The following is a 57671-nucleotide window of genomic DNA, read 5'->3' as shown; positions in this document are numbered from 1 at the left end:
ATCGGCGTGCAAATCGATGGGCATTATCCTTATAAGGAAGCGAAAAGCATCGGCTTGAACCGCACGTGGAAAGATGGAAGCTTTCCTCTCGCCAAGGACGAGAACGGCAACGACATTCGGTCGGTGCAAGAGGAAGTCGAAGGCTGGCAATCGGTTGTCGTCGCCGATTCAGGCGCAGCCTATGCCGAGCCCTTGCTATGGCTGCTGCAGGAAGGCACGCATCGGCTGCGCATTCAGACGATCTACGATCCCGTGCTCATCTCTCGGTTGGCCTTCTCGGCGCCGACGGAGACGCTCTCCTATGCGGAGCAGGCGGGCACTCCTGTCGGCGATAAGGCGACGAAAGGCGATTGGTATACTCTAATTGAGGCGGAACGAATGTGGCGAAAGTCAGACTCCTCGCTTCAGATGTCTGCTTCGATGGATGAACTGGCTTCTCCGAAGTCGAAAGGCAAAATCGTGTTTAACACGATCGGGGGCGACCGCTGGAAAAGGGGCGGGCAATGGGCCGAGTGGCAGTTCGAGGTGCCGGAAGACGGATATTATCAGATTCATCTCAAATATTCGCAAGGCTACCGGACGGATGCCGCCGTATTCCGAAACATAATGTTGAACGGTCAATATCCATTCCGCGAGATGCAGACCTACCCTTTTGATTATACTCACAATTGGAAGCTGGAGACGCTTGGAAGCGGTTCCGGAGAAGATTATCTCTTTTATATGAAGGCGGGTCTCAATACCTTGCGGATGGAGGCGACCTACGCTCCTTTGCAGGGCATCCTCGAGTCGATGCAGGCCGCCGTTTCGCAAATCCAGACCTTAAACCGCGAGGTACGGCTCGTTACGGGCGTTCGCGATCCGTTGCTCGGAGACGCGAACCGAGATTGGAACTTGCTCCTGTATCTTCCAGATATCGTGGAGCGGTACGAGGGCTTGATCCGACAATTGGAGATGCAGCTGGAAGGGCTGGAAAGCTTGTACGGGAGGAAAATCTCCAGTTCGGACGGCATTCGTTCAGGCATTACCGATTTGAAGAAGCTGAAGGCGAATCCGAATCTCCTTCCGAAAAGGCCGGAGATGCTGGCGTCCATACAAGAAACGCTGTCCGGTTTCATGACGGAGCTGCGGGAGCAGCCGCTCGATCTGGACCTTATCCTGATCGCGCAACCGGAAGCGAAGCTGCCCGACGTAATCCCGAACTGGAGTGAGCGGCTGGGCAATACGATCAAAGGCTTTTTCCATACGTTCTCGAGCGAGTATAGCTACTACGGCCGCGAGGACGAGGAGGCCATTACGGTTTGGGTAAATCGGGGAAGAGACTACGTGAATCTGCTGCAGCAGATGGTCGATGAACAGTTCACGCCCGAGACAGGCATCAAGGTCAATATCAATCTGATGCCGAATTCGCAGCAGCTCATTCTAAGCCATGCCGCGGGAAGAGAGCCTGACGGCGCGCTCGGAATCGACCCGGGCACAATTGTGGATTTCGCCATGCGGAACGCAGCCGTCGATCTGGGCAGATTTCCGGATTATGAGGAGGCGGCTGGAGACTATAGCCCGGGAATGCGGGTTCAGCTGTATTATAACGGCGGAAATTACGGCCTGCCGGAGACGGTTTCGCCCAATATGATGTTTGTTCGCGACGATCTGTTCCAGGCGCTCGGCATCGAGCCGCCGCAAACCTGGTCGGACGTGTATGCCATTCTCCCGGACCTTCAGCAGAGAGGCTACGACTTCTTTTACAGTCATACCAATTATTTGCCGTTCGTCTTCCAGAACGGGGCCGAGTTTTTTACCGCGGACGGCATGAGATCCGGGCTGGATACGCCGGAAGGCTTCGCCGCCTTCAAGCAATGGACCGATTTGTTCAAGGTGTTCGGCTTTCCTCGCGAGGTGCCGAATTTCTATATGCATTTTCGCAACGGCGACATGCCGATCGGCATCTCCGACTTCAACACTTATCTACAGCTGCTCGTCGCCGCGCCGGAAATTGCCGGTCTGTGGTCCGTATATCCGATTCCCGGAATGGAGAAAGAAGGAACGGTCGCTAGATGGGCGGGCGGCGCGATACAGGGGGGCATGATCTTCAAGACCTCCGAACGTCAGGAAGAGACATGGCAGTTTATGAAATGGTGGGCATCCGAGGAAGTGCAATCCCGATACGGCAACGAAATCGAGCTGCTGAACGGGACGGAGTTCCGCTGGAACACCGCCAACGTGCAAGCCCTTAAGCGGCTGCCATGGCCGAAAGAGGACGCGGTTGCCATCTTTGAGCAGATGAGCTGGTTTAAGGAAATGCCGATTGTGCCCGGTTTCTATTTCACGCCGAGGGAGCTGAATTTCGCTTGGAACCGCAGCGTCCTGAGCGACGAGAATTACCGCGAATCGTTGGAAGCTTCCATTCTGGAGATCAACCGGGAGATGCGGCGCAAATTGCATGAATTCGGGCTCGTGGACGAGCAGGGCAATCGGCTTCGTTCTTTGGAGATTCCTCAAGTCAACGAGAAATGGGAAGGAAGGGATGAACCATGAACGCGACGAGCCTTCGCCATCTGCTTCGGGAGATGAGGGCCAATTGGCTATCGTATGTATTCGTGGCCCCGTTTACGATCGTGTTTCTTCTATTTATATTCGTGCCGACCGTAGCCGCCATCGTGCTCTCCTTTACGTCCTTCAACGCAATCGAGCCGCCGAAGTTTGTCGGCTTGCGAAACTATATTAATTTGCTTACCCAGGACACGACGTTCTGGATGCACGCCATACCGAACACCTTTAAGTTCGCGATTATCGTCGGTCCGATCGGCTATATCTGTTCCTTTGCGCTGGCCTGGCTCATCACGCAGCTGCCATCCAAATCGCGCGTATGGTATACGCTGGCGATGTACGCGCCGTCGTTGACGGCCGGCGTCGCGATGGCCGTCGTATGGATCGTCATTTTCAGCGGCGATCGTCTCGGTTACATGAACAGCATTCTGCTGGAGCTCGGCATCATTCAGCAGCCGCAGCTATGGGTTCAAGATCCGAAATATTTGATGAATATTATGATCATCGTCAGCCTGTGGGCCAGCATGGGGGTCGGATTCCTCGCGATGCTGGCCGGTATTCAGAGCGTCGACAAGACGCTGTACGAGGCAGGGAAGATCGACGGGATCAAGTCTCGCTTTCAAGAGATCTGGTACATTACAATTCCGTCGATGAAGCCGCAAATGCTGTTCGGCGCGGTCATGGCCATCGTCGGAACGCTGCGGGCGGGTTCCATCAGCGTGGAACTAACGGGCTCGAATCCGACGCCGCAATACGCCGGACACTTGCTGATCAACCATGTCGACGATTACGGATTTATCCGTTATGAAATGGGCTATGCCTCTTCGATCTCCGTCGTCTTGCTGATCCTCATCTACGCGACGAGCCGATTATGCTGGAGGTTGTTCGGGACCGAAGGAGAGACGAAATCATGAGGAGAGTCATGCGATGGATCGCGCCGGCGCGACGGGTCGTGAAGAAGTTGACGTGGTTTCAATGTTTTCTGGTTCTGTTCCTGACCGGGCTGTCGATGTTCATGCTTCTGCCGATCATTTACTTGTTCAACCACGCGTTCAAGCCGGCAAGCGAGCTTTTCAAATATCCGCCGACGTTTATCGTCGAGCATCCTACGCTCAAAAATTTCAGTGATCTGCTATTGGCTTCGAAAAATTCCATCGTGCCGGTTACGAGATACTTGTTCAATAACTTGATTAGCACGAGCTTGACGATCGGGTTGTCCACGTTTTTCAGCCTTCTGTGCGCGTTCGCCTTGTCCAAGGGTAGATTTCCCGGCAAGGAGCTGCTGTTCTCGACTATCGTCATCTCGCTGATGTTCGCGCCGGAGACCGTGCAAATCCCCCGGTATTTCGTCATCAGCCAGTTGGGATTGATCAACACCTACTGGGCGCACGTGCTACCTCTGGTAGCGATGCCGGTCAGCGTATTTCTCATGAAGCAATTCATCGACCAAGTTCCGAACGAAATGCTGGAGGCGGCCCGAATAGAGGGGGCGAACGAGCTTCGGGTATTGAGCTCGGTTATCGTGCCGCTCAGCCTTCCGGCCGTGGCGACCGTAGCCATCCTTTCATTCCAGGGCTCCTGGTCCAATATCGAAACGTCGACGTTTTTCATTGAAGACGAAACGATGAAGACTTTGCCATTCTACGTACTGACGCTGACGAGCGGGCTGAGCAATTCGGTTGCAAGGCAGGGCGTCGCGGCGGCCGCGACATTAATGATGTTCATCCCGAATTTGATCTTTTTCCTTCTGCTGCAGCGGAAGATGATCGATACGATGATGCATTCCGGCATTAAATAATTCGTGGCGAGAAGGGAGGGGAGACGGCATTGTCTCGATGGATCAGATGGGTATGCGCGCTCTTGTTTTGTGGAGGTGTCGCTGCTCCCGGGCAGGCTCAGGCTGCCTTGCCTTATGAAACGTATTCGTTCGACTCGAACGGCTCGCGTTTCCCCGTGCAGGCGGCCTATATTCCCGAACGAATGATTGGCCTGGAATCCGGGGAGCTCAGGTTCGACAGTCCGGAAGACATCATGATTGACGACCGGAACCAATTGTATGTGGTCGATAGCCGAAATAATCGGGTCGTGCGATTGAACGAAAATTACGAGCAAACGATCGTTTACGGCGACGAGGAAGGGGACGGCGAACTGAAAAGGCCCGAGGGCGTATTCGTGACAAAAGAAGGCTTCGTCTATGTCGCGGATACCGGCAACAGAAGGGTTGCTTTGTTCCAGGCCGACGGGACCTACATTCGCGAATATCGAAAGCCGGACAGCGAATACCTTCCCGACAATTTCCGTTTCGAACCGATGAAGCTGGTGGTCGACCAGCGCGGGGTCATGTATCTCGTGCTCAAAAGCGGTTATCAGGGACTGATGCTCATAGATACGAAAGATGGGCAATTTCGCGGGTTTTTCGGCATGAACCAGGCCTCCTATCATTTCATCGACGCTTTGAAGCGCCTCTTTTTCACGGAAGCTCAGATGTCCATGGAGGGCGACAAGCTGCCGGGAACGATCAGCAACGTTACGATCGACGACCAAGGCTTGATTTATACGTCCAGCGTGCGGGTGCCGACTAGGCAATTGAAGAAGCTGAATTATGCCGGGGCCGACTTGCTGGGCGATCGGGTCTACGGGGAGAAGCGGCTAAAAGCCGGTCAGGAGCGGATGTTTACCGATCTGACGGTCGATCGGAGCGGGATGATCGCCGCCGTGGACAATCAAACCGGGATCATCTACCAGTACGATTCGGACGGAGAAATTCTGTTTGCCTTCGCAGGCAAGGACGAGGGCTTTCGCAAGCTGGGCTTGCTGGAGCAGCCGAAAGCGATCGAAGTCGATGCGAACGGAAAACTGTACGTCGTCGACAGCGGCGCCAACGCCGTGTATGTGTTCAGACCGTCCGATTTCGCGCTGAAGGTGATGGAAGCGAAGCGATTAACATTGGACGGGAAGTATCGTGAGAGCGAAGAGCTGTGGAACGAAGTGCTGCATCTGAACAGCAAGTATTACTTGGCTCACCTTGGGATCGGCAAGTCCTATTACAGTCAAGGCATGTGGGAACAAGCGATGGACCATTTCAAAGCCGCGAATGCAGTGACGGAGTATTCCAAAGCGTTCTGGCAAGTCCGGCTGAACTTTATGCAAAGCCACTTCACGCTTATCGTTACCGTGCTGCTGGCATCGGCGATCGCGATTTATGCGATCCGACGTCTGCTTGACCGAAGAGTGGCGGACCTCCTCAGTCGGTATGGGAATTCGCTTGCGATGGTTCAACTCAAGGGGCTGTTCCGCCTGTTGAAGCATCCGTTCGATGGCTTCGCCGAGCTTCGCTATCATCGCAAGTCCGGCTTGCTCGCGTCCGTCGTACTGCTGGCACTGCTGTATGTCATGCTTATCGCCTCGGAGCTGGCAAGCAGCTTCATTTTCAATCCGAGGGAAACGAATGACGTGGACCCGCTGGTCGTCTTAGCGGTGCTTCTGGTGCTGTTCGCCACATGGGTCGTCTGCAATTACTTGATCAGTTCGATCTTCCGGGGACAAGGCCGATTCGTGGATGTCGTGATCGGAAGCAGCTACGCGCTTACGCCGTACGCCTTGCTCATCTTTCCGATTACGCTCGTATCGAACGCGCTTACGTTGGGCGAATCGGCGATCTACAGCTTCTTAACCGTCGGCGCCCTATGCTGGACGGGCTTCCTGTTCGTCGTATGCGTCAAGGAGATTCATAACTTCGATCTAGGAGAAGCGATACGGATCATCGTCCTGACGATCCTGTTCGCGTTGGCGGTATGGATCCTCCTCTTCATTTTCTTCGGCATGAACGTCCAACTGTTCGACTTTATCACACAGGTTAGGGAGGAGTTGAAATTCCGTGCGTAGATGGAACAGAAGTTGGCTGGCAGCAGGAATCCTTCTCTTGGTTATTCTCATTATCGCGGCGATCGGATTGTTGCGGCAGGAAGTCCGGGCTCGAGATATGCCTTCCTTGTCGGAACAGACGGCGTTGCGGAATACCGGTCCGGCGGGAGCTTCGCTGACCGTAGGGAAAACCTTCACCCCAATCGGGGAGAATGACCGAATAGCGCTTGCAGTGAACGCCGCGGGTCAGATACGGATTACGGATCGCGGGGGACGGCACGAGTGGTTCAGCAATCCTCAGGCGGATGCGCTGGCGCTCGAGGAAGTTAAGGGATATTGGCGCAATATGTTGGAATCGCCGTTCGTCATCGAATACCTTGACCTGAAGGGCATCAGCACGGAAGTGATTACGGCGAGTTCGGCGGATCTGGATGCCGCGATTTCTTTCCATGAGCTGAAGGGCGGAGTCGAGATCGTATTCGATCTGCGGAAAATCAACATTCGATTTTCTTATCTCGTCCGACTGGACGACGATCATCTGGAGGTCTCGATTCCTTACGACCGGATCGTCGAATCGGGGGATACAAGACTGGTCAGTCTTTGGGTCATGCCGATGTTCGGCGCGATGCAAGGCGCGACCCATACCGGTTATATGTTCGTGCCGGACGGAATCGGCGCGCTGATTCCGTTCGATCCGACGACCCATTATTCCTACTCCTATTCCTCTCGTTCGATCTATGGGGACGACGTTCTATATCCCGTATTCGGCATGGCCAGCGGGGAGAAAGCGTTCGTCGGAATCATTGACGAGGGAGAGTTCACCGCGGAGATTGCGGCGACTCCGGGCGGCATGTATACCACGTTCAATTGGGTGACCCCGCAATTCGTCTACCGCGAAAACTACTTTAAGCTAACGAGTCTGTTCGGAAACGGATTTCAGGTGTTCCAGGAGGAGAAGGCCAAGGAGGATCGCCGAATCCGCTATTATTTCCTGTCCGGCGACGACTCGAACTATGCCGGGATGGCGCGAGCATACAGGAGCTACTTGATGGAGGTCAAAGGACTCGAACGCAGGGCAGAGGCTTCTTATCCGTTGGATCTCTATGTGATGGGCGGAGACCGGGAGAAGGCGCTGATCGGCAAGAAGCTGGTTCCGGTCACGACCTTCGATCAGGCCGGGCAGATGGTTCGGTCTTTGGCGGAAGCTGGAGTCGGGCCGATCGACGTCACGTATAGAGGTTGGGAGAACAACGGCTATCTTCAGGATACGCCGGGACGCTTCCCGCCAAGCAAAGCGTTAGGCGGAGCGGAAGGGCTTGCGGAGCTGGCCCGGCAAGTCCATTCGTTGGACGGCAAGCTCTATTTGGCGGATAACTTCGCGGTCGCTTACTCCTCCAGTAATGGCTTTAATCCGAAAAACGACGCCATTCGGGACTACAACGGCAAGGTCATCTCCGACGGTCTGGGTCTAGGCATTGCGGAATATTTCGTTCAGCCCTATCTGTCTTGGCATTATCTGCAGGATAGCTTCATCAAGTTCCGCGACTTGAACGTTGACGGACTCTACCATGAAGGGATCGGCAAGGTTGTCCTTTCCGACGAATCCCCGTCCCGGCCGATTCCGCGAAAGGAAACGGCTGCGGTATTCAAGGCGATGCTGGCGGACACAAGCCATCGTCTGGGCGAGGCTCGAGCGGATCACGGCAATGCCTATGCGCTGCCCTATGTGAGCCATATCGGCAGACTCCCGTTCGATACGAGCTACGATATGCTCGCTAACTTTAAAGTCCCTTTCTATCCGATCGCGCTGCACGGGCTCGTATCTTACTCCGGGATTCCGCTCAATCTACAGGACGAGGCGCGGACGGGCTTCCTGAACACGTTGGAATACGGAGCATGGCCTGCGTATCTGCTGACCCACGACGATCCAGCCGCGCTGAAGCATACGCTCAGCGATTCGATCTACAGCAGCCGGTTCGAGGAATGGCGGGAGCAGGCGATCACCCAATATTCGGAACTGAAATCGGCGATCGGAACGCTCGGCAATCAGTTTATTGAAGACCACCGCGAGTTGGGTCAAGGCGTGTATGAAACCGTATACGAAGACGGCACGAGCGTGATCGTCAATTATACGCGGCAATCGTATCATGCGGGGGATCGCGAAATATTACCCGAAAACTACAGCATCGTGAGAGGAGAGGGTCGGGGGTGAAAGGGGTAAAGCGAAGCAAACTGTCTATGAATGGCCGCGAGGCGCTGACTGGCTATATCTTTCTTGCGCCCTGGCTGATCGGCCTCGGTCTCTTCGTTGCCTATCCGCTGTTGTTCACGATCTATATGAGCTTTAACGATGTCCGAATTACGAATTTAGGCTTGCAGATGGATTGGATCGGATTGCAGAACATAACGAATGCGTTCCTGAAGGACAATCAATTTCCGGTTATTCTGTTCGAGGAGTTGCTTCGGACGCTGATTGCGATTCCGTTGATCATCTTATTCTCGCTGTTCGTCTCGGTCATGCTGAATATCAAGTTTCCGGGCAGGACGGTGTTCCGGGCCTTCTTCTTCCTGCCGGTCATCTTCTCGACGGGCAGTGTGCTCAACCAACTATTTTTTCAGGGTGCTGGCGGACTGCAAATCTTGGAGCAATACGATATATCGGCATTTATTTTGTCTAATTTCCCGAAGGTGCTGGCGGAGCCGTTAATCAGCGTACTGGATATGTTGGTTATCATCCTGTGGTATTCCGGGGTTCAGGTTCTGCTGTTTCTGGTCGGGTTCCAAACGATCGGGCAGCAGGTCTACGAAGCTGCCCGCATCGACGGCTCTACGATGTGGATGACGCTATGGAGAATTACGCTGCCGGGTCTGACGCCTTTCATTCTGCTGAATACGATCTTCACGATCGTCGACATGTCGACGTTCCCTTTCAGCGGAGTCATGTCCTATATTACCGGCAATATGAATACTGCCGGTTATGGCTACATTAGCGCAATCGCCTTTATTTATTCTTTGATCATTTTCGTCATGATTATGGTCGTGCTTGCCGTCTTTAGCAAAATCAGCGGCAGAAGCAGGAGGGGATGAGATGCCAAAGTGGGTAAGGCTGGCAAGAAACGCCATGCTGGGCAACACCGAGAAACTGGGAATCTTTAAGGTTCTGTTGATCTACTTCGTGCTGGTGAATATCGTCTTTCTCTATTTGAATCCGCTTCTGCACATGTTTTCCACGATGGTGAAGAGCACGGCGGATTTATTGGATCCGACCGTCAGATGGATTCCCCGCGCGATCGATCTGACGTTCCTTAAGCAGGCCTGGTTCGGCATTCGGTTCCCCGAGACGTTCAAGAACAGCCTGATCATTGCCGTCTTCGGCGCCGTCTTCCATGTCCTCTCCTGCTCCATCACCGGCTACGGCTTCGCGAGATTCCGGTTTCCGGGCAGGAACGTGCTGTTCGGCGTGCTGATCGTCTGCTTTCTGGTGCCGCCGGCAACGCTGACGTTGCCCATGTACATCTTGTTCAGCAAGCTTGGCTTGCTCGGCTCGCCGCTTGCGATTATCCTGCCTGCGCTGTTTGCGCACGGCATCCGGGGCACGCTATTCGTCATTATTTTCCGCCAGTTTTTCCAGACGGTGCCGAAGGCTTATGAAGAGGCTGCTTACTTGGACGGAGCGGGATCGTTTCGGATCTTTTACAAGCTCATGCTTCCGCTCGCAAAGCCCGCAATTATCGTCGTCTTTATTTTCTCCTTCGTTTGGCACTGGAACGAAACCTTTTTAACCGGATTGTTCTTAAGGGGGGAGCATATGCCGCTGTCCTTCGCGCTGGACAGCCTATGGCAAGAACTGGAGCGGATGTACGGAGCCGGGGGATATACGGACAATGAATCGATGAAGATGGCTGGCAGTTTCTATGTGATTTTGCCGCCGATGGTTCTCTATCTGCTCGTTCAAAAATGGTTTATGAGAGGTGTCGAGAAATCGGGAATTGTGGAATGAAAGAGAACAAAAATATTTAAATGTATACAAATTATAAAAATTGTTGACAGTAAAGAAATTAGGGAGATATAATGGCATCGAGACTAGCGCAAGGGACTGTTGAAGAAGGTCTGGATGGAAGCGTTCCCAAGACTTTTGGTTTCGAAAACCATCAAATGAGCAAAGGGGATTGTAACATGAACAGAAAAGCAAGCAGAGTCATTCCGATGCTGGTATTGTGCTTCTTGGTCTTTCTCATAGGCTGTTCCTCGAATGGCGACGAGAATACGGCTCAGCCGTCGCAAAGCGTTGCGACTGCCGACGGAACCTCGACTCCTGAGCCGAGCGCCAGCGGCAAGGCGTCCGTTGACACCAGTCAATATTCCGGCACTGTCAAAGTATTGCGCGAGTGGGCCGATATCCAGCCGAACAAAGCGATGTTCGACGCGCTTGCGATCGCCTTCATGGAAGAATATCCGAATGTGAAGATCGAATACGTGACGGATGGCTGGGCGGCTTCCTTGCCCACGTATGTCGCGGCCAACGACAGTCCGGACCTGGTTATGACCAGCAGCCCGAATCCCCGCTTCCTGAAAGACAATCTGCTGGAGGATTTGACGCCGTACATCGAGAAGGACGGAACGATCGGCAAAGACAACTACGTGGATGCGGCCTACAGCAAGTATATCGTGGGCGACAAGCTGTACGGCTTGCCTTGGAACGTCGATCCGAATTTTCCGCTCTTCCATAACAAAAAAATATTAGAGCAATACGGCATCACCGAGGTGCCCGCGATTCAGACGCTTGAGGATCTCGGCGACTACCTGGAGCAATTCTGGATCGTGAATAACGGGAAGCAGGAGATGACGACGTTCGACCCTTCGAGCATTTGGGGAACATCCACCGCATTCATGACCTGGTCTTTCCTGAACGGAGCAACGCCTGAGGACATCTATGATCCCGTATCGAGGAAGATCGGCTATAACCATCCGAAAATCGTGGAAACGATGGAATGGATGGCCGACTTCTATCAGGAAAATATCCATGCGACCCGAATGGAGGAGCTGAAGAAAACATTGCCCGCGGATACCGATTTATTCGATGCCAACAAGATGGCCGTCTCTTACGTCTATACGCAAAAAATGAGAGACGAGATGGAGCTGCACCTAACGGCATTGCCGGATGAGTCTCTGTGGGTAGGCGGCTACGGCTTCTCGATGGTATCGACGGGCAAAAACAAGGAAGCGGCGTTTCAGTTCCTGAAATGGCTAACGACCTCCGATGCCGCGGCAAGAATTTCGTATGACATTCTGGGCGTGATCCCGGCCAAGAAAACGGTGCCGTACCTTGAAGAGTTGGCGCAATCCGACGAGCTGCTGAAATTGCGCCTGGACATTTTGAGCAAGGTCAAGAAGTATCCGCCGCTGACGCCCGTAAACCTTCCGGAAACGTTCGAAGCCGACTTTATGGCGGTGCTGAACGGAACGTCCAGTGAGGATCCGCAAGCCTATCTGGATAATCTGAACAAAATCATGCAGCAGCAGATTGACGATTACTATCGCCAATAGTCCGTCAAGGAGGCTAGTCGCGTTGAACAGACGCGGATTAGCCTTCATGTCTTTTTGAGGGGCTGTTTGTATGATTTTCGAGCAGGAGTTATTCCGAAAGGGGGAATTGTTGACAGGTTGCGAAGGCTCTTGCTATTCTGGAGTTACAGAAAGGCACGATGTTGCCAATAATAATTCAAGCTAAAGGAAAGCAAATGACATGAGTCAATTTCATGATGCTTTAACCCGGTCGCACCATACGAAAGAAGTCGTTGCGCAGCTTCGCAAAGATATTATTCTCGGCAAGTACAAGCCCGGAACGAGGCTGATCGAAGCCAAGCTGGCCGAGCAGATGGGCATCAGCCGGGCTCCGATCCGGACTTCGTTGCAGCTATTGGCCCAGGAAGGGCTCGTCATGAATTTGACGAATGGCGGGACAGAGGTTATTGGCTGCTCCGCGAAGGATATCCAGGATATCTTCGAGCTGCGGCTGCTGCTCGAGAAGACGGCTCTGCGGAGCGCCTTGAGAAGCCCCGTATTCCGGTATCGGCCGCTGTTCGATGCGATGGACTTGTTGGAATCCTACAAGGGCAAGGGCAGCGAGGTCACGAGCGAGGTGACTTCGAACCTGGACATCGCGTTCCATCAGAGCCTGATTCTGATGGCCGACAACAATGCGATGACGGTTGCCTGGAATACGATGGCCAAAACGATTCAAGCGATTCTGGAAATTACGAATATGACGACCCCGACCTTCGATGAGTTTTGCGATGCCCATCGCAAGCTGGCGGATATGATCGTGCAGAAGAATGAAGCGTGTATCGAGGAATTGGAGCTTCATATTAAGAACGCGATGAATATTATCATCGAGCGAATCGAGAAAAATACCCATTGATCGTCCGAACGGAAAAGAACGCAACGCCTGCGGGAAGCAGGCGTTGCGTTCTTTTTTGCGGTGCGCCCGGACTGGCTATCGTTTATTTCCATTCGAAATAGTCGTCATTGAAGTAAAATGATTTTGTATACATTTTTCAATTAATGTTGACGATAACTCGAGTTGGTGTATAATTAAGCTAATCTTATCAGATAGGAGATCCGCAATGAAGCTGGAGGACTTGATTACTTGCTTGAAGGAGCTCGGCCTCAAGTACGAAGCGCGGATGAATGCAGCAGGAGGCACGGTAATCGCGCTGGAACGGGGCGGCAGAATCATCGGGCTGTTTCCGTCTTCCGACGAGCCGAACATGCTCTGGACGAATCCCTTGCTGGAGGACCGAGCGGCTTCGAGGGAGCTGTTCGGCAGGGCGAACCATTGGAATATCGGCGGCGAGCGGGTATGGCTAAGCCCGGAGCGCGAATATCATGTGATGGCTCTGGAGCCGTCCGTCCGCTATACCGTTCAGCAGTCGATCGATCCGGGTGCCTATCGGTTCGAGAAGAGCGAGCAAGGCGAACGTTCGGGCTCGATCGCCTGGCGGCAAGAAGGCTCAGCAAGGCAGTTTCGGTCGGGCAAGGACGTGCGCTTCGAGCTGGCGAAGTCGGTTCGACTGGCGGATGATCCCTTGCGCTGCGCGTCCGACGAGCGCAGCGACGATTACAGCTTTATCGGATATGAAGCTTCCATTGCGCTAACGGTCGAAGAAGAACGGGACATTCCTCCGCTATCCAGTTGGTCCGTTATTCAGGTGCCCGCAGGCGGTTATGCCTACGCTCCTACTTATGGCGAGTGCCGGCCGACGGATTTGTTCGCTCCGACGAGTTCCTCCCGCTTAGCCGTAAGCAAAGGGATGGTGCGGTTCAAGATGGACGCGAAAGCCTCGCACAAGCTGTCGTTGAAAAGTTGGCAGACGACGGGCCGGTTCGGTTACTTCCGGCAGGACGACAGAGGTCTGTGCAGTTTGGTCTTACGAGCAATCGCCCCCGATCCCTCGTCCGACTATTTGGATACGCCGTGGGGCGATCCCGAGGATCGCGGCCATTGCGTGCAATTATACAATGACGACGGGAAGATCGGATTGTTCGGAGAGTTGGAGCATCACGCCCCGGCAGTAACGCGGAATCAAGATCAAGGGAAGCTTGTCGGCTGGGATCGTTCGCAATTGTGGTGCTACAGCGGTTCTTTCCGGGCGATTGCCCGGATCGCAGATAAGCTGCTGGGAGTCGATATTTCAAGATCTACATGAAGGCAATCAGGGGGCGAAGACAATGAAGGCCGTAGACCAATCATTCGTAAACGCGGTGATCGAGCCGACCGGAGAAGGATACGATATTTGCTATCGTACTGGCCTAACTGTGTATAATGAGATTTTTTCCGGAGGACAGCTGATGAGCACCGGCTGGAACGGAGCGGGGTATATGAGCAAGGTGATTACGTTTGCCCGCATTCCGCGTCTGGAGCCCGACAGCTTCGTCGAACCGCAAGCTTTCCGGCTGGAGGTTGGAGGCATGGCGCTCGATTCGCATTGGAGCTGGGCGGACTGCCAGCAGGTCGTGGAGGAGAGAGGTCTTCATGTCATCCTCTCCCTGAAGCACGAGCTGCGTCCGATTGCCGTCAAGGTGCATACGTTGCTAGACGGCACGCCGATCCTGACGCGCTGGCTGGAAATCTCCAACACGGGCGAGCAGCCAGCCCCACTCGGCTCCGTCTCTACTTGGAGCGGCGGCCTGCAGACAACGAAGCATTGGGAGACATACTTGAAGGACGGAGACCCGCTCTATTCCATCGGCTACATGACGGATTCGCGCTGGGGCGGGGAAGGACAATTTCAATGGAAGCCGCTGCCCCGTGACGTGTTCGGATTCAACAGGGGCCAGCGTCACCGCCATCCGATGTTCCTGCTGCGCAACGAAGCGACCGGGGAACATTTCATCGGGCAGCTGGCGTGGTCCGGCGACTACAGCTTCGTTTTCGAGCTCGACGCCGATCCCGGCGGCGCCGTTATGGGCCATGACGGGCATGCGCACCTCTCCTTCAAGATCGGGCCCAAAGCGCCCGCACCGCTGCGTGTCATCGCGGCGGGAGAGTCGGTAACGAGTCCCGAGGTGCATATGGGCATGCTGCTCGGCGGCTTTAACGATTGCATACATGCCATGCATGATCATATGCGAAAATCGGTCTTCACCGTTCCCGAGGCGCTGGGCAGAGGCAACTGGATCGAGATGGGCCTGGGCGCGGAAGTCGAAATGTCGGAGGCGATGACTTACCGGCAGATCGATGTCGCCGCCGAACTGGGGGTCGAGGTGTTCTTCATCGACGCGGGCTGGTATGTGCCGCCCGGGGACGAGCATCAGATGGGAGAGCATTTGGGAGACTGGAAGGTCGATCTGCAGCGGTATCCAGACGGCATGAAGCCGATCAGAGACAAAGTACGGGAGAAGGGCATGCTGTTCGGCTTATGGGTGGAGATCGAACGGCTGGGCAAGCTGACCGAACTCTATCAGGCGCATCCGGATTGGTACTCCGTCGCTTATAACGGCGTGAACAGCACAGGCCGGATGGGCGGCATGATCGACTTCGCCCGAGACGAGGTTGCGGCGTGGGCGGAAGAAACGATGGCCCGCATTATTGAAGAGAACGAACTGGACATGTTCAGGCTGGACTACAACGCAGGCCATATTAAAGCGGGCGGCTACACGGTTCGCGACGGTTACGCGGAGAATAGCTACTGGAGATATTACGAGCATTTCGACGCGATTTTCGATCGGTTAAGAAGACGCTTCCCGAATGTCATCTTCGAACATTGCGCAAGCGGCGGAGCGAGAACGGATATCGGAACGGTCAGAAGGTTCTCGCATACCTGGGTGACGGATTGGCAGGTCGCGCCGAGATCGTTCAGCATAACGAACGGAATGTCGATGGCGCTTCCGCCGGAATACGTGGATCGGCTGGTGGCGGGACAAAGCGGCCACGTTGCGGCGGACATTTCGTTCCAGATGCGCCAGCTGCTCTTCGTCAGGCCGACCGTCAGCGTCTTCCATCCGCTCGGAAGCGAAGGGAACCCGGTCCAATTGGCGATCGTTCGCCGTCATCTCGATCTGTACAAGCGGTTTGTTCGCCCCTTTATGAAGACCGGCCGTATTTACCATCATACTCCGCATTTGGACGGCTTCGAACCGAGAGGATGGGGCGTGCTGGAACTGGCCTCGAGAGAGAGGGACCGAGGCATCGCCGGCCTATTCCTGCTGTCGAATCCAAAGGAAAGAGAGTATGTGCTTCGGCTGCGGGGGCTGGATCGTTCCAAAACGTACAAGGTCACTTGGGACAACTGCTCCCAGAGCGCCGAGGTCAGCGGATTTATCCTGATGGATCAAGGGCTGACGGTTCGGCTCGAAGGCGCATTAACTTCGGAGCTGATCCTGTTCGAGGCGATTTGACGATGAGAGGTGCAGCCGCATGAATCGTACTTTACGTACCATGGTAGATAAATATCCCGAGCTGCAAGCGTGCTCGAAGGATACGGAGGCCGCTTATCGCAAGCTCAGATCCGCCTTCGAGGCGGGGGGGAAGCTGCTCATCTGCGGCAATGGGGGAAGCGCATCGGACTGCGAGCATATCGTTGGCGAGATGATGAAGGGCTTTATGCGCAAAAGACCGGTCCCGGCAGAATTCAGGGGAAAGCTGAGCGAGCTGTACGGCCCGGAGGGAGAGACGCTTACGGAGGGTCTGCAGGGGGCGCTTCCGACCCTGTCGCTCGCCAGCCAAACCTCCTTTCTGACCGCATACGCCAATGACGTCGCTGCGGATATGGCGTTCGCTCAGCAGGTATACGGCTATGGCAAGCGGGAGGATGTCTTGTTGGGTCTTAGCACTTCCGGAAACTCCGCGAATGTGCTGAAAGCTGTTCAGGTCGCCAAAGCAATCGGCATGACGACGATCGGGCTGACGGGAGGTGACGGCGGCAAGCTGCGGGAGCTGTGCGATGTCGCCGTCTGCGTTCCCTGCGAGTCGACTCCCGATATTCAGGAGCGCCATTTACCGATTTATCACGCCCTGTGCGTGATGCTGGAGGAGGCGTTTTTCGACTCATGAGCTTGCTTGCAGGCATTGATATCGGCGGGACGAAATGCGCGGCAAGCCTGGGCGCGCTGGCGGGCAACGGTGAAATTCGCATCCTCGACAAGGTGAAATTTCCGACGCCCGCTTCGCCGGAGGAGGCGATCGGGCACCTGCTGGACGGGTTGGCCATCCTTCTAGATCGTCAGAGGGGAGGTCGGCTGCAAGCGATCGGCATCAGCTGCGGAGGACCGCTGGATAGCGCACAGGGCCTAATTCTGTCGCCGCCCAATTTGCCCGGTTGGGATCGCATCGACATCGTCTCGCCCTTTCGCGAAAGGTTCGGAACGGACGTCTATTTGCAGAACGACGCGAATGCCTGCGCGTTGGCGGAATGGAAGTGGGGCGCGGGACAGGGCTGCCGCAATATGGTTTTCCTCACTTTCGGAACGGGAATGGGGGCCGGACTCATCCTGAACGGCATGTTATACAGCGGAACCAACGACCAGGCTGGCGAGGTGGGCCATCTTCGTATGGCGCGGAACGGTCCCGTCGGATACGGCAAAGCGGGGTCCCTTGAAGGCTTCTGCAGCGGAGGAGGCATCGTCGAACTGGCGAAGAGCATGGCCTATCGGCATATGGATCAGGGAAAGCTGTCGGAATTATATGCGAGCGCCGACGATGTGCCGTCGATTACGGCGGAGAAGGTCGGTCTGGCGGCAAGGCGAGGCGACAAGCTGGCGCTCCGAATCTATCGGCACTCCGCCCAGAAGCTGGGCATGGCGCTGGCGATGCTGATCGACATTCTGAATCCGGAAAAAATTGTGATCGGGAGCATCTTCGCCAGGCAGCGAGAACTGATGGAATCCGACGTATGGGAAAGGATCGAGCGGGAGGCGCTTCCGTTGTCGCGTTCCGTATGCCAGATCGTCCCCGCCGCTCTAGGCGAGCGAGTCGGCGATTACGCCAGCCTGTCGGTGGCGATGCTTCACGAGGAACGGGCTTAACGACCGGATCTGCCCAACAGAGAGGGTCATCATCATACGAAGGAGCTGACCTATGCGGCACAAACGACGGATCGTACTGGGAGGCGTGGCAGCATTGCTCATCATAGCGGCTGCGCTTGCAGGAATCCTGTGGAACGGAGAAGACAAGCGACCTATGAAAACGTTAAGAGAAACGTCAACGGAAACGTCAAGCGCCACGTCGACGGAAACGCGAAGTCAAGCACCGGAGAACTCGGTATCCGTACAGGTGAATTTAGCCGAGTTGGATCAGACGATCGAAAATAAATTTTCGGACCTGAGCCAATGGGAGCTCGGCATGGACTGGTTATCCAGCGCTTTCGCGCAGTCCGAGGACTATATGCGGACAAAGTATCCCTTTGTCAAAAGGGTGCAGCTCATGAGCGCGACAGGCGGCTCGGAAGTGCGCGATCTGTTCCTCAGTCCGCTTGACCGCGAGCAATTAACCGACTATAACTTTTCCCGCCTGGGTACTGCAGTCAAGCACATTTTGCGGCAAGGGTTGAAGCCGTCCATCGTGACGGGCAACGTCCCGCTGAAATACAGCTCGGATCCGCACATTGGCGGGTTCGGAGTCAACGTTCGACCGCCCGACGATTACGAGGTTTATTACGACTATATTAAAGCGCTTGCGCAGTATTTGGCTGATCGATTCGGCTTGGACGAGGTCCGAAGCTGGACCTGGCGGGCGCTGGTCGAATACGAGAACGTCGATTGGTTCAACGCCGGAGATCCGGAGTCGACGAAGGAAGCGTACTTCAAGTTGTACGATTATACGGTGGCCGCTTTGGAGGAAGTGATCGGAGCGGAGCATCTCTATATCGGCGCGCATAGCATGACGAACGCGGAAGGCTATTGGGACGAACGGGATTTTATCGATCACATTGCCTTCGGAACGAACTATTATACCGGTCAGACGGGCACGCAGCTCGATTTCCTGACGTATTCATATTACGATATGAAGCCGGGTCTCCGCTCTCCGTCGCCGTTCACGCTGGAATCCAATCTGAATTTGCTGCGCGAGCGGGCGCTCAAGAACGGTTTGACCGATCTGGAATACGGCGTGGATGAAGGGCGGATCGCGTCCGGTCCCGATAACAAAGAGCTGTTCCCGCGTTCTGTCGCTTCAAGCTACCAATCCGCTTACGACGCGAAGCTGTTCAAGCAAATGCACGATATCGATCTCGATTATTTCGCCAACTGGTACTTAAACACGGAACGCCTATGGGAAGGCATTACGGGCGTAGATCCGGTCGGCACCCATCTGGCTAATCTGGCCTATCGAATGGAGGGAGGACGCAGAGCAAAGGTTCACGCTTCGGCACCTGTGTCGCTCGCATCCAACGAGGTGGACGGTATCGGCGCCTATCATGACAATTCCGGCACCGCACAGCTTCTGTTGTACAATTTCAATGAAGATCCGGAAGCCGGAATCGGCGAGCCCGTCACCGTGACGTTCGATCGCGTCGAAGCGGTGCAAGGAAACGCCGTGACGATCAAACAGTGGATGATCGATGACGGGCATGCCAACTATTGGCCGACGTGGCGGATTCATTTGGAAGAACATGGAATTTCTGAAGGCGATTTCGGCAGCTGGTCCAACCATTCCTGGACGATCGGAAGCGTCGCCAATGAGAGGATTCGAAAACTGTGGTACGACAATGTGAATGAATATCGCAAGCTGGCCAAGCTGGAGCCAACGGAGACAACGGCGGAGATTAAGGACAACAAGTTGGTTCTGACGCAGGCTCTGGCTCCCCAAGGCGTCGTATTTTACGAGATTTCAGGGATTCGGCCCTCTTAACCGCAACAACCCGACAACCATTGCCGACTGTCCAAGTCGCCGATGGTTATTTTTTTATCCGCTTGGATGGCTGTTGAAAAGATTGCAATAACCGCATAGCATGCGCATAATTTGGTAAGGTAGATTAATAGACAAAGCCGATTACGAATTGGGAGACTTGACATGCTGGACTTTTATTTGTTTCCGATTTCCTATGCTTTCTACACGTTTCCGATCGCGGCGGCGATTTTCACGCTGCCGTTTCTGGTCGTGCAGTACCGTCGCCATGGCTACATTCATAAGTACAGGGCCTTGATCTTGTATTTGTTTTTGCTGTACCTGATGAACGCCTTCTACCTGATTATTCTTCCGTTTCCGGATTCGGTTCATAACTCGCCGCCGAAGGCGGAGTCGTACGCGCAGTGGATTCCGTTCCATTTTATTTCCGATATCGTCAAGGAAACCGGTGCGAGACTGGACAGTCCGGCGACCTACGTTCGCCTTCTGACGGAGAGGGCTTTCCTGCAGGTCGTGTTTAACGTGCTGCTGACCGTCCCGTTCGGCATGTTCATGAGGCATTATCTTCGCACCAGATGGCCGGCATGCCTGCTATGCACGCTGGGGCTGTCGCTGTTTTTCGAGATTACGCAAGTGACTGCTATTTTTGGAATTTTCGATTACCCGTACAGATTGTTCGACGTGGACGATCTGATGATGAATACGGCGGGCGGGATGATCGGCTTCCTGTTTGCCGACTGGCTCGGCAGGTGGCTGCCCCGCATCGACAAGCTGGACGAACGCACGGACCTGTCCCGGAGACGAGTCGCCTATACGCAAAGAGCCATCGCCTTCCTGTTCGATTGGGCGATTCTGCTTCCGCCATTCGTCTTGCTGTCCGTCGCGCGGGTGCCGTATTCCTACGTTCTGATTGTCGTCGCTTACTTCATCGTGCTTCCGTACTTGACCAACGGATTAACGCCGGGCAAATGGCTGGTGAGGATTCGTTTGAAGGGCCGGGGGGAGCGGATTACCCTGGGCGAACTGACCGCCAGATACGGTCTTCTCTATTTATTGGCAGGCGGGGCTAACGTCGCGTTCGTTCGGGCGGGCTTGCATTCGATTTCTCCGATGGTCATGCTGCTGTTCGCGTTCGTACTGTTCGTGTTCGACATGGCGGTTGCCGTTCATTTTTTACGCTGTCTGTTCAATCGGAATCGCCGGTTGATCCATGAGGAGAAAAGCGGTACGGCCCATGTCATTACGGCCAAGAGCAGCACGGTTAAGGAGACCCGGAGGAAGAAGCACGGCTGATCTGTCCGGCGCGCTGACGCTTAGTGGGACTGTCTCATAAGTAGGGGTCGTACAAGATTATCGATGAAAAAAGAAGGGCATCTATCTCCTGGAGACTGCCTCATACGGTCCTGAATGACCCTGTTGCGGGTCTATCCATTCAAAATTTCAGGATCGTATAGCATCGGAAGGAGATAGATGCACCTGACACCCATTCATCGATAATCGTTCGGTACGACTCTTTTTTAGCTATGAGACAGCCCCGGTTCATCGAGAGCGAGATCGCTCACAGGTTCGCAGCTTTCTTCGGTTGACTCGGAGTATACTCAACTGCCTCGCTTTTCCGCACGGGAGATATTCTCCAATACGCCAATCCTACGAATAGAATACCGCCGACCATATTGCCCAGCGTTACGGGGACCATGTTATGCAGCCAGCCAACCGCAGTAACCGCTTCGGGATGCTGCGGCAAGATCAGCGCTACGCTAAGAAGGGTCATATTCGCTATGCTGTGCTCGTAGCCGCTGGCAATAAAGGCGAATAGGCACCACCAGATGGCGAACATTTTAGCTCCTTCGCTTTTCAGCTTGATGCTCATCCAGACGGCGAGACAGACGAGCCAGTTACAAAGAATGCCGCGATAAAACAATTCCATAAACGGCGCGGTCATCTTTTTCGCTGCGGCCGTAAACACCAAATGCTCCGCCGGCACGGCATTGAATAGGCCCGAGCCTTTCACCAGCAAAGCGAATAGAACAGCCCCCGCCAGGTTTCCGATAAATACGATCAGCCAGTTGTTCAGCGTATCACGGACAGAGGTTCTGCCAGCCAGCGTACTGATTGTGAAAACCATGTTGTTGCCCGTAAACAATTCCGCTCCGGCAATGATGACCAAGGTCAAGGCAATGCCGAAGCTTGCCCCCATGACTAACGGCTGAAAGGGCGAGCCGGATTGGGCGAGGGGGGCTCCTAACGTAAAGATGAGAATAATACCGAAGCCGACGTAAGCCCCTGCCAGCATCGTCGCAATGAAATAGCCGAGCTTCTCTCGCTTCATATAATTCGCTTTGGCGACGCCGGCTTCCACAATCGCTTCCACATTTTGCTTAAACATCTCTATCTCCCTCCCAAGGGAAGACGCATCTCTTATTTTGGCTTATACCAGCACGTAAACTTTGTTTTCTTCAACAAGGGTGTCGTACGTGGGCACGCAGCCATCGTCCGGTTCTTGAACCTTGCCGTCGATCAAAGACACTTTGTACTCGTGCAGCGGGCAGAAGACGTATTCGCCGGCTACGATTCCTTCGGCAAGCGGCCCTTGCTTGTGCGGGCAAACTCCGCCGATTGCTTTAACTCGATCGTCAGATAAGCGGAACACGGCGATTTTACGGCCTTCGACGACCACCTCGCGTCCGATGCGAGGAGGCAACTGGTCGAAGTTAGCGACAAATACCTTTTGTTTGATTTGAGTCGTTCCCATCCTTATCCTCTCCCTACGGTATAAAGCTCTTTTTCTTTATGCTCATTGTTGCGAACCTCGGTCCACGGGTCTTTGCGTTTGCCGGCTACCGCTGCATCGAGCTCCGCCAGCAAAGCTCTGCTCTGCTCCGGATCGAGCAGCACCGATTTGACATGCTCGAAGCCAAGGCGCTCAAGCCAAGGGGCCGTGCGTTCGGCATAGTTGCCTGTCTTGCGGTAGTATTGCAGCATGGCGCCGCACAGGTCGATGACCTCCTGCTCCGTTTCGACCGTCGTCAGCAATTGCGATTCCTTCACTTCCGTTCCGCCGTTGCCGCCGATGTAAATCTGGAAGCCGTTTTCCACGCCGATGACTCCGAAGTCTTTCACGCCGCTTTCCACGCAGCTGCGGGGACAAGCCGATACGCCCATTTTGAATTTGTGCGGGGTATCGATATATTCGTAGCGCTCCTCCAGCTTAATGCCGAGCCCCATCGAATCCTGCGTGCCGAAGCGGCAGAAGTTGGCGCCCACGCAGGTTTTAACGGAGCGAACGGCTTTGGCATAGGCCGAAGCGGAAGTCATATCCAGCTCTTCCCAAATGTGCGGAAGATCCTCTTTGTTCACGCCGTACAAGCCGATGCGCTGACTTCCCGTGACTTTGACAAGCGGCACCTTGTACTTTTCCGCGACTTGGGCGATTTTCAGCAGCTGCTGCGGCGTCGTTTGGCCTCCCCTCATGCGAGGAATGACCGAGAAGCTGCCGTTCTTCTGAATGTTGCCGTGCATGCGTTCGTTGACGAAGCGCGACTCTTTCTCATCCTGATGCTCGTTCGGGAAGGTCACATTCAGGTAGAAATTGATCGCAGGGCGGCATTTCGAACAGCCCTCGGCATTGCGGAAGCCAAGTTCGCGGAATACGTCCTTCGATGTGGTCAGACCCTTCTCGTGAATTTGCAGCACGATGTCGTCCCGGGTCAGATCGGTACAGCCGCAGATGCCCGTCGGCGCAAGCGTAACTTTGTCGCCCAAGACGTGCGTGAGCAGCTCGCCGATCATTGGCTTGCATTTGCCGCAGGAGTTGCCGGCTTTGGTGCAGCGGACAACATCGGCGACGGAGGTCAATTGCTGCGTATGGATCGCATTAACGATCGTCCCCTTCGTGACGCCGTTGCAGCCGCATACCGTATCGGCATCGTCCCACTGTGCTACGCTTTCGCTTGCCTCATCGTCGGCGGACGCCAGCAGCGTGACCGGATTCAAAGCGCTAATATCGGTCTCGTTTCGCAGCATTTTGTAATAGCGGTTTTCTTCGGACGTATCGCCGTATAGCACGATGCCGACAATATGACGATCTCGGATAAACAGCTTCTTGTAGCTGTTGTTCAAGCCGTTATATGCTTCAATGCCTTTCACGTCGTCGCTCTCGCGGATGATGCCCGCCGAGAACAGGTCGCAGCCGGACACTTTCAGCGAGGTGGACACCGTGCTGCCTTTATAGCCGTCTGTCGGGCGACCGGTCAGCCGATCGGCCAGCGCTTTCCCTTGTTCGTACAGCGGGGCAACCAGACCGTAAACCATCTTGTTATGCTGGGCGCATTCCCCTACTGCATACACGTCCGCCGCGCTTGTCGCCATGAAATCGTCAACGACGATTCCCCGCTCGACACACAGCCCCGCGTCCTTGGCCAGCCCGGTTACCGGCCGGATGCCGACGGCCATAATGACCAGATCCGCCTCCAAAGTGCTGCCGTCGCTGAATTCGAGGCCTTCCGCTCTGTCCGTCCCAAGAATCCGCGTCGTTTTTTTCTCCATTAGAAATCGAATGCCTTGCTTTTCCAAATCCTTCTTGAGCAAATTTCCGGCAGGCTCGTTCAACTGCGTCTCCATCAGCCATTTCTCCAGATGGACGACCGTGACGTCCATGCCCTGATCGACCAAGCCTTTGGCAGCTTCAAGTCCCAGCAGGCCGCCGCCGATGACCGCCGCCCGCTTATACCGCTTGGCCTGCTCGATCATTTGCAGCGTGTCGTCGATGGTGCGGAAGCCCAGCACGCCTGCCAGCTCCGCGCCCTCTACGGGCAGGATAAAGGATCTTGACCCTGTCGCTATGATGCATTTGTCATAACGGATGCATTGACCGCCGGCCGTCAAGACTTGCTTGGCTTGCGGGTCCAATTGGACCGCCGGATCGTGATGAATGAGCGTAATGCCGTTATCCTCGTACCATTGCAGGGGATTCGTAATGATCTCATCCACCGTCATCTTCTTTTGCAAGACATTCGAGAGCATGATGCGATTGTAATTCGTATAGGGCTCTTCGCCGATAATCGTAATCTCGTATTGACGGGGGGACCGCTCCATCATTTCTTCGATGGTTCTCACGCCGGCCATGCCGTTGCCGATCAGCAGCAGTTTCTCTTTAGTCATAGCGCTCCTCCTGTTGTGAAAACTTTCACTTGTAAGTTGTGAATGTTTTCACTTTCTGTGCAAACATCGTATCATGGAATAGGGATTTCGAGTATCAGGGAATTCCCTGATCATTTTGTCGATAAATCCCGTAAAAATTGGAGCGCTAAACGCGAAGTGCTTGCGAGCCCTCATGACAGTCGGCCTGACGGAAATATCGCTTTGGATGGGCTGATTTTCTGTTGGATTACGCCTCGTTTCCTTGCTATTCTCGTACGGAGCGCGCATTCACGTGTAAAGCGATTGTACCGATTTCAGTTTAGCGCGGAACAACTCGATCGCTTCCTCCGGTTCGACGATGGTTGCATGTGCTCCCAGCCTCCAGGCCAGATCGACGTAGAAGCCAATATGGTTCGGAGAGATCGGAATGGTCGCGAATCCGCCGTCACTCCCGTCCGTCTTAGGTACGATGGCCGATCCGAACCAGCGGTCGGAGCGGAGTTCATGCACGCCCTGTCGCGTCAGTTCGAGCGTGAAGAAGATCGGCTCGGACCCTCCTCCGTCGGGAGGATCCTGCAAGGTGCGAAGAGCGACATCGTCTCTGATCGCAAGCGAAGGATTCAAGACGGCGGATCGGATTCTGTCGGCGCGGAACAGGCGGTAGTCCTCCTCGCGGAAGCAGTAGGCCGGGCAGTACCAGTAGCCGTCACTCTCGTAAAGCCCGATCGGCTGAATGTCCCGGGGGCGCGCGGCGCGTGCGGATGCGTATTGGATCGTGACGGCGCTGCTCGCCATAATCGCCTGCAAGAGAATCTTCAAAACTTCCGCAGACATATCGCGGCGAGGGCTCCAGATAGCGACTCTGTCTTTCAGGCGATCAATGCGTTCCCGAATATCCTGAGGCAGATAATGATAGAACTTGCGAAGAGCGGCGTCGGTTCCCTCTTCGAAAGGAAGAGCGCCGAGGGGCTTCAGCGATTGTCCGGCGATGAACAGGGAGACGGCCTCGCTCTCCGTGAAGGCGATCGGAGGAAGCAGCCGCTCCTGCAGCAGCCGGTATCCGCCCCCGCGTCCTTGAACGGAGTAGACGGGAACTCCAAGTTCGCTCAACTCTTGCAAATCGCGCGTGACCGTGCGGGTGGACAGACCGAATTCATCGGCGAGCTCCTGTACGGTGAACGTTTTTTTGGCGTTGATGAACATCATCATTTGAATGAGACGCTGAGACTTGGGCATAAGTGGATCTGCTCCTTTTTGGGACAGCAGGCCGACCGGGGCGGGTTACGGTTGCTGTTTTATTTCATTTTAACATTTAAATAAGACAAAATATGTCCTATTTCAGTGATACATTGTTCACATGAAAGATAACGAATGAATGGGAGTTGGTCGGCATGGCATTAACAAATCGTACGCAGAGGGATATCGGATTTGTGTTCGTACACGGAGCGGGGCTGAATGGACGCATATGGGAGAGAGTGGCCGACGGGTTGGATTATCCGTGCTTGTTCGCGGAGTTTCCGGGGAGAGACGGCGAGAAGGAGATGCGGCTGGAACTGACGTTAAAACAATACGCGGATGCGGTTGTGCGGCAGGTGAAGGAATGGGGAGTCGGGCGGATCGTGCTCGTGGCGCATTCGCTGGGGGGACAGGTAGCCCTTCAGGCAGCGGAAGAGCTTCGGGATCGTCTGGCAGGATTCGTTGCGGTGGGGGCGGCTATCCCGAAGCCGGGAGGCTCGTTCCTGTCCGTGTTGCCTTGGCCCAAAAGGGCGATTCTATCTCTTATGATGAGGAAGATGGGCACGAAACCGCCCGAATCGGTCATCCGGGCGGGCTTGTGCAACGATCTCGCTCCCGAAGATGCGGATCTTGTCGTAAAGGGGTTTGTACCCGAATCAATTCAGGTCTACGCGGATCGGTTCGACGGGTCCTTACCGGACGTTCCCCGGTTATATATCCGGCTGGAGAAGGACAAGGAGCTCGGCTCGTCTCTTCAAGCCCGAATGATTCGGAATTTCGCTCCGCAGCGGGTCCGGACGCTAGAAACCGGACACTTGCCTATGCTTGGCGATCCGGCAGGCCTGCGTAAATTGCTGCTCGAATTCACGTCCTCCGTTACTTCTTGAGCAGCAAGTAAGCGAAGTAAGGAACGCCGATCAGCGACACGATAATGCCCGCGGGCAGTCCGGCCGGTTCGATCAGATTGCGTCCGACCGTATCGGCCAGCAGCAGCAGCCACCCGCCCAGCAGAACGGCGACGGGGATGAAGAACTGGTTGCGCGGGCCGACCAGCGCCTTGGCGATATGCGGGGCCATCAGGCCGATGAACGCGATGCCACCGGTTACGGATACGGCCGCAGCGGCGGAAGCGACGGCTGCCAGCAGCAGCACGATGCGCTCTCGCTCGAGCCGCAGTCCGACGCCGATCGCGGACGAATCGCTCAGACCGAGCAGGTTCAGCCGGATCGATTTGAACAGAGCGAAAGGGATGAGCAGTGCGAGCCACGGAAGCAGCGCCCATACGAACGGCCAATCCGTCCCCCAGATGTTGCCGGCGATCCACTTGGCGATGAAGTCGACCTTCTGGCGGTCCGAGGAGGAGATCAACACGATCATGATCCCGGACAGCGCCAAGGAGAAGCCGACGCCGACAAGCACGAGCCGGATCGGATCGAGGCCGCGCGAACGGCTATAGGAGAAAGCGTAAATCAGGATGGCCGTAACGACCGCCGACGCGAAGGCGACCAGCGGAAGCATGTAGACGAACGATCCGGCTTCGATCGGGAAGTACAGGAAGAAGATCGCGACGCCGACGCCGGCGCCGGAATTGATGCCGATGATGCCCGGATCGGCCAAGTCGTTGCGGGTGACGCTCTGCAGAATCGAACCGGACAGCGCCAGCGCCATTCCGGCCAGCAGCGTAATCGCGATGCGCGGCATCCGCAGGGAGAATACGACGAAATGTTCCTTAAACGTTCCATATCCGAAGAGAGTAGGAAGCAGTCGGTCGAAGGACACGGAAGAACGTCCGATGCCCATGCCGACAGCCGCCGTAACGGCGATAAGCACGATGCTGATCATCAGAATGCGAATCAGGTTGCGAACGGGATGAGTTGCGGCGTTCATGAGAGAGCTTTGCCTCCTTTGCGTACGACGAACAGGAAGAAGGGCAAGCCCAGCATCGCGACGACGGCGGCCACCGGCGTCTCGTACGGCGAATGGAGCGTGCGGCCGATCGTATCGGCAATCAGCATGAACGAGGCCCCCGCGAATACCGAGAAAGGAAGGATATAGCGGTAATCGGTGCCTACGAATCTGCGGACGATGTGCGGAATCATCAGCCCGACAAAGGCCATGTTCCCGACGAGCGCGACCGAGGCGCCCGTGAGCAGGACGATCAGGACGAACATGACCGCTTTGATCTGCGCGAGCTTCTGCCCGAGGCCGGTAGCCACTTCGTCGCTAAGGCTGAGCAGAGTGACTTGGTTGGACATGAACAGAGTGGCGACGAGCCCGAAGAGAATGACCGGGGCGATCGTCTGAAGCTGCCCCCATGTCGTGCCGATCAAGCCTCCCGCCGTCCACATGGACACGTCCTTGGAGACTTTGAAGATCAGGCCGAGCCCGTCGGCTATGGCATACAGAAAGGCCGATACCGCCGCGCCGGCCAGCACGATGCGGATCGGTGACAGGCTGCCTTGGCGCATCGATCCGAGCGCAATCACAAGCGCAGACCCGACGGCAGCGCCGATAAAGCAGGCGATCATAATCCCGAAGTAGTTCAAGCCGGGGATGAACACGATGCCGATCGCCAGCGCGAGGTTGGCTCCGGAAGTCAGGCCGAGCAGTCCCGGATCTGCCAGAGGGTTGCGCGTGACTCCCTGCATGACCGCCCCGGATACGGCGAATGCGGCTCCGACGAGGATTGCTCCGACTTCGCGGGGAATGCGGATTTCGCGCAGCATGAGCGCCTTGTCTCCCATGCCGCTGCCCGTGATCGCGTGCCACAAATCCTGATATGTAGTATCCGCCGCTCCGAGAATCAAGGATATCGCGAAGCAGAGGACGAAAACGACGATGCTGCCTGCAAGCTTGTAAGCGAAATTTGAGGAACGAGATCTGGTCATCATGGGCCTCTTAACCGAGGAAGTTTTTAATGAAAAATTCGAGCTGGAAATCCAGAGTCAGGGGATCGTTGAAATAAAACTCCTGCGCGTTGACTTCGAATACCCGGTTGTTCGTAACCGCCGGAATGTTCTTGTACGTCTCCGTTTCGGTGAACGACAGGTCCGAACCCGGGAACTTGCTGAAGATGACATAGTCTCCGGCGAATTCCGGCACCACTTCGGACGAAAGCGCGTAGTAGCCGTCCTTAAGCGCCGTTTCCTTGACCTTCTCCGGCATGGCGAGCTTCATCTCCTGGTAGAGAATCTCGGTGCCGCGTCCCCAGTTGTCGCCGTATACGTAGATCTGTTTGTCGTAAGCTTCGATGACCGATACCGTCGACTCCGCGCCGATCTTCGCTTTGATGTCTTCGCCGGCTTTGGCCGCGCGGGCTTTGAAGTCGTCTATCCATGCCTTCGCTTCAGTCTCTTTGTTCAACAGTTTGCCGATTTCCAGATGCTGCGTCAAGTAGTCGACTTTGCCGTACGTGTATGTGACGGTCGGGGCGATCTCCTTCAGCTTGTCGACGTTCTTGATGTTCGAGAGGCCGACGATCAGATCGGGCTCCAGCTCGATGATCTTCTCCAGATCCTCGTCGGTTACCGCGGCGACGTCCTTGAGCGTCGCGTCGAAACGAGGGTTCATCTTGGACCATTCGTCCACGCCGACGAGCGGTACGCCGAGCGCCATGACGTTGCCCGCGAACGAGGACAGCACAATGACGCGCTGCGGATTGGCCGGAACTTCGACCGGACCGTTCTCGGATTCGTACGTGATCTTGCCGGATTCGGCGGGAGCCGAAGCGGATGCAGATTCGGACGGCGATGCGGATTCCGAAGGGGCAGCAGACGAAGGCTGCGCGGAAGGACTGGCGGAATTGCCCGAGTTGTCGGCTTTGCCGCCGCATGCGGCAAGGATTAACAGCAAGGCCAAGGCGAATGGAACGAATGTTTTTTTCACGTAATGACTCTCTCCCTTTTTTTTATGCTTAATGTACAAACAAATGATCGAATCTGGGTTTCAGCTATTGCGACTCGGCGCCACATAATTGAGAATGATTCTCATGATCACATATGGTATTGTAAGGCGAGGGAGGGGCGGTGTCAATAGGGGAGGGATGGAAATTGGGGGAGTCCGGCTTGTGAAACCACTCCTTTTCTGGGAAAATAGGAGGAAGTCGCAAGGTCCGGCTATTTATGCGAAAAGAGGGTTACGAAATGACGAAAACATCCGTTTACGATATGACGTTCGAAGGGCTGACCGAATGGCTCGGGGAGCGCGGGCACAAGAAGTCGCGGGCGACGCTCGTATGGGAGTGGCTGTACCGCGAGCGGACGACCGATTTCGCCGCGATGAACGGCGTGCATCAGGAATGCTTGAAGACGCTGGAGGAGCATTTCTACATTGAATCGTTAAGCGAGCATTCCCGGCAGGAGTCGAAGGACGGGACGGTCAAGTTCCTGTTCCGGTTGAAGGACGGCAACCTGATCGAGACGGTGCTCATGCGCCACAAGTTCGGCTTGTCCGTCTGCGTGACGACGCAGGTCGGCTGCAACATCGGCTGCAGCTTCTGCGCGAGCGGTCTGCTCCGCAAGAGCCGGGATCTGTCCAGCGGGGAGATCGTCGAGCAGGTGATGAAGGCGCAGCGTTTTCTGGACGGCAGAGGGCAGGGGGAAGCGGTCAGCCATCTTGTCGTGATGGGCATCGGCGAGCCGTTCGACAACTACGACAACCTGGTCAAGTTCCTCGACGTCATCAAGCATCAGAAAGGGCTGGCCATCGCCGGTCGCCATATCACCGTCTCGACGAGCGGTCTGGCCGACAAGATCTACAAGTTCACGGACGACGATCTGAAGGTGAATCTGGCGATTTCTCTGCACGCTCCGAACGATGAGCTCCGGACGAGAATCATGAAGATCAACAAGGGGATTCCGATCGAGAAGCTGCTTAAGGCGCTCGACTACTATCTGGAGAAATCAAAGCGGAGAGTGACGCTCGAATATATTCTGCTGAAGGACGTGAACGATCAGCGGGAGCACGCGCTGGAGCTGGCGGAGCTGATCGGGGACCGCAGGCCGCTCGTGAACGTCAACCTGATTCCTTACAACCCGGTCGACGAGCACAGCCAGTACCAGCGGACGGAGCAGCACGTTGTGAGCGAGTTTTTCGACACGCTGAAGAAGCAGGGAGTCAGCTGCAGCGTGCGTCTGGAGCACGGAACGGACATCGACGCCGCGTGCGGACAGCTGCGGAGCAAGCAGATCAAGAAGGAAGCGGTCGCGAATTAACGGGACGGCGTAAAAAAGGGAGGCGTCGCGCATGCAGTATCGGCGATTGGGAAGCAGCGGTCTGGAGGTGTCGGCGCTCGGGCTCGGCACGAATTCGTTCGGCAAGCGGGCCGACCGCGATACGTCCGTGAGGATTGTACACGAGGCGATGGACCGGGGAATCAACTTCATCGACACGGCTAACATCTACGCCGGCACGGAGTCCGAGCGCATCATCGGACTGGCGCTGACGGGAAGAAGGCAGGAGGCCGTGCTGGCGACGAAAGCCGGCCTGGTCAAGGATCAAGGGCCGAACGGGCGCGGCTCCTCGCGCTTTCATCTGCAGCGGGAGCTGGAAGCCAGCCTGAAGCGGCTGAACACGGATTACGTGGATCTGTACCAGATCCATACGTTCGACCCGAACACGCCGCTCGAGGAGACGCTTCGCACGCTGGACGACTTCGTCGGCTCCGGCAAGGTGCGGTATATCGGGGCTTCCAACTATGCGGCGTGGGAGCTGATGAAGGCGCTCGGGATCAGCGGGCAGAGAGGCTACGAGCGCTTCGTCTCGACGCAGCACTGCTACTCGCTGGCCGACCGGACGCCGGAGAACGAGCTTATTCCGTTATGCCTGGACCAGGGCATCGGGATTATTCCATATTTCCCTCTCGCGGGAGGAATTCTGAGCGGCAAGTACAGCTTAGCCGACAGAGCGCCTGCAGGCTCGCGTGCCCAGACCGATCCGAGCTTCACGCGCTTCATGGCCGACCGCAACCTGGAGCTGGCCGATCGGGTCGGCCGCTTGGCGGCGGAGCAGGGGTGTACGCCGAGCGCGCTGTCGCTGGCTTGGCTGATGGCTCAGCCCGCGGTCGCGACCGTTATCGTCGGCGCCACTCAAGCGGAGCAGCTGGAAGACAACCTGCGCAGCGTAGAGCTGAAGCTGGACGCCGAGACGGCCGCGAAGCTGAACGAGATCAGCTCCCCGTTCCGACACGGTGAGCCGTTCGCGCTCTATCGGCTGCCTTAGACGCGCGCCGATGAAGAAATGGAAGCCCCGGCGATCGCCGCGGGCTTTTCCCGCAGGCTGGTTGCGATCAGAAACTGCGCCGAGTAGTAGGTCAGCATGATCAGCGGCCCCGAGTAGGGAACGTCCGAGACGAACCTATTCCAGGACAGGATCGAATCCGAAGGAGAACGGGGGACGGACGATGACTTTGCCGAATTTGCAATTGGGCACGACCGTATTGAATATCGAGCTGCTCGTCTATCTCGTTGCGGGAATAATAGGCGCATATGCCGTTCGTTATCGGCAGAGAAAGCATCCCGACCGCGAGCGTCAGACGGGCGATGCGTGGAACGCCGTTTTCCTGTGGCTGCTCGTATGGAAGGGCAGCATGTTCCTGTTCGATCCCGCGGGCGTCATCTCGCAGCCGCTCTCGCTTCTATTCTTCAGCGGAGGGACGAGAGGGATTTGGCTGGCTTCGCTGATCGCCTTGGTCTATCTCTTCCTGCGGAATTATCGCCGTTCTGGGAGCCGGGAAGCAGCCAAGATCGCAGCAGGCTGGGGAGCCGCCATGCTGGTGGCGACGATGATCGGCTATACGGCGCTTAGTCCGATCGAGAGCAAGGGCGGCGTTCGCGTTGACCAAGCCGCTCCGGACTTCGAGCTGACGGATCTAAGCGGCAATGCCGTCCGGCTGTCGGATTACCGCGGCCAGACCGTCGTGCTGAACTTCTGGGCGACCTGGTGCCGGGTGTGCCAGGCGGAGATGCCGCACGTGGAGAAGTTCTATCGAGAGCATAAGGATCGGAACGTCGTCGTGCTGTCCGTCAACGCGACGACGCAGGAGAGAAATCCCGGACTCGTCCGGGAGTATGCGGACAAGCGGGAACTGAGCTTCCCGATCGTTCTGGACGACAGGGGAGACGTCCTCGGAAATTACGGAGTGACGGCGTACCCGACCACCTACGTGATCGATCCTTCGAGCAGCGTGAAGAGCCGCTATCTGGGAGCGTTCAGCTATGAAAGCATGAAGAAGGCCGTCAAGAACGCGGATTAGACATCCTGCCGTTCGGGGCCGCGCGTCATTTAAGCGGAATATAGATTTCGCACTCCTGATTGTCTGTATTCTGCGCTTGCGGCGCGAGCATCTCCAATCCGTAGGCTTCGGGCTCGTGATCGAGCCCCTGTCTTCGAAGACGTTCCAGCGCGCGGAAGTAAGTTTGGTCCCGTTCTTCGCGCCGATAGAGGCCTTGATGCGCGTAGACCGCATAGGCTCTGGCCGGAATCGTCATGCCGATCATGCCATCGGGAATCCGTCCGAACGAGACGACTTCGGCTCCGGCCACGTAATGATAGGCAACCGAACGGCTGCGCACGGCTCCGATCAGCCTCTCTGGCCCGACCGCGCCTTCAATCTCCCCTAGACGAGATCGCAGCTCGGCCCATAAACCCGGAATGACCGTATTGGCCATATAGATGGCGGTGAAAGGAGCCTTGAACTCGACTCCAATCAGCCGAACAGCGGGCTTGAACAGCGTTCTTGTCGGAGGAAGCGGTCGGTCGGCCCCGATGGCGGGGGCTTTGCTGCGGTTGAGAAGAGAGTAGCCGCCGTGCCTGCCCGGCTCGGAGTACAGGGGCACGCCCAGCCCGCTTAATTCCTGCAGGTACCGAAGCATCGTCCTGTAGGACACTCCGAACTCCTCCGTCGTAAATTTCCGTTTTTCGTATACGACCATCATCAGATCGATCAGACGCTTCGTTTTCGTCATGGCGATCCCTCGATTATCTGACAGTTTCTGTCATGGTTATGTACTATGATAGTAGCGTAACTCACGATATCGGACAAGGAGGAAAGCGAATTGGAACAGATCAACGATACGATCGTCGTCACCAAAGAGGCATACCGGGCCATCGGATTAAAATGGGAAGGAACGTTCGCGGAAGCCGGGGCGGGCGGGATCAGACGCATCCATGAGCAACTCCGGGGGCGTATGCGCGAAATTCCCCAGCCTGCGTCGATGACGCATTTTTACGGACTCTCCTACCAGGCTTACCCCGGCAACGCCGGCTTCGTTCATTACGCGGTCGTCGAGACGACGGACGATACCGGATACGTTCCGGAGGGCATGACAGCGGTAGAGGTGCCGACTCTGAGCTATGCGAAGTGCGGGCACGCCAAAGGCCAGAGCGTTGACAGGTCCTATCGCAACGTCTACGAGTGGATCGAAAGGCAAGGGTACTCTGCGGTGTCCCCGGGGGAATTGACCCATTGCGAGATCTACTCGCTGAGCCGGGATCCGCACGACCCCGATCCCGAATTCACGATTATGATTCCGATTGAACGATAAGAGAGGCAATGAAGCGGAGTCCGGCGCGCAAGCCGGCTCCGCTTCCATTTTTTTACCGGCCCCGACCTGGCCGGAGGGGATTGGAACGCTCGGCTTCTTCGGATAGAATGAGGGTTGGCTGCCCGCGGGGGGGCGTAACGCCGCGGGAATGAAGTCCGGTCATGGACACGAAGGAGAATGGACACAGATGAGCTCACTGGACAGTCTGGATTCGGCGGTTTGGACGATTGATGCAGAGACGAACGCGCTGCGCGTATCCACGGGATACAGAAGCTTGCTTGGATATTCGGACGAGGCCGAGCTGCGGGATCCAAGCCTGCTGGAGGCCGCGGTGCATCCGACGGATCTGCCGCTGTTCCGCGAACAGATGGGACGTTTGGAGCAGGGCGTCTCCGGTACGATGGAGTATCGGATCGTGCTGGGCAACGGCGACGTGAAATGGGTGCAGCAGGCGGGAGTCGTATTATCCGACGGGGAGGGCCGCCCGGCTCGCATTCAAGGAATCGTTCAAGATATAACGGAGTGCAAGGCCAACAATCACCGGTTAAAAAGCAGGCTGGCTATGCTGGAGAAGCTGCTGAGATCGGTGGACGTGGCTTTATGGTCATTGGATCAGCTTTCGGGGGAATTCACGTTTATCTCCCAAGCGATGACGTCGATCAGCGGCTATCCGGCCTCGCGGTTCACGAATGCGCCATCCTGGCTCGATATCGTACATGAAGACGATTTGCCGCTCATCGAGCGCTTGAAGGAGAGCACGAGGCTCGGCATACCGGATTTCTGCGAATACCGAATCCGGCACTTCGGCGGAGAGATCCGCTGGGTGCATACGCGAGTGATGCCGCAGACGGACGAGCAGGGCGATACGGTTCAGATCGACGGGGTGACGATGGACGTGACGGCGCGCAAGGTCGCGGAGGAAGAACGTCATCGGAGCGAGCAGAAATACAAGTGCATGTTCGAAAATAATGCTGACATCATATGCGAATTGGACGCCTCGGGCCACGTGCTCGCCATCAATCCGGCTAGCGAGGCGACGACCGGCGAGAGAGTGACCGGCGATCTTGCGCAGTTTGCGATGGAGGAAGTGTTGGGCCGCGATAACCTGCACGTTCTGACGGAATACTTCGACAGGGCGCTGCAGGGACAATCGATCCCGTTCGAGATCACTTCCCGCCACCGGAACGGAAGCGAGTTTTGCTGGGAAGTGAAATACATCCCGATCTACTTAAACGGGAAGATCGAAGGGGCGTTCGTCGTCCTCAGGAACATGACGGATAGGAAGCGGATCGAGAAGGAGCTGGCCGATCGGGAAGAGCAGTACAGAAGCTTGATCGAGCTGTCCCCCCAGCCGATGATCGCCCACCGGGACGGAACGTACCTCTACATGAACGCGGCCGGGTTCCGGCTGCTCGGGGCGAGTCCGGGAAGCGAGGAGGCGGTCCACTCGATCTATGCGATCGTACATCCGGACGATCGGGAGGCGGTGCTGGAACGCGCGAGACGAACGGCCGGCTCGAAGTTCGCGGGAGTGATGCAATATCGGATTATGCGGGTGGACGGCGGGATCGTCGAGGTAGAGGCTACCGAAATTTACGACGATTACACGAAGACGACGCTGACCCTGTTTACCGACATGACCGGGCGCAAGCAGATGGAGCGCGCGCTGAGGGAGAGCGAGGAAAGGTATCGCAGGCTCGTCGAGCTGTCGCCCGTCGCCATTGCCGTCTATAAGGACGGCAAGATCAGCTACATTAATCCGGCCGGGGCGGACATGCTCGGCGTGGAGATGGCCCAGTCCGAGGAGAAGGAAGAGATGCTCGATTGGGTACATCCGGATTCGCGCGAAGCCGCGCTCCGAAGAATGGAGGATACGGAACGGTACGGATACGCGCCTCCCGGCGAATTTCGCATTATCCGCAAGGACGGATGCGTGCTGGACATCTCGGTCGTATCCATTTTCGACCCGGAGTCGTCCACGATCCAGCTGATGTTCGAAGACATTACGGCCAGGAAGCGCACGGAGCGGGCGCTCGTGGAGAGCGAAGAGCGTCACATTCGCTTGCAGACCAGCCTCGACCGCTTCTCTCACGACCTCTTCGGCGTGATGAAGATCAGCCAGATGGAGCGGAGGCTGATCAAGGAGGTGCGCGACGTGCTTCAGGCGCAGGACGTCAGCCTGGTCGAGACGGAGCCTACCTCGGGAGGTCTGTGCCAGATTATCGAGACGGAGTACGGCTATTCTTTGAAAATCGGAGAGATCCGAAGAAAGAGCTACGTGCTCCGTATCGCGGGGAAGCCCGCGAAGCTGAACATCGCCGCCAAGCGGATATGGCTTGAGACGATCGCCCGATACGTCAGCGTGCTGTTCGACAATTTCCTGCTGATCGAGGATCTGACCAAGGAGCTGGAGCAGACGGCCGCGCAGCAAGTCGCTCCCACGTGGCTGCTGCGCCTTCTGTTCAACTTGTCCGAGAACGAGCGCAAGCGGTTGTCCCAAGACCTGCACGACGCCGCTCTCCAGGAACAGATCATCTGGTATCGCAAGGTGGATGCGCTCGCGTCCCAGTACGCCATGCCCGGCGAGCTGCGCGCCCAGCTGGAGCAGATCGCGCAAGGGTTGCTGGACGTCATCTATCAGATCCGGCTTACCTGCAACGAGCTGAGGCCTCCGATGCTGAAGGAGGAAGGGCTGATCTCTTCGCTGGAGGCGCTGTGCGATACGACGCAGCTGCGCACCAACTATCGGATCGTGTTCGATTCGGCCCGTTACTCTCACGAGCTGGACGACGATTCCTTGATCAGTCTGTACCGCATCGTTCAGGAGCTGCTGGCCAACGCGACGAAGCACTCCGGCGCATCGGAAGTGCGTATCTCGCTCTCCGGCTATCCGGGCCGGATACAGCTGGAATACGAGGATAACGGGGTCGGCATGGATTTGAGCGAGATGGGGGATTCTTTCAAAAGCATGGGAATCTACGGCATGAAGGAGAGGGTCCGGAGCATGAACGGAACGATTCAGTTCCATTCTTCGCCCAATCGGGGCTTGTCGATCTATATCTCCGTTCCCGCTCTGCAGACGACGGCATTATCTTAAATCGCACGACGAGGAGCGGGCTCTATGATTCGGATCTTATTGGTAGACGATCATCCGGCGGTAATGGAAGGAACGAGAAGCATACTGGAGCAGGAAGGCGACATGAAGGTGTTCTTGGTCGATTCGGCCGGCAGGGCGCTGGAGATGGCGGGGGAGTCGGCGTACGACGTGATGCTGTTCGATCTTCATCTGGCCGACAGCAACGGAATCGATCTTGCCAAGCAAGTGCTCAAGCTTCGCCCGGATGCGGTCATCCTGATCTATACGGGCTTCGAATTCAACAATCATTTCAATCTGATGATCGAATCGGGCATTAGCGGGTTTATTCTGAAGACTTCCAACGGAGAACAACTGGTGACCGCGGTTCGCTGCGCGCTGAGAGGAGAGGTCGTGCTGCCGCTCTCTCTCGTCCGGCAGCTTCGAAGAACGTCTCTTCAAGCCGTGGAGCCCGGGAGCAGAGATGCGGCGAATTTGGCGATCAGCAGTAAGGAATACGAGATTCTGAGAGAAATCGCCAGAGGCAAGAGCAACAAGGAGATCGCGGAGCTGTCGCTGATGAGCCAGCGCTCGCTGGAGTACGTGCTGACGAACCTCTTCAACAAGCTGGGGGTTAAATCCAGAATCGAAGCGGCAATGAAGGCCAAGCAGCTGGGGTTTCTGACGGATGCCGACTTGCTGCCGTAGCTCGCTCGCGAACTAGTCGTATGGTCTTGGTTCTTGGGTACGATTCCGAAAAAAATTTGCGGGGTTCCGCCACATATTTTCGTGTTGCTAGTCCTAATGACCCTATTAAGATGAGGGTAGTGAAATAACGGACAATCAAAGCAACCGGGGTGGTAGGCGCATGCAAGCAATCGGGCAATCCGCGGAACGCCAGAGCTTCATCGACTTTGTCGTGGCGGCAGGGGAAGCGGTCGGTCTGCTGAAACTGGACGAAGTGCTCATCCCGGAACGGGAGCGGATCGGATGAAGGAAGTCGTCATGGAGAAAGGGAAAACCGACGTTGTCGACGATGCTCGGATCGATCGGGCGGAGGCGTTGTCGCCGGACGATCTGATGGAGCTGGTTGGGGAGCTCATGGTCGGACATGCCCGCATCCATCGGGTCATTCTCGAGCAGAAGAAGCGGATGACCGCCGAAGAGACGGCGGCGGAGCTCGACCGGATCGCCGATCATCTGTCCTGCGTCGTTAACGATCTTCAGGAATGCGTGCTGAAGGCGAAAATGCTGCCGGCCAGAGGCCTGCTGAGGCGCGTGGCCGATGTTGCGGGAAAGTGCGGCGATGAAATCGAGGTAGAGCTGGAAGGCGAGGATACGGAAGTCGACGGGGATATTTTGAAGGAGCTGGAGGCTCCTCTGGCCGAGTGGGTTCGCAAGCGATCCGCGGCCAGGAAGCTGAAGCTGTCGATAACGAACTAAGACAATCTGGCCGTCGTTCGGGCGGTCGCCGACGGGACCGGCCTGCCTGCCGAGGCCTCGGAACCGTTAAGAGCCGTCGCCGAGCGCTTGGGCGGGCTTATCGGCTTCGAGTCGCATGCCGGTGAGCGGCAATCCGTCCGGCTGCAGCTTCCGCTGACGAACGCGATGTTCTTCGGTCAGTTGGTGAAGCTGCACGACCAGCTCTTCATGCTCCCGATGAGCGGCATCGAGGGGGTTGCCGAAGTCCGGCACGGAGAGCTCGGATCGTCCGGTGAAAGGCAGACGTTCCGCTGGGGAGATCGTACGCTTCCCGTCTTCTGGCCGCACCGGCTGCTGCGCATTCCGAGGGTCGCCAGCGCGAAGGAGTCGGTTCCGCTGGTCATCGCGGGAATCGGAGAACGCAGATTTGCCCTGGCCGTAGACGAAATGTACTGGAGCCAGGAGGTCCGGATGAAGTCGCTGGGCGACTGCATCGGAAGGGCGCAAGGAATCGCGGGCTCGACGATGCTGGCTGGAGGAAAAGTCGCGCTGATTATCGATATGCGCGATCTGGCCGAACTCGTCCTACCGGAGAGGACATCGTTTTTTCATCCCCTGCACATCCAACAATAATCGAGGTGCCGACAATGATTATGAAGCAGGAACCGTCGCATTTGGCGGAAATCGTATCGTTCTTTGCCCTTCATCACGGTCTGACCAAGCGGGAGCGGGAGATCGTGTACTGCTTGTCCAAGCATGGATACAGCAACAAGCGGTTGGGCAACGAGTTGGGAATTACGGAGAAAACGGTCAAAAACCATATTGCCAAAATCCAGGAGAAGACGAGAGCGAGCTCGACGAGAGAGCTTCTGGCGATGGTGCTGGAGCAATTCACCGTGCATCACCGCATGATGGCGGACAAGGCGATGAAGCTCGCGCTCTGAAATTATTAGTGAAGTGTGAGTGAAATTAACGGGTTCTTAAAGGTTATTGAATAAGGCTGCTAATAATTATTCTCTAGAATGAGGCTCAAACCCTATCGAAGGAGACTCTCTAGATGTCCAAGCCGACGCCGACAAACCTGAACCTGTTCAAGAAATGGAAGATCCGAAAGCTGTCCACCCGCTTGTCGCTGTCGACGCTGGTAATCGCCTTGGTCATTATCGCGGCGATGTCCCTGGCCCTGTTCATCCCGAACTCCACGCTGTTCAAGAAGCAGATTGACAAAGAGCTGGAGCTTAGGACGCAAGAAATCGCTCTTCGCATGGACGCCGACCTTCAAGGCAAGCTGACGAAGCTGGAGACGCTTGCGGGCATCGGCAGCTATATCGATGCCGATCCGGTCAGGCATATGGAACTGACGACCGCGTTTATGCAAGAGAACCCCGAATTCCAAGGGTTGGTATTCTCGTTCGACTTCAGCGGGAAAAACGGAATCACGAACACGGGGGACAAAGTCGATCTGTCCAGCCGGGCCTACGTGAAAATCGTGGAGCAGGGGAAACCCTCGATCTCCGATCCGGTCGTCTCCGCCCTCGATTCCAAGAGCCTCACAGTAGTTCTCGCCGTTCCGCTTATCAAGGATGGCCGGCCGTTCGGCTTCTATGCGAGCGGATACCCGATCGAGGAAGCGACCCGAATTACGGGCGAAGCGAAGATCGGGGATACGGGATACGCCATTCTGCTGGATACGTCGGGCAACGTGGCCAGCCATCCGGACCCTGCGCTCGTCATGAAGAAAACGGTCTACGACATGAATCTCCCCGCCGTTACGGAAGCGTTCGACAATTCCAGGAAGGGCGTCAACGCGAGTTACTCGTACGAATATAGCGGAATCAAGAAGATCGGCTATTCCAGCTCGATGGCAACCGGCTACGTCGTGCAGCTGTCGGTGCCGGAGAAGGAATTGATGGCGCCGATTACGCAGATGATGTGGACGACGATCGGAGTCGCCGTCATCGTTACGCTGCTTACGCTTATCGTGACTTACTTGTTCGCGAAGAGCGTCGTGAAGCCGATCGTTTACATAACGGGCATCGTGAAGCAGCTCGCCCAAGGCGATCTGAGGCCGCGGCTTAAAGTGAAAACCGAAGACGAACTCGGCGTCCTCGCCGATAACATGAACGGAATGCTCGATTCCTTGTCCGCGATGATCGAGCAGGTCAACGACGCCTCGGGAAGCGTGGCTTCGTCCGCGGAAGAGATTTCGGCCAGCACGGACGAAGTCGCCAAGGGCAGCGTCGATCAGGCCGATCGGGCGAGAACGATGGCGAACCTGTTCGAGAGTCTGGAAACTTCCATTCAGTCGGTGGCGTCCAACGCCAATCTGGCGAAGGAGTATTCCGAGGAAGCGGTCCAGATCGCGGAGGAAGGCACCGAGATCATTACTCGTTCCATCGGCAAGATGGAGCAGGTGAACGAGCAGATGAAGCATCTGGAACGGGACTCCAAGCAGATCGGGGACATCATCGAAGTCATCGACGGCATTGCGGAGCAGACGAACCTGCTTGCGCTCAACGCCGCGATCGAAGCGGCCCGGGCGGGCGACCAAGGGCGCGGCTTCGCGGTCGTAGCCGACGAGGTCCGCAAGCTCGCCGAGCGAAGCGGAGACGCAACGAAGCAGATTACGGAGATTATTAGCGGCATGCAGGGCAGCGCGACGAAATGCGTGGAAGCGGTCAGCGAAGGGGTGGAGCATTTCGCACGCACCCGCGAATCGTTCGAGGGCATCGTGCTGAAGGTCAACGAAACTTCGCAGAAGGTCGGCCACATCGCCGATTCCAGCATCTCCCAGACGACGAGCGCCTCCAACGTACTGATGACGATCGAGTCCGTAGCGTCGATCAGCGAGCAGGCCGCCGCCGCGGCGGAAGAGACCGCGGCCGCGTCGCAGGAACTGGCTATGCTGGCCGAGAAGCTGTACGATTCGGTGGAGACGTTCAAATATAAGTAAGCGATCAGCTATTTTTCAAGATTTTCTCGGCTACGCCGGGAACGAGCCGGTTGAGCCACAGGAGCAGCTTTACTTTGCCGATGGGGATTTCCAACCGGTTGTTCCCGTAACAGGTCCAGAATTGGTCGGTAAGCTGCTCGGCCGTAATTTTGTTCCGGCCTCTGCCTGCGGTCATGGCGGTATCGACGACGGGCGGGATGACCTCGAACACTCGAATGTTCGTCGACTCCAGCTGGTATCGAAGCGCCTTCGTAAACAAGCGAAGGCCCGCCTTCGTCGCGCAGTACACGGGAGCGGATTTCTTCGGGACGATCGCGAGTCCGGAAGTGACGTTCACGATGGCGGCTTCGTCCCGGCGTGAGAGCAGCGGGAGCAGCCCGGATACGAGCCGGACGGGCGACGTCAGGTTGACGACGATTTCGCCCGGGATGCGCGGGTCCGGCGCCGGCGCTTTCCCGGAGGCTGCTTGAGCGTCGGCGAAAGAATAATTGAATTGGATGCCGGCATTGTTGATCAGCACGCTGAGCTCGGGATGTTCGGCGTATAGACGTTCGACGAGCCGATTCGTCTGCTCCTCGTTGCCGAGATCGCAGACGCAGGTCGCCGCGATGCCCGGATAACGGGCCTTCGCCTGAGCGAGCTTCGTCTCGTCCCTACCGACAAGGATGACTTGATTGCGGTGGCGGACGAAGCGTTCGGTCAAGGCAAGCCCGATGCCCGCCGCGCCGCCGGTGATGAGTACCGTATGGCCTGATAGGCGCATTTGCGCAACTCCCCTTCCTTTTACTCCAATGTAAAAGCGGAAGGGGAGTTTTTCATTAACCTAGGTTAATTTCCTGCGAATTCGGCTCAAAGCTACAGGGGTGATTCCCAAGTAAGAGGCCACGTGATATTGAGGAATGAGAGTCTCGAGCGGGCCGTAACGCTCCAGAAACTTCAGATATCTGGCTTCGGCGGAGAGCAGAAGGAATTCGCGTTCCCGCAGCTCCTTCTTCATGTACAGCTGTTCGACGAGGATGCGGCCAAGCCGTTCCCAGCAAGGATGCCTGTCGTAGAGAGCGCGGAAGTCGGAATAACGGACGGTCAGCAGCAGGCTGTCCGCGAGAGCCTGTATGGAGAAATGGGACGGAGACCCCGCCAGCAAGGCACCGTAAGAAGCGACGAAATCATGGGCCGAGCAGAAGCTCTTATTGAACTCGCCGCCGTCCGGAGTGGCGTAATACAGGCGGAACAGCCCCTTCGCGCAGAAGGCGATGGCGTCTACGGGTTCGTTTTCCCTGACCCAGTGCGCGTTCTTAGCGACGGTCTGGATCGAGCACAACTTACGGAAAGCCTCCCATTCGTTCTCCGGGATGGGGGCGATCTGCTGCAGTCTGGCGTAAGCCGATTCCCATATCGAATCCATGTCCGCTCCTTTTTTTGCCTCGCGAGTTGATCGTGTTGTGTTATTCGTCGCGGGAGGCGGGGATTCCTTCATGCGGCCGGCCGCTTACGGCCGTTCGTCCCGATGCGTCTTCCCCGGGTAGTACATGCGGCTTTCCTCCGGGGTTTCGTTTCTCTTCGCGGTGATTTCCGTCGGCGTAAGCTTGAATACGGCCGTGCGGCTGCCGAGCGAGGAGACGTATTTCTCGACATGGGCTCGGGACAACGGCTGGTCGTAATAACCGGGGACGTATTTGTCCAGCATGGCCTGCATGGCGGCGGTCGCTTCCTCCAGGTCGGCGGCCGGGGCAACGGTTCCGAAGAGCATGACGCTCATATAAGCGGTATCCGTATGGGCCGGTACGGGAGCCGTGATCGTGCCAAGGTCCTCGCAGACGGTGAAGCAGGCTTGGGCGTTGCGGCGCAGCATATCGACTTTGCGTCCTTCCGCGGCGCCGTGGAAGTAGACCGAGCCGTTCGTCCAGACGTAGTTCAGGGGAACGACGTAGGGGGAGCCGTCGGCCGACAAGCCGAGAAAACCGGTTCTCGCCCCGGACAGGAAGCGGTCGATCGCGTCGGCATCGGTGCACGCCAGCTTAAACATTCGCATCGGAATCATGGTCTGTCGCTCCTTGGGTTAGTTGTGTTACACTCATTGTACGAATCGCTTGACAGGGTTAAAAGGGACAGAAATGATCGTTTTGCAAGGGACAGATGGAGGAAGCGGATGATCGGATTATCGCCGCTGCTGGACAGGGAGAGCGAGGTTCCCGTCTACAAGCAGCTATACCGGTACATACGGCGGCAGATCGAATCGGGTCAATTGAAGGAGAACGACAGGCTTCCGTCGATCCGCCAGTTGTCCGCGCACTTGCTGATCAGCAAGAACACGGTGGAAACCGCGTATGAGCAGCTGCTCGCCGAAGGCTATGTGCAGAGCAAGCCGAGAAGCGGGTTGCTCGTGCTCCCGATTCATCCGGTGGCGGGAGTGGCGGAGAATCTCGATCGCTCCCTTCCGGCTCCTCAGAATGCAGCGGCATCGGAGACGGAAGCGGCGGGAACGGACATCGACTTCCAGTACGGAGACGTAGCATTGGAGAAGTTTCCGCTCGCCGCCTGGAAGAAATGCGTGACGGAGGCGCTGGCCGGAGATCGCCGTCAAGTGCTCGGGTACGGGGCGCTGCAGGGGAGCGGGGAGCTTCGCCGGGAGATTGCCCGCTATCTGTACGCCGCCCGCGGGATACTCTGCTCTCCGGAGCAAATCTTTCTCGCCGGGGGGGCGCAGCAGGCGGTCAGTCTGCTGTGCCAGCTTCTCCTGTCTGCCGAAGAGCCGTTCGCCATAGAGGACCCGGGATACGACGGAGTGAGGACCGTACTCGCCAACCACCGGATGCGGCTCGTTCCAATCCCGGCCGATGCGGACGGGCTGGACGTGGAAGCGCTGAGGAGAAGCGGGGCCAAGGCGGTCTACGCGACCCCCGCCCATCAGTTTCCGCTCGGAGGCGTCATGCCCGTCGGCAAGAGGAGCCGGCTGCTGCAATGGGCGGACGAGACGGACGGCATTATCGTGGAGGACGACTACAATAGCGAATTTCGCTACCAGGGCCAGCCCATTCCTCCGCTGAAAGCGATGGACGCCGGGGATCGGGTCGTCTATCTGGGCACGTTCTCGAAGTCGTTCCTGCCTGCGGCAAGATTAAGCTATCTGGTGCTGCCGGAGCGGTTGTCGGACGTCTTCAGGGAGCGGCTGGGAACGTACAGTCAGTCGGTGTCGCCGATCATTCAGCAAGCGGCGTTCCTGTTCATGAAGGAAGGTCATTACGACAGGCATGTTCGCAAAATGAGAAAGCTGTACCAGAGCAGGAATAAAGCGCTGATCGCCGCGATACAACGGGAGATGGGGGACCGAGTCGAGACGATCGGCCAGAAGGCCGGACTTCATCTGCTGGCGGACGTTCGCGGCAGGGATTGCGCCGAGTTGATCGAGAGCGCGGCGCTATGCGGGGTGAAGGTGTATTCGCCGAGGAACCATTGGATGAATCCGGAGAGCTGTCCGTCCTCGTATGTGATGCTCGGCTTCGGCGGAGTGTCCGAGGAGGCGATTGTCGAAGGAATCCGACGGCTGAAGAAGATTTGGTTCAGAAGAGACGGAAGTGACGATACGAGGGAGGAACGGGGTTAATGGGAAAACAATTCGAAGCGCTGCTGCCGGAGCATGAGACCTTTATCGCGAAGCAGCCTATTTTCTTTGTCGGCTCGGCGCCGCTGTCCGAGGAAGGGCATGTCAATCTGTCTCCGAAAGGGTATGATTCTCTGCGCGTGCTGTCTCCGAACCGCGTGGCCTATCTGGATTTGACGGGAAGCGGCAACGAGACGAGCGCCCACATCCGGGAGAACGGAAGAGTTACGATTATGTTTTGCGCGTTCGAAGGGCCCCCGAATATATTGAGGCTGTACGGCAAAGGTACGGTTATTCTGCCCGGGACCTCCGAGTGGGAGGAACTGTCCCCTTTATTTCCCCCGATTCCGGGAGCGCGGCAACTGATTGCGGTGGATTTCGATAAGGTCCAAACGTCGTGCGGATTCGCGGTGCCGTTCATGGCTTACGAGAAGGAGCGGGATACGCTGCGCAAATGGGCGGCGCATCAAGGCGATGACGGCTTGACCGAATACTGGAAGCAGAAAAACGTTCAGAGTCTGGATGGGCTGCCGACTCCGCTGGGAGAAGCTTTGGTCGGAGAATAGTCTCTCTTCGGGACGATGCCGGTACTCGAACGAAGGGGTCTAAAGTGCATCGGGGTTGGATATACGGTAGAATGGAGATAAGAAAGCAGATTGGAGCTGTAAACGATGGCGAACGATCAAGTGATCCTGACCAAAGAAGGATTGGACAAATTACAAGCCGAGCTTGATGATCTTAAATACGTGAAGCGCAAGGAGCTGGCCGCCCGCATCAAACTGGCGATCAGCTACGGCGACTTGAAGGAGAACAGCGAGTATCACTCGGCCAAGGACGATCAGGCGTTCATGGAGACGAGAATTCTCGTGCTGGAGAAGATGCTGCGCAACGCCAAAGTCGTCGACGAAGGGGACATGGACAACTCCCACGTCCACGTCGGTTCGACCGTCGTGTTGAACGACATCGAATTCGACGAGCGGATCGAATATCGGATCGTAGGTCCGGCCGAGGCGGACGTCAACGAGAGCAAGATCTCCTACGAAAGCCCCCTGGGCAAGGAGCTGATCGGCAAGCGCGTAGGCGACATCGTCAGCGTGGAGGCGCCGGTCGGCACCGTCAAATACGAGCTGCTCGAGATCAAAGCGGGATGAGAAACGAGGGGTTTGTTCCATAAGTCGTCTGTCTAGATGACCAAGGGACGGACCCCTCGTTTTTATGTGCCTATGTCTTAATCCGCGAAATCAGAAGTTGGGACGCCCCATTTTCCCCGCTTGGAAATCCTTGAACGCTTCCACCAGTTCCTCGCGGCTGTTCATGACGAACGGACCGTGCATGAAGACGGGCTCGTCAATCGGTTCCCCGCTCAGGAAAATGATCATCGCATCGTCGCTTAACCCCTCGACGGAAATTTCGCCGCCCTCGTTTCGGAATAGGGTGAAATCCCCTTCCGCCGCCGTCGTTTCTCCGTTTATTTTTACCGTCCCTCTCAGCACCAGCGCTCCCGTATTGAAGGAGGCCGGAAGCTCGAAGCTTGCTTTGCCGCCTTTGGTCAGCGTCATATCGAACAGATGGATCGGCGTGAACGTGCTTGCCGGCCCCTTGGTGCCATTGTACTCCCCGGCGATGACGCGCACCTTGCCGCCGTTGTTCGGCAGGTCGACGTAGCCCATTTTGTCCTTCGTCAGCTCCTGATATTTCGGCGGATGCATTTTGTGTTCGCGCGGCAAGTTGACCCATAGCTGGATCATCTGGAACAAGCCTCCGCTTCTCGAAAACTCTTTCTCGTGATATTCCTTGTGCAGCAGGCCAGAGCCGGCGGTCATCCATTGCACGTCCCCGGGACCGATAATGCCATGGCTGCCGTGGTTGTCGTGATGCTCGATATAACCTTCGTATGCGATCGTCACGGTTTCGAAGCCGCGGTGCGGATGGGCGCCGATGCCCTTGACCGAATCCGATGGCGGAAACTCGTAAGGAGCGTTATAGTCCATCAAGAGGAAGGGACTGAACTTCGCTCCGAAATCCTGCCCGGATGGGAAGTAGTTGGACACCCGGAACCCGTCTCCGACCATATGGAACGGCGCCCCCTGATACGTGCCTTCGATGCTGCGGTAAGCTGTCATCATGAATCGCTCCCCTCTCGATTTAAATCTCAAATTTATAAATCTTAATTTTAAGATATATGATCTGGACGATTTCGTCAAGCCCCCCTCGTGTCCTCGCAATAGAGCCGCCCCGCGAGCTAATCCGCCGTCAACGTTTGTTGCTTTTTCGTGTGATCGAAGTCACACGGCGCCGGAGGAGCGGTGCCTATACTGGAATCATTCGCATTTATAGAAAGTGAGGAGACAATATGTTAAGTCAACAAAGCATTGCCATCATAAAATCCACGGTTCCGGTGCTGGAGGTTCACGGCACGGCGATTACGAAGCGCTTTTACCAGATGATGTTCGCCGAGAATCCGGAGCTGCTCCATATTTTCAACCACGCCAACCAGAAGCAGGGCAGGCAGCAAACCGCGCTCGCCAACGCCGTCTACGCGGCCGCGCTGCACATCGACAAGCTGGAAGCGATTCTTCCGGTCGTCCGCCAGATCGCGCACAAACATCGCAGTTTGGGCGTGAAGGCGGAACATTATCCGATCGTCGGCAGGAACCTGCTGGCGGCGATCAAGGACGTGCTCGGAGACGCGGCGACGGAAGAAATCCTGAACGCGTGGACGGAAGCGTACGGCGTTATAGCCGACGTGTTCATCAGCGTGGAAGCGGAGATGTACGAGCAGTCGGAGAAGCAGCAAGGGGGATGGGCCGGTTTCCGGGCGTTCAAGGTAGCCAAGAAAGTCCAGGAGAGCGACGTCATCACGTCCTTCTACCTCGTACCGCAGGACAGCCAAGGAATCGCCGAATACGAGCCGGGGCAGTATATCAGCATCAAGCTGGACATTCCCGGCGAGTCCAACACCCATATTCGCCAGTACAGTCTGTCGGACGCACCCGGCAAGCCGTATTACCGCATATCCGTTAAGCGCGAAGACGCGTTCTCCGATCGTCCGTCCGGCAAAGTATCCTGCTACCTGCACGAGCAAGTCGACGAAGGAAGCACGCTGTTAGTGTCGGCTCCTGCAGGGGATTTCACGCTCGATACGAAGGATAGCCGTCCTGTCGTGCTCATCAGCGGCGGCGTTGGGCTGACTCCGCTGGTCAGCATGCTGAACACGCTCGCCGAGAGCGGTACGAGCAGACAAGTTACCTTTATCCATGCAGCCCGGAACGGAAACGCGCACGCCATGCGGAAGCAGGTGGAGGAGCTGGCCGCCCGTCATCCGAACATTAGCGTCCATTGGTGCTACGAGCATCCGACGGAGCGGGACCGCGAGGAAGGCGTATACGGTAAGGAGGGCTATATCGACCTGCCATGGCTGCAGTCGCTCGTCCCGACCTCCGATGCATGTTTTTATTTCTGCGGGCCCGTGCCGTTCATGAAGACTGTCTATCGGATGCTGAAGGAATGGGGCGTGGCTGAAGAGGATGCGCGCTACGAATTTTTCGGTCCGGCGGGCAGCTTGGCTTCCGCCTGAGACCGAAGCACCCGATTGACCGTTTCCCGTCTTAAGCCGACGAACTGCGCGATTTCGTCCTGAGTAAGCAGCTCGGTAAGAGGAACGTCCTTGAAATAGGAGGCAAACCAGTTCCGAAGCTTGCTCAGTTTGTCTGCGGGAGCGACTTCCGTCAACTGGTCGATCCGTTTCTGCATCATTCTTAGTTTGTCCTGAAGCAGAAGCGCGATGTCGCGGCATTTCGCGGGATTGGCTTCGAGGTCCCGGTACCACGCCGCGGCGGGAAGAACTTCCACCTCGCAAGTGACGAGCGCGATAGCCGTGCCGTAATTCGGGTTGGGACTGATTAACGAATGATGCGGGATGATTTCGTTCGGGACGATGATGTTGACGAGCGTGGGCGTTCCGTCCTCGTGCAGCCTGACGATTTTGAGCAACCCGCTGACGAGACGGTACAGGGAACCCGATTCTCCTTGCCGGAACAGGATCTCTCCTTTATGCAGAATCATGATCGCATGAACTCCTTCGTGCTAGTCGGAGCGGAAGCCTTGTCTCGGGTCTCCGTTCTTTTTTGTCCATTATATCAGGTGCGGCGCGATGTGATACAATCGGAGCAAACCTAAGAGACGGAGACGACATACGGATGGACAAAACAATAGGTTGTCTGCACGCCCACCACTCCAATATCGGGCATATCGACCGGACGTTGGCGGGACTTGGAGCGGAGCTGCTGCACTACGTCGATCCCGGCCTGGTGCGCCGGGTCTCCCGGGACCCGTCTTTTCGTCAGGAGGACGCCAGAAGGCGGGTCCAAGATCAGGTCGAGTGGATCGGGCAAAGCGGTGCGGACGCAATTCTCGTCACCTGCACCCAATACATGGCGGAGCTGCAGGACAATCCGCTTTCCATAGCCGTGCCGGTCGTGGGCATTGACGAGCCCTTCTTCGATTCGGTATGCGGCTTCGAGGGGCCGCAGCTGCTGCTCTTCACGAATCGGGCGACGGTGGAAGGGACGATGGCGCGGCTGCAAGCGTACGCATCCGCAACGGGGCGGCGGCCTGATGTGGATGCGCGGGTATTGGATGGTCTATTCGACCTTGTGATGCGGGGAGAGCAGGAGCGGCATGATCGCGAGCTCTTCGAACGTATTCGGGAGCAAGCGGCGTCCGAACCGGGCAGGCGGCTGTCCGTCGCCCAATTGTCCATGACCGCCGCGGCGGACAGAGCCGGCTCGGAGCTGGGCACCCCGATCGGCCATGCGCTGGAAGGTCTGGCCGCCCGGATGAAAGAAACGCTTCCAAGGTAAATCATGCTATAATAATGATCAGGCAATTGAGGGGCCCCATTCACATTAATCGAAGCGAGGTTTGTTCATGGTTTGGGAAAATAAAATCGCGACTACGCTGCAGTGGACGAAGGAAATTTCCAACAGGGAGCAGAAGGAAGCGGTTGCGGCGAAGATCGCCGAACGCGTGCGGGACGGGGACGTTATCGGCGTCGGTTCGGGCTCTACGTCGTACCTGGCGCTGCTGGCCATCAGCAAGAAGGTGAAGGAGCAGAAGCTGAACGTGCTGGCGATCCCGACGTCCCACGAAGTGTCGCTGACCTGTTCGATCATGGGGCTGCCGACCTCGACGCTGCTGAACACGAGACCGGACTGGTATTTCGACGGCGCGGACGAGGTCGATCCGAACAAGAACCTGATCAAAGGGCGCGGAGGCGCGATGTTCGCGGAGAAGCTGGTTATGAAGAGCGCTCCCGAAAACTATATTCTCGTCGATTCCTCGAAGTTCGTCTCCTACCTGGGGGAGAAGTTCGCGGCGCCGATCGAGGTCGATCCCCGCGCGGTGAATTTGGTCGAGACGGAGCTGGCCAAGCTGGGCGTTAAAGAAGTGCAGATGCGGATGGCGGTAGCCAAGGACGGCCCGGTCATTACCGAGGCTGGAAACTTGATTTTGGACGTGCGGTTCAACAAAATCCAGGACGGCTACGAGAAGGAGATCAAGTCGATTCCCGGCGTGATCGAATCCGGCTTGTTTATGGGCTTTAATCCGGAGATCCTGACGACCTAGAGCCGGAGCAAGGCGAACGAGACCATTTGCCGAAGCGAGGAGTTCGTCCATGGGCGCAAGAGAGATTACGGTTCCGACCGATCTGTGCGATGCCGCCGGAAGGCTGTCTCCGGACAGCGTCGGCTGGGCGAAGCATCCGGTTATTCGCTGCAACGTTACAGGAAGTCCGCTTCGCAAGAAGAAATGGAACTATTGGTGCGTTACGAACCCCGAGCTGCTGTTTTCCGTCACGATCTCTCATTTGGACTATGCGGCGGTCCTGTTCGCGTATGCTTTGGATTTGCGTACTTTGCGCTTTCGGGAGCAGACGGTGCTAGCCCCGTTCGGGATTGGCTGTCGGATGCCGGATGAGGTGAACGCTTCGGTTCGTTACGACGGCAAGGAGCTGGCGATCTCGTTAGAAGAGCTTGGGAGCGCGACGAGAATCCGGGTGGAAGCCCCGAATTTCGGCGGCCGGGGCCGGGCTCTGTCCGCGGATCTTCTCGTTCGCCGGCCGGAAGGACACGAGACCTTGAACGTAGTCGTGCCTTGGAGCAAGTCGCGGTATCAGTTCACTTCCAAGCAGGAGGCGCTGCCCGCCCAAGGACAGGTCCGCTGGGAAGAAGTGACGTACGAGCTGTCGGAAGACGAGTCGTTCGGCTGTCTGGATTTCGGCAGAGGCAAGTGGCCTTACCGCGCGAACTGGAACTGGGCGGCGGCTTCCGGCAGATCGACAGGGGGCCGTACGGTGGGCTTGAACCTCGGCGGACAGTGGACGGACGGAACCGGCCAGACGGAGAACGGCTTCGTCGTGGACGGTCGGTTATCCAAAATCCATGAGGACATCGTCTGGACGTACGATCGCGAACGCTACTTGGAGCCTTGGACAATGCGGACGGCAGGCTCGGACCGGGTGTCGCTTGTCTTCGAGCCGCTGTTCGAAAGAACGGCGAAGACGAACGCGCTAATCATTCGCTCGGAAGTCCATCAGATGATCGGAACGTTCCGGGGCAGCCTCGTCGCCGACGACGGGGAGACGATCGAGATCGACGGACTCCTCGGCTGGGCGGAGGATCATTCTGCCAGTTGGTGATATTCGCAAACGCATGAACCTCATATTCCAACACAGCAAGCCGACTCCGAGTGAACGATAGGGTCGGCTTATTTGTTTTCACTGGAGGCGTTGAATCGTTCATGAAAAGGAAAATCGCATTCGCAGCATTGGCGCTATCTCTGATAGCGGCTGCAACGGCGGTCGCCAGCGACTCGCTTAAATACAAGGGCATGCCTGTAAGGGAATTGCTCTGGAACGGGAAGCCTGTGCAGAGCAAGGATGTTCCGGTCGTCGTGATGGACGGCCGAGCGATGATCCCTGTGTACTTGTTGCGATCCGTCGGATATTCCGTTACCTCTTCAGGTAATAAAGTTGTTGTGGAGTCGGAGGACAGGAATCGGAAATACTTAAACAATATAGCGATATTGAACTCGTTCAACAAGCTGCTAACGGGGCTGAGAGAGTTGGACTGGGAGATCTTATTGACTGCTGTCGGGCGTCAAACGGACGGAGGCGGAATTGGCGAAGAGGCCATAAAAGAGATCAATGAACGGATGAACGCTTTGCACCAAGAGTATGCGGAAAAATCCAAACGGTTGGATGAACTCATGCCGATCATTGACTATCCGAGCGCCATTCCTAACGAATCTGCTGAAACCATGAATCTATATCGGCAAACGGTCGAGGGTTGGACGAAGTTCGCGGCGTCAGGCTCCGAAGAAGACTTGAACGGGTTTCTATCGCTCATTCGAGAAGCGCAGCGAGCGCTTAAGTCTACTCAGCTGGCCGTTGACGATTACGTCAACAAGAACTTTGCAAAATTAGAGCAGTGAGGTCCATCGAAAAAAATACCGTATCCGCAACAAACCCGGCCCGCTCCCCAATTGGACGCAAGCCGGGTTCCTTTTTACGGCCGATTCCGCAAGTAATCCAAAATCATCCGCTTCAAGATTTCAAGCTGCCGTTCCGCTTCGAGATCGGACACGAACGTAAGGATGTTGTTCTGAAGCGACAGCTTCCGTGAGAAAATGCCGAATACGTTAATGATCGTCGTTAACGTCTCGGCGACAGGAACGTCGGATCGAATCGATCCGTCCCGCTGGCCTTCCTGGATGATCTTGCTGTATTCGCGCGACGTTGCCCGGTACAGCTCGTTAAAGCTCTCGATGTCCTCTAGGGGCTCCAGGGAATGCGCCGCGTAGCTCTCGAAATCCTCCATGAACTTGATGTTCGGATTGTCCGGCCGCTTCACGTCGGTGATGAAATAATCCATTAGCCGTTCGATTTTCTCCAGCGCGGTTCCCGGCTCCTCGGTCACCTTCCGGAAAGCTTCGAACGTTAATTCCGTCCGCTTGGCTGCGACCGCGACAACCAGCTTCTCCTTTTTCGGGAAATACCGGAACAAAGTGGCGATGCCGATATTCGCCTCCTTGGCGATATCCTGCATCGTCGTTTTCTCGATTCCCTTCTGGACGAACACGGTCGTAGCGGCGTCTACAATCGCGATTGCGCGCTGTTCCTTGCCGTCATTTCTCTCCTGCTGATACCTCGATTTCGGATCCATTTCCGCTCAAACCTTCCCTGTCGACTCAAACTCAATGTATGAGTAATTATAAGCGTTCGTCCTCTTCCATCTCAAGGAGGGTTTGAATTCTTGCTTATCGATGATATAATACGGATCATAGTGATAGCACAACTATCATTATTTCGAGGGATCATGAACGTATCGGGAGACGGGAGGCGATCGGCGCATCGGAGGCGGAATCGTTCAACGGTTTCGCTGCAAAGAGAAAGCGTTTCCAATATTAGGTTTTGTGCAGACAAGCCATTCGCTATTCAACCATACAAGCAGCATGACAAGCAAAGGAGATGCGTAAACATGGGAGTACTGGACAATAAAGTTGCGATCGTAACGGGCGCGGGCAGCGGCATGGGGCGCGAAGAAGCGCTGTTGTTCGCGAGGGAAGGCGCAAATGTCATCGCTACCGACATCAACGAGACTGCCGTGCAGAATGTCCTCAAGGAGATCGAAGCGGAAGGAGGTCAAGGAATCGCCTTCGCCCATAACGTGTCCTCCGAGGAAGAATGGAAGCGGGTCGTGGACGCCGTCGTCGGCAAGTACGGCAAAGTAGACGTTCTCGTCAACAATGCGGGCATTTCCCTGGCGGCCGGACTTCTAGAGACGACGATCGAGCAGTGGAACAAGGTCATGAATATCAATTTGACCAGCGTGTTTCTCGGCATGAAATCCGTTATCCCGCACATGCAGGCGAACAAAGGCGGATCGATCGTCAACATCTCCTCCATTGCCGGTCTAACCGGAAGCAGCGGAGCAGGCGCGTATACGGCGTCGAAAGGCGGCGTGCGCATGCTGACGAAAGCGGCGGCGGTCGACTTCGGCAAGGACAACATCCGCGTCAACTCCGTGCATCCGGGCTTTATCGAAACGCCGATGAGCGCCGAGTTCGTCAACAACGAGCAGATGCTGCAATGGTTCCTGAAGCAGACCGCTCTTCCGAGAGTCGGTCAAGCGTCCGAGGTCGCGCAAGCGGTGCTGTTCCTGGCTTCCGACGCGTCGTCCTACCTGACCGGCATCGAGCTGCCCGTCGACGGTGGCGTCACCGCAAAATAACGAACCCCTGACAGCGAGAGGAGACGATGCAGATGCCAGTGAAAAAACCGGAGCAATGGGACCGCGAAGTGGACGTAGTCGTGATGGGGACAGGGGGAGCGGCGCTCGTGTCCGCGATATTGGCCCACGACCAGGGCGCGAAGGTGCTGATTATCGAGAAAGCGGACCAGATCGGCGGAACGACCGCCTTTTCCGGCGGCGTGCCATGGATTCCGATGAACCGTTACATGAAGGAAGCGGGCATCGAGGATTCGCGGGAGGAGGCGCTGCTATACGCCAAGCGTCTGACCGGAGGCAAGGAACCGGACCCCGAGCTGGTCGAGACGTTCATCGACAACGGCCACAAAATGATCGACTATCTGAACGAGCATACGCCGGTCAGATTTTCGATTCCGAAGGGATATCCCGAGTACTACGCGACTCTGCCGGGAGGCAAGCCGACGGGCGGACGCTCGCTCGATCCGGTGCCGTTCGACATGAACCAGATCGGGGAGTGGGCGTACAAGGTGCGCAACAATCCGGCTTTCCCGCCACTCACGCTGGAGGAGGGAGGAGCGGTCGGAGGCATCGACTTCGGGAAGATTGCGGAACGGATGGAAAATAACATCGTCACGATGGGCCGTTCCTTGATCGCTTCCCTGTTCAAGGCGGTGCTCGATCGCGGCATCGAGACGTTGACCGGAACGCCGGGCAAGGAGCTTGTCCTGAACGACGCCGGCGAAGTGATCGGCCTCGTCGCCGAGCAAGGCGATTCCAAGCTGTACATCGGCGCGCGCAAGGGGGTCATTCTCGCTTCGGGCGGCTTTGAATGGAACAAGGAGCTCGTGAAGGCTTTCTTGAAGGCGGAGGTCACGCATCCGCTCTCTCCGGCGGGCAACGACGGGGACGGCCTTGTCATGGCGATGGAAGCGGGAGCGGCGCTGGCCAACATGAGCGAAGCTTGGTGGTATTCGGCGATGCAGGACCCGACTTTCGAATATGAGGACCGCGTCCTTAACCAACTCGGAGGGGGACGCATGGGTCCTAACAGCATCATCGTCAACCGGCACGGCAAACGGTTCGTCCACGAAGGCGTGACGTACAACGACATGCCTAAGGCCTTCTACGAGTACGATCCGGTCGCGTTGGAGTGGCCGAATGAGCCTCCGGTGTGGATGATTTTCGACCAGCAGCTGAAGGACCGCACGATGATCGTGACGATGATGCCGGGTGAGGACGCTCCGGATTGGGTGGATCGGGCGGACAATCTTCGGGATCTGGCCGCGAAGATCGGCGTCGACCCGGACGGGCTGGAGCAGACGGTCGCCAGATGGAACGAGAACGTGCGTCAAGGCGCGGACCCGGACTTCGGCAGAGGGACGACCTTCTTCGAAAACCTCGGCGGCGGAGGAGGCAGCGCGGAAGCGAATCTTGGCACGATCGAGCAGGCGCCTTTCTACGCTCTTCCGGTATACGCGGGTACGCTGGGCACGAACGGCGGCCCTCGCATCAACGCCGACGGGCAAGTGATCAACTTGCGGGGCAAGCCGATTGCGGGACTGTACGCTGCGGGCAACGCTTCGATGGGCATTATGGGCCAGGCTTACGCCAGCGCGGGCGGAACGCTCGGACCGGGAATGACGATGGGTTACTTGGCGGGAATCGCAGCGGGACGTTCGGTGTCGAGGGAGATTTGAGGCCGGACGAGGATACAAGAGAGGGCTGACTGATTGAACCTGGTCGCCTGACGAGGAAGAGTGAGGGGCAATAGACAGATCTGACCTGACCGTCAGACGAGAAAAAGGAGTTGAACCGTTATGCCAAACGGAATTCATACGATAGAGCTTCCAGTGGCGATCGATAGGATATGGGACTTTGTTAGCGATATGAACAAGTGGGCGCCGCTTGTGCCGGGTTACATCGAGCACGAAATTCTGAGCGAGCGCCAATCCACATGGGCTTTCAAGGGCGATCTCGGCTTTATGAAGAAAACGGTCAAGCTGAAGATCGACATCAAGGAGTGGATCGAGCCGACGAAGGTAACGTTCGATCTGTCGGGACTGTCCGACAACTTCGGGGGCAACGGGTATTTCGAGGCGGAGGCTGTGAATGCCAATACGACCAAAATGACCGGTTACCTGGACATTACGGCCAAAGGCGCGATGGGTCCGATGGTCAACTCGATTCTCAAGTCGTTCGTGCCGAAGACGGCTCAAGAGCTCTCCGAAGCGATCGCCGGACGGATCGAGGAAATCGAGAACGTCAGAGCATAAACGAAAGGCGCCGTTCCTGTGTGGGACGGCGCTTATGCATGGGGCGGCTAACGTCTAACGTTCCTCCAGACCGCTAAGGTGGGCGAACGCGCCGGAAGTGGGCGATTAACGTTCCGCCAGACCGTTAAGGTGGGCGAACGCGCGAGAATCGGGCGGTTAACGTTCTCCCAGACCGCTAAGGTGGGCGACCGCGCGAGAATCGGGCGATTGACGTTCTGCCAGACCGCTAAGGTGGACGACCGCGCGAGAATCGGGCGATTAACGTTCTGCCAGACCGTTAAGGTGGGCGAACGCGCGAGAATCGGGCGGTTAACGTTCTCCCAGACCGCTAAGGTGGACGACCGCGCCGGAAATGGGCGATTAACGTTCTGCTAGACCGTTAAGGTGGGCGAACGCGCCGGAAGTG

General features: G+C 56.6%; 53 protein-coding genes and 1 pseudogene (1 of these 54 running past the window's edge). 39 read left to right on the top strand and 15 right to left on the bottom strand.

All coding sequences use genetic code 11. The annotated features are described in order from the left end of the window. From ACESLM_RS07790 to ACESLM_RS07720, 15 genes are all read left to right on the top strand, one after another. On the top strand, nucleotides 1–2532 hold the 3' portion of the coding sequence (locus ACESLM_RS07790) for an extracellular solute-binding protein (RefSeq protein WP_372630991.1). Its footprint begins 447 nt before the window's first position; the window shows 2532 of its 2979 coding nt (coding positions 448–2979); its start codon lies off the left edge, out of view; its stop codon occupies nucleotides 2530–2532. Beyond that, nucleotides 2529–3458 (top strand): carbohydrate ABC transporter permease, encoded by a 930-nt coding sequence (locus ACESLM_RS07785; protein ID WP_372630990.1) that lies wholly within the window; start codon nucleotides 2529–2531, stop codon nucleotides 3456–3458. Before ACESLM_RS07790 ends, ACESLM_RS07785 begins: the two co-directional genes overlap by 4 nt. Then, the gene (locus ACESLM_RS07780; RefSeq protein WP_372630989.1) at nucleotides 3455–4342 is read left to right on the top strand and encodes a carbohydrate ABC transporter permease; all 888 of its coding nucleotides are present in this window, start codon (nucleotides 3455–3457) and stop codon (nucleotides 4340–4342) included. The genes ACESLM_RS07785 and ACESLM_RS07780 overlap by 4 nt, the downstream gene beginning before the upstream one ends. A gap of 29 nt (nucleotides 4343–4371) precedes the next feature. Next, nucleotides 4372–6429 (top strand): YIP1 family protein, encoded by a 2058-nt coding sequence (locus ACESLM_RS07775; RefSeq protein ID WP_372630988.1) that lies wholly within the window; start codon nucleotides 4372–4374, stop codon nucleotides 6427–6429. Beyond that, on the top strand, nucleotides 6422–8620 hold the full coding sequence (locus tag ACESLM_RS07770) for a DUF5696 domain-containing protein (protein WP_372630987.1): 2199 nt from the start codon (nucleotides 6422–6424) through the stop codon (nucleotides 8618–8620). The genes ACESLM_RS07775 and ACESLM_RS07770 overlap by 8 nt, the downstream gene beginning before the upstream one ends. Next, nucleotides 8617–9495, top strand: coding sequence for a carbohydrate ABC transporter permease (locus ACESLM_RS07765; RefSeq protein WP_372630986.1), 879 nt, complete (start codon nucleotides 8617–8619; stop codon nucleotides 9493–9495). Before ACESLM_RS07770 ends, ACESLM_RS07765 begins: the two co-directional genes overlap by 4 nt. Before the next feature lies 1 nt (nucleotide 9496). Beyond that, entirely contained in the window at nucleotides 9497–10408 is a 912-nt protein-coding gene (locus ACESLM_RS07760; RefSeq protein WP_372630985.1) for a carbohydrate ABC transporter permease, read from the top strand. A 176-nt stretch (nucleotides 10409–10584) separates the two neighbouring features. Continuing rightward, nucleotides 10585–11955, top strand: a complete 1371-nt coding sequence (locus ACESLM_RS07755; RefSeq protein WP_372630984.1) for an extracellular solute-binding protein — start codon at nucleotides 10585–10587, stop codon at nucleotides 11953–11955. Nucleotides 11956–12154: 199 nt separating this feature from the next. Beyond that, nucleotides 12155–12829: a GntR family transcriptional regulator gene (locus ACESLM_RS07750; RefSeq protein ID WP_372630983.1), complete on the top strand. Its 675-nt coding sequence runs from the start codon at nucleotides 12155–12157 to the stop codon at nucleotides 12827–12829. 205 nt (nucleotides 12830–13034) lie between these two features. Next, the gene (locus tag ACESLM_RS07745; protein ID WP_372630982.1) at nucleotides 13035–14117 is read left to right on the top strand and encodes a DUF6786 family protein; all 1083 of its coding nucleotides are present in this window, start codon (nucleotides 13035–13037) and stop codon (nucleotides 14115–14117) included. Between the two features lie 142 nt (nucleotides 14118–14259). Beyond that, entirely contained in the window at nucleotides 14260–16308 is a 2049-nt protein-coding gene (locus tag ACESLM_RS07740; RefSeq protein ID WP_372630981.1) for an alpha-galactosidase, read from the top strand. A gap of 19 nt (nucleotides 16309–16327) precedes the next feature. Further along, entirely contained in the window at nucleotides 16328–16963 is a 636-nt protein-coding gene (locus ACESLM_RS07735) for a D-sedoheptulose-7-phosphate isomerase (RefSeq protein WP_372630980.1), read from the top strand. Further along, nucleotides 16960–17934 carry an ROK family protein gene (locus ACESLM_RS07730; protein ID WP_372630979.1) on the top strand — a complete coding sequence of 325 codons (975 nt, stop codon included), beginning with the start codon at nucleotides 16960–16962 and terminating at the stop codon, nucleotides 17932–17934. The genes ACESLM_RS07735 and ACESLM_RS07730 overlap by 4 nt, the downstream gene beginning before the upstream one ends. 52 nt (nucleotides 17935–17986) lie before the next feature. After that, nucleotides 17987–19756 (top strand): GH39 family glycosyl hydrolase, encoded by a 1770-nt coding sequence (locus ACESLM_RS07725; RefSeq protein WP_372630978.1) that lies wholly within the window; start codon nucleotides 17987–17989, stop codon nucleotides 19754–19756. Nucleotides 19757–19918: 162 nt separating this feature from the next. After that, the gene (locus ACESLM_RS07720; protein ID WP_372630977.1) at nucleotides 19919–21046 is read left to right on the top strand and encodes a VanZ family protein; all 1128 of its coding nucleotides are present in this window, start codon (nucleotides 19919–19921) and stop codon (nucleotides 21044–21046) included. A gap of 265 nt (nucleotides 21047–21311) precedes the next feature. Here ACESLM_RS07720 and ACESLM_RS07715 read toward each other — a convergent pair whose 3' ends face one another. The 4 genes from ACESLM_RS07715 to ACESLM_RS07700 all read right to left on the bottom strand — a co-directional run bounded on the left by ACESLM_RS07715 (nucleotide 21312) and on the right by ACESLM_RS07700 (nucleotide 26128). After that, nucleotides 21312–22139, bottom strand: a complete 828-nt coding sequence (locus ACESLM_RS07715; protein ID WP_372630976.1) for a formate/nitrite transporter family protein — start codon at nucleotides 22137–22139, stop codon at nucleotides 21312–21314. Nucleotides 22140–22181: 42 nt separating this feature from the next. Then, the gene (gene nirD, locus ACESLM_RS07710) at nucleotides 22182–22505 is read right to left on the bottom strand and encodes a nitrite reductase small subunit NirD (RefSeq protein WP_372630975.1); all 324 of its coding nucleotides are present in this window, start codon (nucleotides 22503–22505) and stop codon (nucleotides 22182–22184) included. Between the two features lie 2 nt (nucleotides 22506–22507). Then, on the bottom strand, nucleotides 22508–24913 hold the full coding sequence (gene nirB / locus ACESLM_RS07705) for a nitrite reductase large subunit NirB (protein ID WP_372630974.1): 2406 nt from the start codon (nucleotides 24911–24913) through the stop codon (nucleotides 22508–22510). A 267-nt stretch (nucleotides 24914–25180) separates the two neighbouring features. Further along, on the bottom strand, nucleotides 25181–26128 hold the full coding sequence (locus ACESLM_RS07700) for a helix-turn-helix transcriptional regulator (protein WP_372630973.1): 948 nt from the start codon (nucleotides 26126–26128) through the stop codon (nucleotides 25181–25183). 155 nt (nucleotides 26129–26283) lie between these two features. Between ACESLM_RS07700 and ACESLM_RS07695 the strand changes: the two genes are divergently transcribed. Beyond that, entirely contained in the window at nucleotides 26284–27015 is a 732-nt protein-coding gene (locus ACESLM_RS07695) for an alpha/beta fold hydrolase (RefSeq protein WP_372630972.1), read from the top strand. On the opposite strand, the gene ACESLM_RS07690 is transcribed toward ACESLM_RS07695, so the two are convergent. From ACESLM_RS07690 to ACESLM_RS07680, 3 genes are read right to left on the bottom strand one after another with little or no spacing between them, the layout of a single operon-like run. Further along, complete coding sequence (locus ACESLM_RS07690) at nucleotides 27005–28015, bottom strand: FecCD family ABC transporter permease (RefSeq protein ID WP_372630971.1); 1011 nt, start codon at nucleotides 28013–28015, stop codon at nucleotides 27005–27007. The two genes, ACESLM_RS07695 and ACESLM_RS07690, sit on opposite strands and share 11 nt — an antisense overlap. Beyond that, entirely contained in the window at nucleotides 28012–29019 is a 1008-nt protein-coding gene (locus ACESLM_RS07685) for a FecCD family ABC transporter permease (RefSeq protein WP_372630970.1), read from the bottom strand. Before ACESLM_RS07685 ends, ACESLM_RS07690 begins: the two co-directional genes overlap by 4 nt. 7 nt (nucleotides 29020–29026) lie before the next feature. Next, nucleotides 29027–30013, bottom strand: a complete 987-nt coding sequence (locus ACESLM_RS07680; RefSeq protein WP_372630969.1) for an iron-hydroxamate ABC transporter substrate-binding protein — start codon at nucleotides 30011–30013, stop codon at nucleotides 29027–29029. A gap of 257 nt (nucleotides 30014–30270) precedes the next feature. On the opposite strand from ACESLM_RS07680, the gene rlmN reads away from it, so the two are divergent. Further along, nucleotides 30271–31341, top strand: a complete 1071-nt coding sequence (gene rlmN / locus ACESLM_RS07675; RefSeq protein ID WP_372630968.1) for a dual-specificity RNA methyltransferase RlmN — start codon at nucleotides 30271–30273, stop codon at nucleotides 31339–31341. Between the two features lie 31 nt (nucleotides 31342–31372). Continuing rightward, the gene (locus ACESLM_RS07670) at nucleotides 31373–32347 is read left to right on the top strand and encodes an aldo/keto reductase (protein WP_372630967.1); all 975 of its coding nucleotides are present in this window, start codon (nucleotides 31373–31375) and stop codon (nucleotides 32345–32347) included. On the opposite strand, the pseudogene ACESLM_RS07665 reads toward ACESLM_RS07670, so the two are convergent. Then, nucleotides 32344–32508, bottom strand: a pseudogene (locus ACESLM_RS07665) (lysoplasmalogenase family protein); the annotation flags it as partial. The gene ACESLM_RS07670 and the pseudogene ACESLM_RS07665 sit on opposite strands and share 4 nt — an antisense overlap. 20 nt (nucleotides 32509–32528) lie before the next feature. On the opposite strand from ACESLM_RS07665, the gene ACESLM_RS07660 reads away from it, so the two are divergent. Next, complete coding sequence (locus ACESLM_RS07660; RefSeq protein WP_372630966.1) at nucleotides 32529–33380, top strand: TlpA family protein disulfide reductase; 852 nt, start codon at nucleotides 32529–32531, stop codon at nucleotides 33378–33380. 25 nt (nucleotides 33381–33405) lie between these two features. On the opposite strand, the gene ACESLM_RS07655 is transcribed toward ACESLM_RS07660, so the two are convergent. Continuing rightward, on the bottom strand, nucleotides 33406–34092 hold the full coding sequence (locus ACESLM_RS07655; RefSeq protein WP_372630965.1) for a GyrI-like domain-containing protein: 687 nt from the start codon (nucleotides 34090–34092) through the stop codon (nucleotides 33406–33408). 90 nt (nucleotides 34093–34182) lie between these two features. Between ACESLM_RS07655 and ACESLM_RS07650 the strand changes: the two genes are divergently transcribed. From ACESLM_RS07650 to ACESLM_RS07615, 8 genes are all read left to right on the top strand, one after another. Continuing rightward, on the top strand, nucleotides 34183–34671 hold the full coding sequence (locus ACESLM_RS07650) for a GyrI-like domain-containing protein (RefSeq protein ID WP_372630964.1): 489 nt from the start codon (nucleotides 34183–34185) through the stop codon (nucleotides 34669–34671). A 187-nt stretch (nucleotides 34672–34858) separates the two neighbouring features. Beyond that, nucleotides 34859–37768 (top strand): sensor histidine kinase, encoded by a 2910-nt coding sequence (locus ACESLM_RS07645; protein ID WP_372630963.1) that lies wholly within the window; start codon nucleotides 34859–34861, stop codon nucleotides 37766–37768. A 24-nt stretch (nucleotides 37769–37792) separates the two neighbouring features. Beyond that, the gene (locus ACESLM_RS07640; protein ID WP_372630962.1) at nucleotides 37793–38452 is read left to right on the top strand and encodes a response regulator transcription factor; all 660 of its coding nucleotides are present in this window, start codon (nucleotides 37793–37795) and stop codon (nucleotides 38450–38452) included. 160 nt (nucleotides 38453–38612) lie between these two features. Beyond that, nucleotides 38613–38738, top strand: a complete 126-nt coding sequence (locus ACESLM_RS07635) for a hypothetical protein (RefSeq protein ID WP_372630961.1) — start codon at nucleotides 38613–38615, stop codon at nucleotides 38736–38738. Next, a complete protein-coding gene (locus ACESLM_RS07630; RefSeq protein ID WP_372630960.1) occupies nucleotides 38735–39187 on the top strand; it encodes a hypothetical protein in 453 nt (150 codons plus the stop codon). The genes ACESLM_RS07635 and ACESLM_RS07630 overlap by 4 nt, the downstream gene beginning before the upstream one ends. Nucleotides 39188–39274: 87 nt before the next feature. Then, a complete protein-coding gene (locus tag ACESLM_RS07625; RefSeq protein WP_372630959.1) occupies nucleotides 39275–39799 on the top strand; it encodes a chemotaxis protein CheW in 525 nt (174 codons plus the stop codon). A gap of 14 nt (nucleotides 39800–39813) precedes the next feature. Then, a complete protein-coding gene (locus ACESLM_RS07620; protein ID WP_372630958.1) occupies nucleotides 39814–40110 on the top strand; it encodes a response regulator transcription factor in 297 nt (98 codons plus the stop codon). A gap of 113 nt (nucleotides 40111–40223) precedes the next feature. Next, entirely contained in the window at nucleotides 40224–42119 is a 1896-nt protein-coding gene (locus ACESLM_RS07615) for a methyl-accepting chemotaxis protein (protein WP_372630957.1), read from the top strand. A gap of 4 nt (nucleotides 42120–42123) precedes the next feature. On the opposite strand, the gene ACESLM_RS07610 is transcribed toward ACESLM_RS07615, so the two are convergent. The 3 genes from ACESLM_RS07610 to ACESLM_RS07600 all read right to left on the bottom strand — a co-directional run bounded on the left by ACESLM_RS07610 (nucleotide 42124) and on the right by ACESLM_RS07600 (nucleotide 44160). Next, on the bottom strand, nucleotides 42124–42882 hold the full coding sequence (locus ACESLM_RS07610) for an SDR family oxidoreductase (protein ID WP_372630956.1): 759 nt from the start codon (nucleotides 42880–42882) through the stop codon (nucleotides 42124–42126). Between the two features lie 60 nt (nucleotides 42883–42942). Beyond that, the gene (locus ACESLM_RS07605; protein ID WP_158223735.1) at nucleotides 42943–43524 is read right to left on the bottom strand and encodes a Crp/Fnr family transcriptional regulator; all 582 of its coding nucleotides are present in this window, start codon (nucleotides 43522–43524) and stop codon (nucleotides 42943–42945) included. 84 nt (nucleotides 43525–43608) lie between these two features. Continuing rightward, entirely contained in the window at nucleotides 43609–44160 is a 552-nt protein-coding gene (locus ACESLM_RS07600; RefSeq protein WP_372630955.1) for a pyridoxamine 5'-phosphate oxidase family protein, read from the bottom strand. 108 nt (nucleotides 44161–44268) lie between these two features. Here ACESLM_RS07600 and pdxR point away from each other — a divergent pair, with 108 nt between their 5' ends. The 3 genes from pdxR (at nucleotide 44269) to greA (ending at nucleotide 46871) form a co-directional block, all read left to right on the top strand. After that, complete coding sequence (gene pdxR / locus ACESLM_RS07595) at nucleotides 44269–45723, top strand: MocR-like pyridoxine biosynthesis transcription factor PdxR (RefSeq protein ID WP_372630954.1); 1455 nt, start codon at nucleotides 44269–44271, stop codon at nucleotides 45721–45723. Next, nucleotides 45723–46286 (top strand): pyridoxamine 5'-phosphate oxidase family protein, encoded by a 564-nt coding sequence (locus tag ACESLM_RS07590; RefSeq protein ID WP_372630953.1) that lies wholly within the window; start codon nucleotides 45723–45725, stop codon nucleotides 46284–46286. The genes pdxR and ACESLM_RS07590 overlap by 1 nt, the downstream gene beginning before the upstream one ends. A gap of 105 nt (nucleotides 46287–46391) precedes the next feature. Then, on the top strand, nucleotides 46392–46871 hold the full coding sequence (gene greA / locus ACESLM_RS07585) for a transcription elongation factor GreA (protein WP_372630952.1): 480 nt from the start codon (nucleotides 46392–46394) through the stop codon (nucleotides 46869–46871). A gap of 90 nt (nucleotides 46872–46961) precedes the next feature. Here the strand turns inward: greA and ACESLM_RS07580 are convergent, their stop codons facing one another. After that, nucleotides 46962–47846 carry a pirin family protein gene (locus ACESLM_RS07580; protein WP_372630950.1) on the bottom strand — a complete coding sequence of 295 codons (885 nt, stop codon included), beginning with the start codon at nucleotides 47844–47846 and terminating at the stop codon, nucleotides 46962–46964. A gap of 227 nt (nucleotides 47847–48073) precedes the next feature. Between ACESLM_RS07580 and hmpA the strand changes: the two genes are divergently transcribed. Then, entirely contained in the window at nucleotides 48074–49297 is a 1224-nt protein-coding gene (gene hmpA / locus ACESLM_RS07575; RefSeq protein WP_372630949.1) for an NO-inducible flavohemoprotein, read from the top strand. Here hmpA and ACESLM_RS07570 read toward each other — a convergent pair. Next, complete coding sequence (locus ACESLM_RS07570; RefSeq protein ID WP_372630948.1) at nucleotides 49255–49785, bottom strand: Crp/Fnr family transcriptional regulator; 531 nt, start codon at nucleotides 49783–49785, stop codon at nucleotides 49255–49257. The genes hmpA and ACESLM_RS07570 overlap by 43 nt on opposite strands. 134 nt (nucleotides 49786–49919) lie before the next feature. Between ACESLM_RS07570 and ACESLM_RS07565 the strand changes: the two genes are divergently transcribed. The 4 genes from ACESLM_RS07565 (at nucleotide 49920) to ACESLM_RS07550 (ending at nucleotide 53214) form a co-directional block, all read left to right on the top strand. After that, nucleotides 49920–50582 (top strand): aspartate/glutamate racemase family protein, encoded by a 663-nt coding sequence (locus tag ACESLM_RS07565; protein WP_372630947.1) that lies wholly within the window; start codon nucleotides 49920–49922, stop codon nucleotides 50580–50582. A gap of 67 nt (nucleotides 50583–50649) precedes the next feature. Continuing rightward, nucleotides 50650–51348: a ribose 5-phosphate isomerase A gene (gene rpiA, locus ACESLM_RS07560; RefSeq protein ID WP_372630946.1), complete on the top strand. Its 699-nt coding sequence runs from the start codon at nucleotides 50650–50652 to the stop codon at nucleotides 51346–51348. 49 nt (nucleotides 51349–51397) lie between these two features. Then, nucleotides 51398–52420 carry a DUF2804 domain-containing protein gene (locus ACESLM_RS07555; RefSeq protein ID WP_372630945.1) on the top strand — a complete coding sequence of 341 codons (1023 nt, stop codon included), beginning with the start codon at nucleotides 51398–51400 and terminating at the stop codon, nucleotides 52418–52420. 101 nt (nucleotides 52421–52521) lie between these two features. After that, nucleotides 52522–53214 carry a hypothetical protein gene (locus tag ACESLM_RS07550; RefSeq protein ID WP_372630944.1) on the top strand — a complete coding sequence of 231 codons (693 nt, stop codon included), beginning with the start codon at nucleotides 52522–52524 and terminating at the stop codon, nucleotides 53212–53214. A 74-nt stretch (nucleotides 53215–53288) separates the two neighbouring features. On the opposite strand, the gene ACESLM_RS07545 is transcribed toward ACESLM_RS07550, so the two are convergent. Beyond that, on the bottom strand, nucleotides 53289–53945 hold the full coding sequence (locus tag ACESLM_RS07545; RefSeq protein WP_372630943.1) for a TetR/AcrR family transcriptional regulator: 657 nt from the start codon (nucleotides 53943–53945) through the stop codon (nucleotides 53289–53291). Nucleotides 53946–54260: 315 nt separating this feature from the next. On the opposite strand from ACESLM_RS07545, the gene ACESLM_RS07540 reads away from it, so the two are divergent. The 4 genes from ACESLM_RS07540 to ACESLM_RS07525 all read left to right on the top strand — a co-directional run bounded on the left by ACESLM_RS07540 (nucleotide 54261) and on the right by ACESLM_RS07525 (nucleotide 57640). Then, a complete protein-coding gene (locus tag ACESLM_RS07540) occupies nucleotides 54261–55013 on the top strand; it encodes an SDR family NAD(P)-dependent oxidoreductase (protein WP_372630942.1) in 753 nt (250 codons plus the stop codon). A gap of 32 nt (nucleotides 55014–55045) precedes the next feature. Then, nucleotides 55046–56689 carry an FAD-binding protein gene (locus tag ACESLM_RS07535; RefSeq protein WP_372630941.1) on the top strand — a complete coding sequence of 548 codons (1644 nt, stop codon included), beginning with the start codon at nucleotides 55046–55048 and terminating at the stop codon, nucleotides 56687–56689. Between the two features lie 120 nt (nucleotides 56690–56809). Then, entirely contained in the window at nucleotides 56810–57265 is a 456-nt protein-coding gene (locus ACESLM_RS07530) for an SRPBCC family protein (protein WP_372630940.1), read from the top strand. 78 nt (nucleotides 57266–57343) lie between these two features. After that, the gene (locus tag ACESLM_RS07525; protein ID WP_372630939.1) at nucleotides 57344–57640 is read left to right on the top strand and encodes a hypothetical protein; all 297 of its coding nucleotides are present in this window, start codon (nucleotides 57344–57346) and stop codon (nucleotides 57638–57640) included. Nucleotides 57641–57671 lie beyond the last annotated feature (31 nt).

It is taken from the genome of Cohnella sp. (assembly GCF_041641335.1).
In the GTDB taxonomy this organism is placed as follows: Bacteria; Bacillota; Bacilli; order Paenibacillales; family Paenibacillaceae; genus Cohnella.
This window is presented reverse-complemented; position numbering and strand designations above follow the sequence as displayed.

Coding starts and splice junctions, on each gene's coding strand:
- ACESLM_RS07785 (WP_372630990.1), top strand. CDS start 2,529: ATGAACGCGACGAGCCTTCGCCATCTGCTTCGGGAGATGAGGGCCAAT.
- ACESLM_RS07780 (WP_372630989.1), top strand. CDS start 3,455: ATGAGGAGAGTCATGCGATGGATCGCGCCGGCGCGACGGGTCGTGAAG.
- ACESLM_RS07760 (WP_372630985.1), top strand. CDS start 9,497: ATGCCAAAGTGGGTAAGGCTGGCAAGAAACGCCATGCTGGGCAACACC.
- ACESLM_RS07755 (WP_372630984.1), top strand. CDS start 10,585: ATGAACAGAAAAGCAAGCAGAGTCATTCCGATGCTGGTATTGTGCTTC.
- ACESLM_RS07750 (WP_372630983.1), top strand. CDS start 12,155: ATGAGTCAATTTCATGATGCTTTAACCCGGTCGCACCATACGAAAGAA.
- ACESLM_RS07745 (WP_372630982.1), top strand. CDS start 13,035: ATGAAGCTGGAGGACTTGATTACTTGCTTGAAGGAGCTCGGCCTCAAG.
- ACESLM_RS07740 (WP_372630981.1), top strand. CDS start 14,260: ATGAGCACCGGCTGGAACGGAGCGGGGTATATGAGCAAGGTGATTACG.
- ACESLM_RS07735 (WP_372630980.1), top strand. CDS start 16,328: ATGAATCGTACTTTACGTACCATGGTAGATAAATATCCCGAGCTGCAA.
- ACESLM_RS07730 (WP_372630979.1), top strand. CDS start 16,960: ATGAGCTTGCTTGCAGGCATTGATATCGGCGGGACGAAATGCGCGGCA.
- ACESLM_RS07725 (WP_372630978.1), top strand. CDS start 17,987: ATGCGGCACAAACGACGGATCGTACTGGGAGGCGTGGCAGCATTGCTC.
- ACESLM_RS07720 (WP_372630977.1), top strand. CDS start 19,919: ATGCTGGACTTTTATTTGTTTCCGATTTCCTATGCTTTCTACACGTTT.
- ACESLM_RS07715 (WP_372630976.1), bottom strand. CDS start 22,139: ATGTTTAAGCAAAATGTGGAAGCGATTGTGGAAGCCGGCGTCGCCAAA.
- nirD (WP_372630975.1), bottom strand. CDS start 22,505: ATGGGAACGACTCAAATCAAACAAAAGGTATTTGTCGCTAACTTCGAC.
- nirB (WP_372630974.1), bottom strand. CDS start 24,913: ATGACTAAAGAGAAACTGCTGCTGATCGGCAACGGCATGGCCGGCGTG.
- ACESLM_RS07700 (WP_372630973.1), bottom strand. CDS start 26,128: ATGCCCAAGTCTCAGCGTCTCATTCAAATGATGATGTTCATCAACGCC.
- ACESLM_RS07695 (WP_372630972.1), top strand. CDS start 26,284: ATGGCATTAACAAATCGTACGCAGAGGGATATCGGATTTGTGTTCGTA.
- ACESLM_RS07690 (WP_372630971.1), bottom strand. CDS start 28,015: ATGAACGCCGCAACTCATCCCGTTCGCAACCTGATTCGCATTCTGATG.
- ACESLM_RS07685 (WP_372630970.1), bottom strand. CDS start 29,019: ATGATGACCAGATCTCGTTCCTCAAATTTCGCTTACAAGCTTGCAGGC.
- rlmN (WP_372630968.1), top strand. CDS start 30,271: ATGACGAAAACATCCGTTTACGATATGACGTTCGAAGGGCTGACCGAA.
- ACESLM_RS07670 (WP_372630967.1), top strand. CDS start 31,373: ATGCAGTATCGGCGATTGGGAAGCAGCGGTCTGGAGGTGTCGGCGCTC.
- ACESLM_RS07660 (WP_372630966.1), top strand. CDS start 32,529: ATGACTTTGCCGAATTTGCAATTGGGCACGACCGTATTGAATATCGAG.
- ACESLM_RS07655 (WP_372630965.1), bottom strand. CDS start 34,092: ATGACGAAAACGAAGCGTCTGATCGATCTGATGATGGTCGTATACGAA.
- ACESLM_RS07645 (WP_372630963.1), top strand. CDS start 34,859: ATGAGCTCACTGGACAGTCTGGATTCGGCGGTTTGGACGATTGATGCA.
- ACESLM_RS07640 (WP_372630962.1), top strand. CDS start 37,793: ATGATTCGGATCTTATTGGTAGACGATCATCCGGCGGTAATGGAAGGA.
- ACESLM_RS07635 (WP_372630961.1), top strand. CDS start 38,613: ATGCAAGCAATCGGGCAATCCGCGGAACGCCAGAGCTTCATCGACTTT.
- ACESLM_RS07630 (WP_372630960.1), top strand. CDS start 38,735: ATGAAGGAAGTCGTCATGGAGAAAGGGAAAACCGACGTTGTCGACGAT.
- ACESLM_RS07620 (WP_372630958.1), top strand. CDS start 39,814: ATGATTATGAAGCAGGAACCGTCGCATTTGGCGGAAATCGTATCGTTC.
- ACESLM_RS07615 (WP_372630957.1), top strand. CDS start 40,224: ATGTCCAAGCCGACGCCGACAAACCTGAACCTGTTCAAGAAATGGAAG.
- ACESLM_RS07610 (WP_372630956.1), bottom strand. CDS start 42,882: ATGCGCCTATCAGGCCATACGGTACTCATCACCGGCGGCGCGGCGGGC.
- ACESLM_RS07605 (WP_158223735.1), bottom strand. CDS start 43,524: ATGGATTCGATATGGGAATCGGCTTACGCCAGACTGCAGCAGATCGCC.
- ACESLM_RS07600 (WP_372630955.1), bottom strand. CDS start 44,160: ATGATTCCGATGCGAATGTTTAAGCTGGCGTGCACCGATGCCGACGCG.
- pdxR (WP_372630954.1), top strand. CDS start 44,269: ATGATCGGATTATCGCCGCTGCTGGACAGGGAGAGCGAGGTTCCCGTC.
- ACESLM_RS07590 (WP_372630953.1), top strand. CDS start 45,723: ATGGGAAAACAATTCGAAGCGCTGCTGCCGGAGCATGAGACCTTTATC.
- greA (WP_372630952.1), top strand. CDS start 46,392: ATGGCGAACGATCAAGTGATCCTGACCAAAGAAGGATTGGACAAATTA.
- ACESLM_RS07580 (WP_372630950.1), bottom strand. CDS start 47,846: ATGATGACAGCTTACCGCAGCATCGAAGGCACGTATCAGGGGGCGCCG.
- hmpA (WP_372630949.1), top strand. CDS start 48,074: ATGTTAAGTCAACAAAGCATTGCCATCATAAAATCCACGGTTCCGGTG.
- ACESLM_RS07570 (WP_372630948.1), bottom strand. CDS start 49,785: ATGATTCTGCATAAAGGAGAGATCCTGTTCCGGCAAGGAGAATCGGGT.
- ACESLM_RS07565 (WP_372630947.1), top strand. CDS start 49,920: ATGGACAAAACAATAGGTTGTCTGCACGCCCACCACTCCAATATCGGG.
- rpiA (WP_372630946.1), top strand. CDS start 50,650: ATGGTTTGGGAAAATAAAATCGCGACTACGCTGCAGTGGACGAAGGAA.
- ACESLM_RS07555 (WP_372630945.1), top strand. CDS start 51,398: ATGGGCGCAAGAGAGATTACGGTTCCGACCGATCTGTGCGATGCCGCC.
- ACESLM_RS07550 (WP_372630944.1), top strand. CDS start 52,522: ATGAAAAGGAAAATCGCATTCGCAGCATTGGCGCTATCTCTGATAGCG.
- ACESLM_RS07545 (WP_372630943.1), bottom strand. CDS start 53,945: ATGGATCCGAAATCGAGGTATCAGCAGGAGAGAAATGACGGCAAGGAA.
- ACESLM_RS07540 (WP_372630942.1), top strand. CDS start 54,261: ATGGGAGTACTGGACAATAAAGTTGCGATCGTAACGGGCGCGGGCAGC.
- ACESLM_RS07535 (WP_372630941.1), top strand. CDS start 55,046: ATGCCAGTGAAAAAACCGGAGCAATGGGACCGCGAAGTGGACGTAGTC.
- ACESLM_RS07530 (WP_372630940.1), top strand. CDS start 56,810: ATGCCAAACGGAATTCATACGATAGAGCTTCCAGTGGCGATCGATAGG.